The 55,028-nt window shown below is 70.0% G+C and carries 52 protein-coding genes (2 of these 52 cut by a window edge); 31 read left to right on the forward strand and 21 right to left on the reverse strand.

The genetic code is table 11. The features are described 5' to 3' along the window. On the forward strand, positions 1-1,499 hold the 3' portion of the coding sequence (locus ACP7BI_RS02815; protein ID WP_425844062.1) for an aldehyde dehydrogenase (NADP(+)). 19 nt of this gene lie to the left of the window's left edge; 1,499 of the gene's 1,518 nt are visible here — the last part of the coding sequence; its start codon lies beyond the left edge, outside the window; its stop codon occupies positions 1,497-1,499. A 167-nt stretch (positions 1,500-1,666) separates the two neighbouring features. Here the strand turns inward: ACP7BI_RS02815 and ACP7BI_RS02820 are convergent, their stop codons facing one another. Genes ACP7BI_RS02820 through ACP7BI_RS02835 form a run of 4 tightly spaced genes read right to left on the reverse strand, consistent with a single transcriptional unit; the run spans position 1,667 to position 6,701 of the window. Next, positions 1,667-3,088 (reverse strand): rhamnulokinase, encoded by a 1,422-nt coding sequence (locus ACP7BI_RS02820; protein WP_425843598.1) that lies wholly within the window; start codon positions 3,086-3,088, stop codon positions 1,667-1,669. Then, entirely contained in the window at positions 3,085-5,118 is a 2,034-nt protein-coding gene (locus ACP7BI_RS02825; protein WP_425843599.1) for a bifunctional aldolase/short-chain dehydrogenase, read from the reverse strand. The genes ACP7BI_RS02820 and ACP7BI_RS02825 overlap by 4 nt, the downstream gene beginning before the upstream one ends. A 31-nt stretch (positions 5,119-5,149) precedes the next feature. Further along, positions 5,150-6,310, reverse strand: coding sequence for an L-rhamnose isomerase (gene rhaI, locus ACP7BI_RS02830; protein WP_425843600.1), 1,161 nt, complete (start codon positions 6,308-6,310; stop codon positions 5,150-5,152). A gap of 1 nt (position 6,311) precedes the next feature. Continuing rightward, positions 6,312-6,701, reverse strand: a complete 390-nt coding sequence (locus ACP7BI_RS02835; RefSeq protein WP_425843601.1) for an L-rhamnose mutarotase — start codon at positions 6,699-6,701, stop codon at positions 6,312-6,314. 138 nt (positions 6,702-6,839) lie between these two features. On the opposite strand from ACP7BI_RS02835, the gene ACP7BI_RS02840 reads away from it, so the two are divergent. The 9 genes from ACP7BI_RS02840 to ACP7BI_RS02880 all read left to right on the forward strand — a co-directional run bounded on the left by ACP7BI_RS02840 (position 6,840) and on the right by ACP7BI_RS02880 (position 16,576). Next, on the forward strand, positions 6,840-7,721 hold the full coding sequence (locus ACP7BI_RS02840) for a DeoR/GlpR family DNA-binding transcription regulator (RefSeq protein WP_425843602.1): 882 nt from the start codon (positions 6,840-6,842) through the stop codon (positions 7,719-7,721). Next, on the forward strand, positions 7,718-8,767 hold the full coding sequence (locus tag ACP7BI_RS02845; RefSeq protein ID WP_211446995.1) for an autoinducer 2 ABC transporter substrate-binding protein: 1,050 nt from the start codon (positions 7,718-7,720) through the stop codon (positions 8,765-8,767). Before ACP7BI_RS02840 ends, ACP7BI_RS02845 begins: the two co-directional genes overlap by 4 nt. Before the next feature lie 130 nt (positions 8,768-8,897). Further along, a complete protein-coding gene (locus tag ACP7BI_RS02850; protein ID WP_425843603.1) occupies positions 8,898-10,457 on the forward strand; it encodes a sugar ABC transporter ATP-binding protein in 1,560 nt (519 codons plus the stop codon). Beyond that, positions 10,454-11,467 (forward strand): ABC transporter permease, encoded by a 1,014-nt coding sequence (locus ACP7BI_RS02855; RefSeq protein ID WP_425843604.1) that lies wholly within the window; start codon positions 10,454-10,456, stop codon positions 11,465-11,467. The genes ACP7BI_RS02850 and ACP7BI_RS02855 overlap by 4 nt, the downstream gene beginning before the upstream one ends. Continuing rightward, positions 11,464-12,597 (forward strand): ABC transporter permease, encoded by a 1,134-nt coding sequence (locus tag ACP7BI_RS02860; protein WP_425843605.1) that lies wholly within the window; start codon positions 11,464-11,466, stop codon positions 12,595-12,597. The genes ACP7BI_RS02855 and ACP7BI_RS02860 overlap by 4 nt, the downstream gene beginning before the upstream one ends. Beyond that, positions 12,594-13,364: a class II aldolase/adducin family protein gene (locus tag ACP7BI_RS02865; protein ID WP_425843606.1), complete on the forward strand. Its 771-nt coding sequence runs from the start codon at positions 12,594-12,596 to the stop codon at positions 13,362-13,364. The genes ACP7BI_RS02860 and ACP7BI_RS02865 overlap by 4 nt, the downstream gene beginning before the upstream one ends. 22 nt (positions 13,365-13,386) lie before the next feature. After that, positions 13,387-14,256, forward strand: coding sequence for a sugar phosphate isomerase/epimerase family protein (locus ACP7BI_RS02870; RefSeq protein ID WP_425843607.1), 870 nt, complete (start codon positions 13,387-13,389; stop codon positions 14,254-14,256). Between the two features lie 11 nt (positions 14,257-14,267). Continuing rightward, entirely contained in the window at positions 14,268-14,984 is a 717-nt protein-coding gene (locus ACP7BI_RS02875) for an L-ribulose-5-phosphate 4-epimerase (RefSeq protein WP_425843609.1), read from the forward strand. Further along, positions 14,981-16,576, forward strand: coding sequence for a xylulokinase (locus ACP7BI_RS02880; protein ID WP_425843610.1), 1,596 nt, complete (start codon positions 14,981-14,983; stop codon positions 16,574-16,576). Before ACP7BI_RS02875 ends, ACP7BI_RS02880 begins: the two co-directional genes overlap by 4 nt. Positions 16,577-16,591: 15 nt before the next feature. Here the strand turns inward: ACP7BI_RS02880 and ACP7BI_RS02885 are convergent, their stop codons facing one another. Further along, entirely contained in the window at positions 16,592-17,110 is a 519-nt protein-coding gene (locus ACP7BI_RS02885) for an adenine phosphoribosyltransferase (RefSeq protein ID WP_425844064.1), read from the reverse strand. A gap of 84 nt (positions 17,111-17,194) precedes the next feature. Here ACP7BI_RS02885 and ACP7BI_RS02890 point away from each other — a divergent pair, with 84 nt between their 5' ends. From ACP7BI_RS02890 to ACP7BI_RS02900, 3 genes are read left to right on the forward strand one after another with little or no spacing between them, the layout of a single operon-like run. Continuing rightward, the gene (locus ACP7BI_RS02890; protein ID WP_425843611.1) at positions 17,195-18,913 is read left to right on the forward strand and encodes a circularly permuted type 2 ATP-grasp protein; all 1,719 of its coding nucleotides are present in this window, start codon (positions 17,195-17,197) and stop codon (positions 18,911-18,913) included. Then, positions 18,913-19,842, forward strand: a complete 930-nt coding sequence (locus tag ACP7BI_RS02895; RefSeq protein WP_031223657.1) for an alpha-E domain-containing protein — start codon at positions 18,913-18,915, stop codon at positions 19,840-19,842. The genes ACP7BI_RS02890 and ACP7BI_RS02895 overlap by 1 nt, the downstream gene beginning before the upstream one ends. Further along, a complete protein-coding gene (locus tag ACP7BI_RS02900; RefSeq protein WP_425843612.1) occupies positions 19,839-20,684 on the forward strand; it encodes a transglutaminase family protein in 846 nt (281 codons plus the stop codon). Before ACP7BI_RS02895 ends, ACP7BI_RS02900 begins: the two co-directional genes overlap by 4 nt. A gap of 27 nt (positions 20,685-20,711) precedes the next feature. Here the strand turns inward: ACP7BI_RS02900 and ACP7BI_RS02905 are convergent, their stop codons facing one another. Continuing rightward, the gene (locus ACP7BI_RS02905) at positions 20,712-22,325 is read right to left on the reverse strand and encodes a DUF222 domain-containing protein (RefSeq protein ID WP_425843613.1); all 1,614 of its coding nucleotides are present in this window, start codon (positions 22,323-22,325) and stop codon (positions 20,712-20,714) included. 156 nt (positions 22,326-22,481) lie between these two features. On the opposite strand from ACP7BI_RS02905, the gene ACP7BI_RS02910 reads away from it, so the two are divergent. Beyond that, the gene (locus ACP7BI_RS02910) at positions 22,482-22,766 is read left to right on the forward strand and encodes a DUF2277 domain-containing protein (protein ID WP_425843615.1); all 285 of its coding nucleotides are present in this window, start codon (positions 22,482-22,484) and stop codon (positions 22,764-22,766) included. A gap of 26 nt (positions 22,767-22,792) precedes the next feature. Here the strand turns inward: ACP7BI_RS02910 and ACP7BI_RS02915 are convergent, their stop codons facing one another. After that, positions 22,793-23,776 (reverse strand): Gfo/Idh/MocA family protein, encoded by a 984-nt coding sequence (locus ACP7BI_RS02915; RefSeq protein ID WP_425843616.1) that lies wholly within the window; start codon positions 23,774-23,776, stop codon positions 22,793-22,795. 71 nt (positions 23,777-23,847) lie between these two features. Here ACP7BI_RS02915 and ACP7BI_RS02920 point away from each other — a divergent pair, with 71 nt between their 5' ends. Next, positions 23,848-24,099 carry a hypothetical protein gene (locus ACP7BI_RS02920; RefSeq protein WP_425843618.1) on the forward strand — a complete coding sequence of 84 codons (252 nt, stop codon included), beginning with the start codon at positions 23,848-23,850 and terminating at the stop codon, positions 24,097-24,099. On the opposite strand, the gene ACP7BI_RS02925 is transcribed toward ACP7BI_RS02920, so the two are convergent. Both ACP7BI_RS02925 and ACP7BI_RS02930 read right to left on the reverse strand, forming a co-directional pair. Further along, positions 24,096-24,527, reverse strand: a complete 432-nt coding sequence (locus ACP7BI_RS02925) for a hypothetical protein (protein WP_425843620.1) — start codon at positions 24,525-24,527, stop codon at positions 24,096-24,098. The genes ACP7BI_RS02920 and ACP7BI_RS02925 overlap by 4 nt on opposite strands. Before the next feature lie 356 nt (positions 24,528-24,883). Further along, positions 24,884-25,447 carry a hypothetical protein gene (locus tag ACP7BI_RS02930; RefSeq protein ID WP_425843621.1) on the reverse strand — a complete coding sequence of 188 codons (564 nt, stop codon included), beginning with the start codon at positions 25,445-25,447 and terminating at the stop codon, positions 24,884-24,886. Positions 25,448-25,987: 540 nt separating this feature from the next. Here ACP7BI_RS02930 and ACP7BI_RS02935 point away from each other — a divergent pair. Then, complete coding sequence (locus ACP7BI_RS02935; protein ID WP_425843623.1) at positions 25,988-26,179, forward strand: hypothetical protein; 192 nt, start codon at positions 25,988-25,990, stop codon at positions 26,177-26,179. A 55-nt stretch (positions 26,180-26,234) separates the two neighbouring features. Here ACP7BI_RS02935 and ACP7BI_RS02940 read toward each other — a convergent pair whose 3' ends face one another. Next, complete coding sequence (locus tag ACP7BI_RS02940; protein WP_425843624.1) at positions 26,235-27,041, reverse strand: serine hydrolase; 807 nt, start codon at positions 27,039-27,041, stop codon at positions 26,235-26,237. A 263-nt stretch (positions 27,042-27,304) separates the two neighbouring features. On the opposite strand from ACP7BI_RS02940, the gene ACP7BI_RS02945 reads away from it, so the two are divergent. Next, the gene (locus tag ACP7BI_RS02945) at positions 27,305-28,438 is read left to right on the forward strand and encodes an FUSC family protein (RefSeq protein ID WP_425843626.1); all 1,134 of its coding nucleotides are present in this window, start codon (positions 27,305-27,307) and stop codon (positions 28,436-28,438) included. Positions 28,439-28,532: 94 nt separating this feature from the next. Here ACP7BI_RS02945 and ACP7BI_RS02950 read toward each other — a convergent pair whose 3' ends face one another. Together ACP7BI_RS02950 and ACP7BI_RS02955 are read right to left on the reverse strand one after the other, a co-directional pair. After that, a complete protein-coding gene (locus ACP7BI_RS02950) occupies positions 28,533-30,038 on the reverse strand; it encodes a lipase maturation factor family protein (protein WP_425843628.1) in 1,506 nt (501 codons plus the stop codon). 184 nt (positions 30,039-30,222) lie between these two features. Then, positions 30,223-30,945, reverse strand: coding sequence for a FadR/GntR family transcriptional regulator (locus ACP7BI_RS02955; protein ID WP_425843629.1), 723 nt, complete (start codon positions 30,943-30,945; stop codon positions 30,223-30,225). A gap of 228 nt (positions 30,946-31,173) precedes the next feature. Here ACP7BI_RS02955 and dctP point away from each other — a divergent pair, with 228 nt between their 5' ends. The 8 genes from dctP (at position 31,174) to ACP7BI_RS02995 (ending at position 38,435) form a co-directional block, all read left to right on the forward strand. Continuing rightward, positions 31,174-32,283 carry a TRAP transporter substrate-binding protein DctP gene (gene dctP / locus ACP7BI_RS02960; RefSeq protein WP_425843631.1) on the forward strand — a complete coding sequence of 370 codons (1,110 nt, stop codon included), beginning with the start codon at positions 31,174-31,176 and terminating at the stop codon, positions 32,281-32,283. Between the two features lie 106 nt (positions 32,284-32,389). Beyond that, entirely contained in the window at positions 32,390-33,736 is a 1,347-nt protein-coding gene (locus ACP7BI_RS02965) for a TRAP transporter large permease (RefSeq protein ID WP_425843632.1), read from the forward strand. A gap of 11 nt (positions 33,737-33,747) precedes the next feature. Then, positions 33,748-34,290, forward strand: coding sequence for a TRAP transporter small permease (locus ACP7BI_RS02970; protein WP_425843633.1), 543 nt, complete (start codon positions 33,748-33,750; stop codon positions 34,288-34,290). 14 nt (positions 34,291-34,304) lie between these two features. Beyond that, positions 34,305-35,282, forward strand: a complete 978-nt coding sequence (locus ACP7BI_RS02975) for a thiamine pyrophosphate-dependent dehydrogenase E1 component subunit alpha (RefSeq protein ID WP_425843634.1) — start codon at positions 34,305-34,307, stop codon at positions 35,280-35,282. A 17-nt stretch (positions 35,283-35,299) separates the two neighbouring features. Continuing rightward, on the forward strand, positions 35,300-36,289 hold the full coding sequence (locus ACP7BI_RS02980) for an alpha-ketoacid dehydrogenase subunit beta (RefSeq protein ID WP_425843635.1): 990 nt from the start codon (positions 35,300-35,302) through the stop codon (positions 36,287-36,289). 34 nt (positions 36,290-36,323) lie between these two features. Then, positions 36,324-36,548, forward strand: coding sequence for a biotin/lipoyl-containing protein (locus tag ACP7BI_RS02985; RefSeq protein ID WP_425843637.1), 225 nt, complete (start codon positions 36,324-36,326; stop codon positions 36,546-36,548). A 1-nt stretch (position 36,549) separates the two neighbouring features. Then, complete coding sequence (locus ACP7BI_RS02990; RefSeq protein ID WP_425843638.1) at positions 36,550-37,506, forward strand: NAD-dependent epimerase/dehydratase family protein; 957 nt, start codon at positions 36,550-36,552, stop codon at positions 37,504-37,506. A gap of 35 nt (positions 37,507-37,541) precedes the next feature. Continuing rightward, the gene (locus tag ACP7BI_RS02995) at positions 37,542-38,435 is read left to right on the forward strand and encodes a quinone oxidoreductase family protein (protein ID WP_425843640.1); all 894 of its coding nucleotides are present in this window, start codon (positions 37,542-37,544) and stop codon (positions 38,433-38,435) included. Positions 38,436-38,490: 55 nt separating this feature from the next. On the opposite strand, the gene ACP7BI_RS03000 is transcribed toward ACP7BI_RS02995, so the two are convergent. Continuing rightward, entirely contained in the window at positions 38,491-39,729 is a 1,239-nt protein-coding gene (locus ACP7BI_RS03000) for a LacI family DNA-binding transcriptional regulator (protein WP_425843641.1), read from the reverse strand. Here ACP7BI_RS03000 and ACP7BI_RS03005 point away from each other — a divergent pair. Genes ACP7BI_RS03005 through ACP7BI_RS03020 form a run of 4 tightly spaced genes read left to right on the forward strand, consistent with a single transcriptional unit; the run spans position 39,701 to position 44,279 of the window. Next, the gene (locus ACP7BI_RS03005; protein ID WP_425843642.1) at positions 39,701-40,798 is read left to right on the forward strand and encodes a zinc-binding dehydrogenase; all 1,098 of its coding nucleotides are present in this window, start codon (positions 39,701-39,703) and stop codon (positions 40,796-40,798) included. The two genes, ACP7BI_RS03000 and ACP7BI_RS03005, sit on opposite strands and share 29 nt — an antisense overlap. Positions 40,799-40,814: 16 nt before the next feature. Next, entirely contained in the window at positions 40,815-42,254 is a 1,440-nt protein-coding gene (locus ACP7BI_RS03010; protein WP_425843644.1) for an aldehyde dehydrogenase family protein, read from the forward strand. Further along, the gene (locus ACP7BI_RS03015) at positions 42,251-43,081 is read left to right on the forward strand and encodes an HpcH/HpaI aldolase/citrate lyase family protein (RefSeq protein ID WP_425843646.1); all 831 of its coding nucleotides are present in this window, start codon (positions 42,251-42,253) and stop codon (positions 43,079-43,081) included. Before ACP7BI_RS03010 ends, ACP7BI_RS03015 begins: the two co-directional genes overlap by 4 nt. 13 nt (positions 43,082-43,094) lie before the next feature. Beyond that, on the forward strand, positions 43,095-44,279 hold the full coding sequence (locus ACP7BI_RS03020; protein WP_425843647.1) for a CaiB/BaiF CoA transferase family protein: 1,185 nt from the start codon (positions 43,095-43,097) through the stop codon (positions 44,277-44,279). On the opposite strand, the gene ACP7BI_RS03025 is transcribed toward ACP7BI_RS03020, so the two are convergent. From ACP7BI_RS03025 to ACP7BI_RS03050, 6 genes are all read right to left on the reverse strand, one after another. Continuing rightward, positions 44,247-45,005 (reverse strand): SDR family NAD(P)-dependent oxidoreductase, encoded by a 759-nt coding sequence (locus ACP7BI_RS03025; RefSeq protein ID WP_425843648.1) that lies wholly within the window; start codon positions 45,003-45,005, stop codon positions 44,247-44,249. The two genes, ACP7BI_RS03020 and ACP7BI_RS03025, sit on opposite strands and share 33 nt — an antisense overlap. Before the next feature lie 42 nt (positions 45,006-45,047). Then, the gene (gene hisD / locus ACP7BI_RS03030; RefSeq protein WP_425843649.1) at positions 45,048-46,388 is read right to left on the reverse strand and encodes a histidinol dehydrogenase; all 1,341 of its coding nucleotides are present in this window, start codon (positions 46,386-46,388) and stop codon (positions 45,048-45,050) included. A 51-nt stretch (positions 46,389-46,439) separates the two neighbouring features. Continuing rightward, on the reverse strand, positions 46,440-47,465 hold the full coding sequence (locus ACP7BI_RS03035; RefSeq protein ID WP_425843650.1) for a LacI family DNA-binding transcriptional regulator: 1,026 nt from the start codon (positions 47,463-47,465) through the stop codon (positions 46,440-46,442). Positions 47,466-47,689: 224 nt separating this feature from the next. After that, complete coding sequence (locus ACP7BI_RS03040) at positions 47,690-49,117, reverse strand: phytoene desaturase family protein (RefSeq protein ID WP_425843651.1); 1,428 nt, start codon at positions 49,115-49,117, stop codon at positions 47,690-47,692. Between the two features lie 419 nt (positions 49,118-49,536). Beyond that, a complete protein-coding gene (locus tag ACP7BI_RS03045; protein WP_425843652.1) occupies positions 49,537-50,928 on the reverse strand; it encodes an SIR2 family protein in 1,392 nt (463 codons plus the stop codon). 121 nt (positions 50,929-51,049) lie between these two features. Beyond that, the gene (locus ACP7BI_RS03050) at positions 51,050-51,562 is read right to left on the reverse strand and encodes a hypothetical protein (protein WP_425843653.1); all 513 of its coding nucleotides are present in this window, start codon (positions 51,560-51,562) and stop codon (positions 51,050-51,052) included. Between the two features lie 423 nt (positions 51,563-51,985). On the opposite strand from ACP7BI_RS03050, the gene ACP7BI_RS03055 reads away from it, so the two are divergent. Both ACP7BI_RS03055 and ACP7BI_RS03060 read left to right on the forward strand, forming a co-directional pair. Further along, positions 51,986-52,231, forward strand: a complete 246-nt coding sequence (locus ACP7BI_RS03055) for a hypothetical protein (protein WP_425843655.1) — start codon at positions 51,986-51,988, stop codon at positions 52,229-52,231. A gap of 47 nt (positions 52,232-52,278) precedes the next feature. Further along, positions 52,279-52,887, forward strand: a complete 609-nt coding sequence (locus ACP7BI_RS03060) for a hypothetical protein (protein WP_425843656.1) — start codon at positions 52,279-52,281, stop codon at positions 52,885-52,887. A 167-nt stretch (positions 52,888-53,054) separates the two neighbouring features. Here the strand turns inward: ACP7BI_RS03060 and ACP7BI_RS03065 are convergent, their stop codons facing one another. Beyond that, the gene (locus tag ACP7BI_RS03065; RefSeq protein ID WP_425843658.1) at positions 53,055-54,374 is read right to left on the reverse strand and encodes an Nramp family divalent metal transporter; all 1,320 of its coding nucleotides are present in this window, start codon (positions 54,372-54,374) and stop codon (positions 53,055-53,057) included. Between the two features lie 182 nt (positions 54,375-54,556). Further along, a protein-coding gene (locus ACP7BI_RS03070; RefSeq protein WP_425843659.1) for a dihydrodipicolinate synthase family protein crosses the window boundary here: on the reverse strand, positions 54,557-55,028 show its 3' portion. Its footprint extends 464 nt past the window's final position; the window shows 472 of its 936 coding nt (coding positions 465-936); its start codon lies off the right edge, out of view; the stop codon is at positions 54,557-54,559.

Consider the following 55,028-nt stretch of genomic DNA (forward strand, 5'->3'; position numbering starts at 1 on the left):
CAATGACTGCAGCAGCAACCGAAATCGACACCGACACGATCGCTCAGCGCGCCGCAGACGCGGCCACCCCATTCGCCGGGGTGCCGTCGAAAGAGCGTGCGTCGGCGCTCGTCTCGGTGGCGGACGCGCTCGATGCGGCCGCAGGCGAACTCATCTCGATCGCCATGCGCGAGACGGGTCTCGGCGAACCGCGCCTGCGCGGCGAGATGCGTCGTACGACTGCGCAGTTGCGCCTCTTCGCCGAGGTCGTCGTCGAGGGTGCATACCTCGGCGCGACGATCGACTCGGCGGACGCCGACTACGCGCCCGGCCCGCGACCCGAGCTGCGCCGCATGCTCGAGCCGGTCGGCCCGGTGCTCAACTTCGCGGCGAGCAACTTCCCCTTCGCATTCTCCGTCGCGGGCGGCGACAGCGCTGCTGCACTCGCCGCAGGCTGCCCGCTCATCGTGAAGGCACACTCAGGACACGCCGAGCTGTCTGCCGCGACGGCGAAGGTCGTCGAAGCAGCGCTCCGCAATGCGGGCATGCCTGAAGGGTCTTTCCAGCTCGTCTCCGGCCAGCAGCACGGCGTCGAGCTGCTGCAGGACGAGCGCGTGCGCGCCGCCTCCTTCACCGGCTCGGGTCGCGTCGGCCGGATGTTGGCCGACATCGCCGCCGCCAGGCCGCGCCCGATCCCCTTCTTCGGAGAGCTCGGGAGCGTCAACCCCGCCTACGCCACGGCAGGAGCGGTCGCATCGGATAGCGGGCTGCTCGCGGCGTACGTCGGCAGCGTCTGCGGCTCTGCAGGTCAGTTGTGCACCAAGCCCGGCTTCCTCTTCGTCCCCGACGGCACTGACGTTTCCGCTGTCGCGGAGGCCGCCGCCGCCGTCGGCGAGCACCGGCTGCTGAACCCGGGCATCGGATCCGCCTACGAGGCGCGCCGTGCCGCTGTGATGGGCTCGCCCGGGATCGAGGTGCTGGCCACGGGTGACGTGCGCGTCGACGACGAGGGGCACGTGTGGGCGACCCCCACGATCGTGGCTGTTGATGTTGCCGACCTCGACGCTGCGGGCGAGACCGTGCTCGACGAATCGTTCGGGCCGCTCAGCGTGCTCGTCCGCTATCGGTCTCTCGAAGCACTGCCGTCGCTGCATGAGCGGCTCTTCCCGGGCAACCTCACCTCGACCCTCCATGCGCTCGAGAGCGAATCCGCGGCGATCGCCCCGCTCGTACGCGCGCTCGCGGCCACAAGCGGCCGGGTCTTGTATGGCGGTTGGCCCACCGGCGTCGCGGTCACCGCGGCCATGCAGCACGGCGGACCCTACCCGGCCACGACCACCGACGATACGAGCGTAGGCACGGCCGCGATCTCGCGTTTCCTCCGGGGGGTCGCCTACCAGAGCCTGCCGGAGGCGCTCCTGCCGCCGCCGCTGCAGGACTCGAACCCGTGGAACGTTCCTCAGCGCCGCAGCGCTGCTGGCCTCTCACAGGGTTGGGGCTCCCTCACGGGGACCTACTGATCGTTCAGCGCTCACCGAGGTTGCGCAGCGAGATGTCGGAAGGCGTGCCGCGGCAGCCGCGGCCTGACCGACTGCGAGGGCGCGATCGATGGCTCTGCGACGGGCAGACGTGCCACGCGACTGCCGCTGTCGGCCCAGCCAAGGAGAAGAGGGACGCTGCGGGGCTCTCAGCGGGCGCGCGGCAGGTACTCGACGAGCTCGTGCGCCGCGCGCACGAGGGCCCGCAGCTCCTCGAGGGTCGCGGGCGCGGCGCCGAGCGCGCGCGCCTGCACGAGCACATTGCCGATCGCCGACGCCTCAACGGGGCCGGCGACGACCGGCAGCCCCGTGTGGTCGGCGGTGAGCTGGCACAGCAGCGCGTTCCGCGCTCCGCCGCCCACGACGTGCACGCGCTCGATCGCCTGCCCGCTGATCGCGGCCGCGTCCCGCAGCGCCCGGGCATAGCCCTCGGCAAGAGACTCGAGGATGCAGCGCACGACCTCCGCCCTGCCCTGCGGCGGCCGCTGCCCGCGCTCCTCGAACCACGAGCGGATGCGCGCGGGCATGTCGCCGGGCGGGTAGAAGGCGTCGTCGGTCGGGTCGAAGACGGGCACGGCCCAGTCGACCGCCGCGGCCGCAGCGAGCAGCTCGGGCAGGCCGAGCCGCTCGCCCGCCGCCTGCCACGTGCGCACCGACTCGCTCAGGATCCACAGGCCCATGACGTTCTTGAGGAAGCGCGTGCGGCCGTCGACGCCGCCCTCGTTCGTGAACGACGCGTCGAGCGCCGCGGGCGTCGCGATCGGCGCGGCCGTCTCGATGCCGACGAGCGACCACGTGCCGCTCGAGACGTAGGCGCCGCCCGGTTCCATCGGCACGGCGACGACGGCGGATGCGGTGTCGTGCGAACCGACGGCGAACACGTCGGGCGCGCCCTCGATCCCGTAGTGGGAGCGCGTCGCGGCGTCGATCGGGCCGATGCGCGTGCCGGGGTCGACGACCTCCGCGAGCAGCGACGGCGGGATGCCGAGCATCCCCATGAGCTCGGTGTCCCACTGCTCGTCGAGCCGCATGAGCCCGCTCGTCGACACGTTGGTGCGCTCGGCGACCATGCGACCGGTCATCCAGTAGCCGAACAGGTCGGGGAGCATGAGCATCCGGTCGGCGACCTCGAGGAGGCCTCGCTCGCGGTCGACCATGAGCTGGTTGATCGTCGTGAACGGCATGCGCTGCAAGCCGCAGCGGGCGTAGAGCTCGGGCTGCGCGATGACCCGGTCGACGAGCTCGAGCCCGCGCGCCGTGCGGTCGTCGCGGTAGGAGAAGGGGATGCCGAGCAGGCTGCCCCGCCGCAGCAGCGCGTAGTCGACCGCCCACGAGTCGACCGCGACCGACGCGAGCGACGCATCCCCGTGCATCCGCGACGCCGCCGCGACGCCGCGCATCGCCTCGTCGTAGAGCGAGGGCACGCTCCAGTGGAGGCCGTCGCCGATGCGCACCGGCCGGTTCTCGAAGCGCGCGACCTCCTCGAGCCGCAGGGTGGCGGGGCCGACCTCGGCCCGCACCACCCGACCGCTCGTCGCGCCGAGGTCGACCGCCGCGACCGTCGCCGTCATCGCAGGAACGCGGCCGCCACACCGGAGTCGACGGGCACGTGCAGGCCGGTCGTGTGGCTGAGCTCCGAACCCGTGAGCGCCGCGACGGCGTTCGCGACGTGCTCGGGGAGCACCTCGCGGCCGAGCAGCGTGCGGCCGGCGTAGTACTTGCCGAGCTCCTCCTCCTTCACCCCGTAGACCTTCGCGCGCGAGGCGCCCCAGCCGGAGGCGAAGATGCCCGAGCCGCGCACGACCCCGTCGGGGTTGATGCCGTTGACGCGCACGCCGTACTGGCCGAGCTCGGCCGCGAGCAGCCGCACCTGGTGCGCCTGGTCAGCCTTCGTCGCCGAGTACGCGATGTTGTTCGGACCGGCGAAGACCGCGTTCTTCGAGGAGATGTAGACGATGTCGCCGCCGAGGCCCTGGTCGATGAGCGCCTTCGCCGCCGCGCGCGAGACGAGGAACGAGCCCTTCGCCATCACATCATGCTGGAGGTCCCAGTCGGCCTCGGTGGTCTCCAGCAGCGACTTCGACAGCGACAGCCCGGCGTTGTTGACGACGAGGTCGAGGCCGCCGAACGCGAGCAGCGCCGCGTCGACCGCCGCCTGCACCTCACCGGCGCGCGTGACGTCGCACCGCACGCCGATCGCGACGTCGGTCGAGCCGAGCTCCGCCGCGGCGGCCTTGGCCTTCTCGAGGTCGAGGTCGGCGATCACGACGCACGCGCCCTCGGCGGCGAGCCGGGTGGCGATCGCCTTGCCGATGCCGCTCGCGGCGCCGGTGACGAGCGCGATGCGGCCGGCGTGCGAGCGCGGCTTCGGCATCCGCTGCAGCTTCGCCTCCTCGAGCGACCAGTACTCGATGCGGAACTTCTCGGCGTCCGAGATGGGCTCGTAGCGCGAAATCGCCTCGGCGCCGCGCATGACGTTGATCGCGTTCGTGTAGAACTCGCCCGCCACGCGCGCGGTCTGCTTGTCCTTGCCGAACGAGAACATCCCGATGCCCGGCACGAGCACGATCGCCGGGTCGGCGCCGCGCATCGCGGGCGACTCGGGTGTCGCGTGCGCCTCGTAGTAGGCGGCGTAGTCGGCGCGGTACGCCTCGTGCAGCTCGCCGAGCCGCTCGATGGCGCGCTCGAGCGGCGCGTCGGCGGGGAGGTCGAGCACGAGCGGCTTGACCTTCGTGCGCAGGAAGTGGTCGGGGCACGAGGTGCCGAGCGCCGCGAGCCGCGGGTGCTCGGCGCGCGCGAGGAAGTCGGTGACGACCTCCGCGTCGCTGAAGTGGCCGACCATCGGGCGGTCGGTCGAGGCGATCGCGCGGATGTGCGGGGCGAGCGCCGCCGCGCGCGCGCGTCGCTCGGTCTCGGGCAGGGCGGCGTAGCCGTCGAGCTCGGCGCCGAACGGCTCGGGTCGGCCGTGCTGCTCGATGTACTCGGCGGCGGTGCGGATGATCCAGAGTGAGTTCCGCTCCGACTCCTCGCTCGAGCGTCCCCATGCCGTGATGCCGTGCCCGCCCAGGATGCAGCCGACCGCATCCGGGTTCGCGCGCTGGATGTCGCGGATGTCGAGCCCGAGCTGGAAGCCGGGGCGGCGCCACGGCACCCACACGACCCTGTCGCCGAAGATGCGCCGCGTGAGCTCCTCGCCGTCGACCGCCGTGGCGATCGCGATGCCGGAGTCGGGGTGCAGGTGGTCGACGTGCGGCGCCTCGACGAGCGCGTGCATCGACGTGTCGATCGACGGCGCGGCGCCGCCGCGGCCGTGGAGGCAGTAGTCGAACGCGGCGACCATCTCGTCCTCGCGCTCGACGCCGGGGTAGACGTCGACGAGGCCGAGCACGCGGTCGAGGCGCAGCACGGCGAGGCCAGCCTCCGTGAGCGTGCCGAGGTCGCCGCCGGAGCCCTTGACCCACAGGAGCTCGACGGGCTCGCCCGTCGCGGGGTCGATGCCGGTGCCCTTCGCCGACGTGTTGCCGCCGGCGTAGTTCGTGTTGCGGGGATCGCTGCCGAGTGCGTTGCTGCGCGCGAGCAGGTCGCTGACTGCCTGGTTCATGTCGTCTCCGTCGTCTCGGGGGTCGGCGCGGTCACGCGCCCCAGCCGGCCTGGGTGCCGCCGACGCGCTCGGCGGCGATGCGCTCGAGGTAGCCGGAGGCGAGGAAGGCGCGCATCGGGTCGGCGGGCAGCCCCTTCGCCTCGCGGTAGTCGGCGAGCAGCGGGCGCACGTCGGTCGCGAACGCGTCCATGAGGATCTCGTTCGCGAGCAGCACGTCGCACTCGCGACGCGCGACGGCGAGCGCCTCGGTGTCGAGCGAGAGCGCCTTCGCGACCGCCTCCTGCACGTTGAGGACGCTGCGGATCTGGCCCGGCACCTTCTCCTCGATGTTGTGGCACTGGTCGAGCACGAGCTGCACGTCGGGGTCGCCGTAGCCGCCGCCCGCGATGAGCTCGACGACGATGCGGAAGAGCTGGAACGGGTCGGCGGCACCGACGATGAGGTCGTCGTCGCCGTAGAAGCGCGAGTTGAAGTCGAAGGCGCCGAGCTTCCCGAGCCGCAGGAGCTGCGCGACGATGAACTCGATGTTCGTTCCGGGCGCGTGGTGGCCGGTGTCGAGCACCACCTTCGCGCGGTCGCCGAGCGCGAGGCAGTGCACGTAGCTCGTCCCCCAGTCGGGGATGTCGGTGTGGTAGAACGCCGGCTCGAAGAACTTGTACTCGAGCACCATCCGCTGGTCGTCGGCGAGCCGCGCGTAGATCTCGGCGAGCGACTCCGCGAGGCGGTCCTGGCGCTCGCGGATCGAGTCCTGCCCGGGATAGTTCGTGCCGTCGGCGAGCCAGACCTTGAGGTCGCGCGAGCCCGTCTCGTGCATCACGTCGATGCACTCGAAGTGGTGATCGATCGCCTTGCGCCGCACGCGCGCATCCGGGTGCGTGAGCGAGCCGAACTTGAAGTCGTCGTCCTGGAACGTGTTCGAGTTGATCGTGCCGAGCGCGACGCCGAGCTCCGCCGCGCGCTCGCGAAGCGCCGCCCAGTCGTCGACCCTGTCCCACGGGTAGTGCAGCGCGACGGTCGGCGCGAGCCCCGTGTGGCGGTGCACCTCGGCGGCGTCGGCGAGCTTCTCGAACGGGTCGCGCGGCGTGCCGGGCGTCGTGAAGACGCGGAAGCGCGTGCCGGAGTTGCCGTAGGCCCAGCTGGGCACTTCGATGCGCAGCCGTTCGAGCTGCTCTGCGGTGGGGGTGACGGCCATGTCAGCTCCTCGGTTCGGGGCGGGATGCGGTTCGGCTCGCCGCGAGCTGCGCGTCGAGGTCGAAGGCGAGCGGGATGAGCTCGAAGGACTCGTCGGCGGGCCGCTCGATGCCCTCGAAGAAGGGCTGCATCTCGGCCTGCCAGCGGGCGTTGACGTCGCTCGCGGCCATGCCGGCGAGGGATGCGTCGAGGTCGAGGGTGCGGAAGGTCCCGATGCACGTGCCGTCGTCGGCGACGAAGATGCGGTAGTCGAGCCAGCCGGTCGCGCGGAGCGCCTCGAGCATCTCGGGCCAGACGGCGGCGTGGCGCTCGCGGTACTCGCCGACGAGCTCGGGGCGCACGCGCAAGCGGAAGCACACCGGCGTCAGGCGCTGCGCCTCCGTGCTCGCCATGCTCGCTCCCGTCCTCCTCGACCGTCGCCACCGGTCGGCTCAGCGCCGGTCGCGCCACGCCAGCATGCCCCGTCGAGGTTTCGAACGCAAGCGCGAAGGTTGCGATTCGGTATCGGTGACTTGCGAAGCCGGTTTCGGATGCGTACTGTCGCCACCATCACCGACAAGGGAGACGCCGTGATCAGTCGTGAGGCGCGCATCCTCGACGCCCTCGGAGCCAACGGCTCCGTGCAGGTCGCCGAGCTCGCCCGCGACCTCGACGTCTCCGAGGTGACGATCCGCAAGGACCTCGACGCGCTCGAGCGCCGGCAGCTGCTGCGACGCACGCGCGGCGGCGCGCTGCTGCCGGAGCGCGGCGACGAGGGCGCCTTCCGCGACCGCCTGCAGCGCGAGTCGGCCGCGAAGCGCGCGATCGCCGCCCAGGCCGCGACGCTCGTCGCCGACGGCGACGTCATCGCGCTCGACACCTCGAGCACCGCGCACTACCTCGCGCTCGAGCTGCTGCACCGGCAGGCCCTCGTGGTCATCACGCAGTCGCTGCCGACCGCGACCGTGCTCATGGAGCGCTCCGACGCGCGGGTCATCATGCCCGGCGGGACGCTGCGCCGCGAGAGCTCGGGCCTCGTCGGCCCCATCACCGACGCGCTCGTCGGCCGCGGCCGCGTGCACAAGGCGTTCGTCGGCGTCGTCGGCCTCTCGCCGGAGCGCGGCCTGCTCGAGCTCGCGACCGACGAGGCCGTCTCGAAGCAAGCGCTCGTCGCCGCGACCGACGAGGTGCACGGACTGTTCGACTCGAGCAAGATCGACGGCTTCGCGCTGCACCCGTTCGCGCGCGCCGAGCAGGTGACGAGCCTCATCACGGATGCCGACGCATCCGACGACTTCGTCGAGGAGTGGCGCGCCATCGGCGTGCCGGTGGCCCGCGTGCCGCTCCCCGACGCGCAGACGACCGGCACGGCGCCGGTCTCGGCACGGGCGGAGACCGCCTCCCGTCGCCTCACCCTGAAGGAGCATCGATGAAGATCTCACGCAAGATCGCGGGTGCACTGGCGCTCTCGGCGGCCGCTGCCGTCGTGCTGGCCGGCTGCACGTCGCGCAACACCGACACCGGATCGTCGGCGGAGCCGGGCGCCACCGACGGCGCGAGCGCCGAGGGCCTGACCATCGCGTTCGTCCCCAAGCTGCAGGGCATCCCCTACTTCGAGGCGATGAACACGGGCGGCCAGCAGGCGGCCGAGGAGCTCGGCTTCGAGTGGCTCTACCAGGGCCCGACGACCGCCGACGCGGCCGCGCAGGCCGACATCGTGCGCTCGTTCATCCAGCAGGGCGTCGACGTGCTGTTCGTCGCACCGAACGACCCGAACTCGATGGCGCCGCTGCTGCAGGAGGCGCAGGCCGCCGGCATCCACGTCGCTACGACCGACACCGACGCGCCCGACTCGGTGCGCGAGGTCTTCGTGAGCCAGGCCTCGGTCGAGGGCATCGGCCAGCAGCTCACCGACTCGCTCCTCGAGGCGATGGGCGGCTCGGGCAAGTACGCGATCGTCTCGTGCGGCGAGACGGCGGCGAACCTCAACGCGTGGATCGAGGTGCAGGAGGCGTACACCGCTTCGGAGTACCCCGACGCCGAGATCGTCGACATCGTCTACGCCGGCGAGGACCAGGCCATGGCGACGCAGATGGCGACCGACCTCATGAACAGCCACCCCGACCTCACGGGCCTCGTGGGCGAGTGCACCTCGAGCGCCCCGGGCGTCGCACAGGCCGTGCAGGACGCCGACCGCATCGGCGAGGTCTTCACCGTCGGCCTCGGCACGCCGCAGTCGATGCTCCCGTACCTCGAGTCGGGCGCGTCGAGCGGGTCGATCCTGTGGGACGTCGAGGGCCTCGGCTACCTGACCGGCTGGGCCGGCGTGCAGCTCGCGACCGACGGCGACCTCGGCGACACGTCGAGCCTGTCGAACGAGGCGCTCTCGGAGGTCGAGTACGACGAGGCGACGGGCGTGCTGCTGCTCGGCCCGCCGACCGTCTTCACCGCCGAGAACGCGGGCGACTACGACTACTGATCGCCCGATCGACTGACGCCGGGGCGCGGCTCGCGCCGCGCCCCGGCACCCCATCTGGCCCGCCGGCCGGCCCGGAGGCCGACCCGCAGGCAGCCCGCCGGCCCCAGCGGCGGCGATCACGAGGAGCACCATGACCGACACCGCCCAGCGGGCACGCCCCACGCCGGGGCACGACTCCACGCCCCGGCTCGAGATGCGCGACATCTCGAAGCGCTACGGCGGCGTGCGCGCCATCCGCCACGCCGACATCACCGTCATGCCCGGCACCGTCCACGCGCTCGTGGGCGAGAACGGCGCCGGCAAGTCGACGCTCATCAAGATCCTCGCGGGCGCCGAGCAGGCCGACACCGGCTCGATCGCGATCGACGGCACGGCCGTCTCGATCGGCTCGACGACCGACGCGATCGGCCTCGGCGTGCAGACCGTCTACCAGGAGCCGCAGCTCTTCCCCGAGCTCACCGTCGCCGAGAACTTCTTCGTCGGCCGCGAGATCACCCGCGGCCCGATGATCGACTGGCGCGCCCAGGCGCCGCGCATGCTCGAGCTGCTCGACACCGTCGGGCTCGACCGCGGCGTCGCCTCGCAGCCGCTCGGCGGCCTCTCGATCGCGCAGCAGCAGCAGGTCTCGATCGCGAAGGCGCTCCTCGAGCAGGCGAGCATCCTCATCCTCGACGAGCCGAGCGCCATCCTCACCGACGCCGAGATCGAGGTGCTCTTCGGCGTCGTGCGACGGCTCGCCGCCGACGGCGTCTCCATCATCTACATCAGTCACCGGCTCGACGAGCTCTTCCGCATCGCCGACGCCGTGACGATCATGCGCGACGGCGAGACCGTCTCGACCGAGCCGATCGGCGAGCTCTCGGTGCGCGAGATCGCCGAGCGCATGGTCGGCGGCGCGCTCGACGAGGGCGAGCACGTCCCGGGCGAGCACGGCGAGACCGTGCTCGAGCTCAAGGGGCTCACGCTCGACGGCACGTTCGCCGACGTGTCGCTCTCGGTGCGCGCCGGCGAGGTGCTCGGCCTCTACGGCCTCATCGGCTCCGGCGCGGCCGAGGTCGGCGAGGTCGTCTACGGCATGCGCCGTGCGACGAACGGACGGATGCGCGTTGTCGGCAGCGACCGCCACCCCGGCACGCCCGCCGAGGCGAAGCGCCGCGGCATCCGAATGGTGCCGGCGAACCGCTCGTCGCAGGGCTCCTTCTCGTTCCAGAGCATCGCCTTCAACATCACGGTCGGCTCGCTCGGCCTGCTCGGGAAGCTCCCCGGCTGGGTGTCGCCCAAGGCCGAGCGGCGCATCGCCGACGACCTCATCGGCCGGCTCGCGGTCAAGACGCCCACGTCGCGGCAGCCGCTCGGCGCGATGTCCGGCGGCAACGCGCAGAAGGTCGTGCTCGCCCGCCAGATCGTCGAGCAGCCGAAGCTCCTCGTGCTCGCCGAGCCGACGCAGGGCGTCGACGTCGGCGCGAAGGAGGAGATCCACCGGATCATCGCCGACCTCGCCGCGCGCGGCACGGCCGTGCTCGTGATCACCACCGACCTCGCAGAGGTCCAGCGCATCTCCGACCGCGTCCTCGTCTTCCGCTCCGGGCGCATCGCCCGCGAGTTCCCGCCCAGCGCGAGCCAGGCCTCGCTGCTCGCGGCGGCGGCCGGCGCCGAGGACGAGCCCGTCACCGAGGAGGACGACCGATGACCACCGCGACCGAAGCCCGCGCGCCGCAAGCGGTGAGCATGCGCCGCATCCTGCCCCCGATCGTGACGGGGCAGGAGGTCGTGCTGCTCGTCGTGCTCGTGATCCTGTGGGTGCTGCTCGGCATCTTCACGCCCGCGTTCCTCACGCCCGGCTCGATCGGCCCGCTGCTCGTGCAGGTCGCGCCGATCGCGCTCATCGGCGTGGGCATGACCTTCGTCATCATCACCGCGGGCATCGACGTCTCCGTCGCGGGCATGATCATGGTCTCCGCCGTCGTGACCGCGCGCGTGCTCGTGAGCTACGACGTGCCCGCGATCGTCGCGGTCGGGCTCGCGATCGTCATCGGCGCGGCGCTCGGCGCGCTCAACGGCATCCTGATCGCCTACGGCCGCGTGCATCCGATCATCATCACGTTCGGCACCGCGAACGTCTTCCTGTGGCTCGGGCTGCGCGTCTTCAACTCGTCGACCGTCAACGGCATCCCGTCGACGCTCGAGTTCTTCGGGCGTGGCTCGGCCGGCTCGACCTTCGGGGTGCCGCACTCCTTCGCGATCGCAGTGCTCGCCGTCGCCGTCGCGTGGTGGTTCCTGCGCTATGCGAAGTCGGGCCGCAACCTCTACGCGATCGGCGGCAACCAGAACGCCGCCCGGCTCGCGGGCATCAAGGTGCAGCCGCGGCTCGTCTGGGTGTACCTCATCACCGGCGCGCTCGCCGGGCTCGCCGCATGCATGATCATCGCGACGGGCACCTCGACGCTCGACCAGTCGGTCGGCTCGGGCAAGGAGCTGCAGGTCATCGCCGCGGTCGTGATCGGCGGCACCTCGATCCTCGGCGGCCGCGGCAGCGTCGTCGGCACCCTGCTCGGCGCGATCCTCGTGCAGACCGTCGTCTCGGGCGTGACGCAGCTCGGCTGGCCCACCCAGCTCGGCTTCCTCTTCGTCGGCATCTTCATCCTCATCGCCGTCGGCACCGACATCATCCGCGAGCGAGCCAGGAGGGCCCGCGCATGACCGCCACCACGACGACCCCCGCCGACGAGCGACGTGCGGCGCCGCCCTCGCGCGTGCGCGAGTGGCTCGGCTCGGGCATCCTCCGCGACCGGGCGGTGCTGCTGCTCGCGCTCATCATCGTGCTGCTCGTCGCGATGTCGATCCTCGACGCCGTCGGGCTCACGAGCGGCACGTTCAACAGCGACTACCTCGCCTCGACGCTCATCGCCTACGTGCCGCTCGCGCTGCTCGCGCTCGCCGAGCTGTTCGTCATCACCTCCGGCCGCGGCGGCATCGACCTCTCGGTCGGCTCGATGGTCTCGCTCACGGGCATCGTCTTCGCGATGCTCTACCAGCAGGCCGGCCTGCCGCTGCTCGTCGCGGTCGTGCTCGCGGTGCTCTTCGGGGCGCTCCTCGGCGCGATCAACGGCGTGCTCACCGCCTACCTCGGCTACCCGGCGCTCATCACGACGCTCGCGACCTTCTACGCCTACCGCTCGATCGCGCTCGTCGTGAGCGAGCAGCGGCCCATCTCGGGACCGGAGATCTCGGAGTTCTACAACGCGGCGAAGGCCGTCGAGCTCCCCGTCATCGGCGGCTCGCTGCCGCTCGTGCCGCTCGGCGTCTTCACCTTCCTCATCCCCGTCGCGATCGTCGCGTGGTTCGTGCTCAACCGCACGACCTACGGCCGCAAGCTCTACGCGATCGGCACGAACGACACCGCCGCGCAGTGGGCGGGCATCGACACGCGCCGCACGCGCATGATGGCCTACGTCACGGCCGGTGCGATCTCGGGCCTCGTCGGCGTCTACACCGTCGCGCAGTTCGCCTCCGCCCGGCCCGACGCGGGCACGAGCGGCAGCGGCATGGCGCTGCCCGCGATCACGATCGCGGTGCTCGGCGGTGTCGCCATCACGGGCGGCATCGGCAAGCTGAGCGGAATCCTGCTCGCGGCACTGCTCATCGTGTGGCTCAACGCCTCGATCCTGCTCGTCGTGCCCGGCAACGAGGGCGCGCAGGCGCAGCTGCTCGCGCTCGGCATCGTGCTGCTCGGCGCCTCGCTGCTCTCGAACGCCACGATCCGCAGGCGGCAGGCGGGAGCACCACCGCGGCTCGCGGTGCCGGCGACCGCGCCGGGAGCGCCCAAGTGACCGATCCCCGCGACGACCTGCTGCGGCTCGCGCACGCCGTGGGCGAGCCGCAGCGCGAGCTCGTCATCCTCGCCGAGGGCAACGTCTCGGCGAGGCTCGACGACGAGCGGATGCTCGTGAAGGCCACGGGTTCGTCGCTCGCGGCCGCGGGGCCCGACGACCTCGTCGAGTGCCGGTTCGCGCCGATCCTCGAGCTGCTCGACGACCCGGCGGCGTTCGAGGGCGGTGCGGGAGACGCGCGCGTCGCGGAGGCGCTCATGGCCTCGCGCGTCGACCCGGACGCGAAGCGGCCGAGCGTCGAGGCGCTCCTGCACGCGGTCGTGCTGAGCTCCGGCGCGGGCGCCGCCTGCCACACGCACCCCATCGCGGCGAACTCGGTGCTGTGCTCCGACCGGGCAGGGCTGCTCGCCGCCGGTGCGCTCTTCCCCGACCAGATCGTGGTGCTCGGCACCGAGACGCTGCTCGTGCCCTACGTCGACCCGGGCCTGAGCCTCGGTCGGCTCATGCGCGACGAGCTGCGCGACTTCGCCGACCGGCACGGCGCGCTCCCGAAGGTCGCGTGGATGCGGAACCACGGCATCTTCGCGATCGGCGCGACGCCGGCCGAGTGTCTCCGCATCACCGAGATGGCCGACAAGGTCGCGCGCATCTTCGTCGGGGCGCTCTCGGTGGGCGAGCCGACCTTCCTCCCCGACGCCGTCCTCGACCGCATCGACGGTCGGGACGACGAGCACGTGCGCCGCGCGATCCTCGACGCGGCGCGATAGACCACCCAGCGAAGGAGCAATCATGCAGATCGGCGTCCACGGCCTCGTCTTCACCGGCACGTTCGACGAGGCGGGCCTCCAGACCGCCATCGCCGGCACCCAGCAGGCGGGGTTCGACCTGCTCGAGCTGCCGCTCATGGATCCGTTCGCGATCGACGGCGCGCTCGTGCGCCGCATGCTCGACGACCACGGCGTCGCGATGACGTCGAGCCTCGGGCTCGACGCCGCGCACGACCTCTCGAGCGAGGACGCCGCGGTGAGCCGCGAGGGCGAGACCCTCCTCGAGCGGGCGATCGACGTCGTCGCCGAGGCGGGCGGAGCGCACCTCTGCGGCGTCATCTACTCGGCGATGCAGAAGTACACGACCCCGGCGACCGAGGCGGGCCGCGCGAACTCGGCCGCGGCGCTCCGCCGCCTCGCCGACCGCGCGGCCGCGGCGGGCGTGACGCTCTCGCTCGAGATCGTGAACCGCTACGAGACGAACATCGCGAACACCGCGCGCGGGGGCCTCCGCTTCCTCGAGGAGATCGGGCACGACAACGTGCACCTGCACCTCGACACGTACCACATGAACATCGAGGAGTCGGGGATGCTCGAGCCCGTCCTCGACGCTGGTGAGCGGCTCCGCTACGTGCACATCGGCGAGAGCCACCGCGGCTACCTCGGCACCGGATCGGTCGACTTCGGCTCCTTCTTCCGCGGCCTCGCGCGGCTCGGCTACGACGGCCCGATCGTCTTCGAGTCGTTCTCGAGCGCCGTCGTCTCCGAGTCGCTCTCGAACACGCTCGGCATCTGGCGCAACCTCTGGGACGACTCGGCGGATCTCGCCGCGCACGCGAACCGCTTCATCCGCGACCAGCTGCGCTCGGTCGAGACGATCGCGCTCCACTGAGGATGCCGGGCATGGCAGCGCTCGACCAGGCGACGCTCGCAGCCGTCGACGCCGTGCGCGAGGACGTCGCGCGGCTCCATCGCGAGCTCGTGCGCTACGGCCTCGTGGTGTGGACGGGCGGCAACGTCTCGGGCCGCGTGCCGGGCGCTGACCTGTTCGTCATCAAGCCGTCCGGGGTCGACTACGACGACCTGACGCCCGAGCGGATGATCGTCTGCGACCTCGACGGCGCCGTCGTGCCTGGCACGGCGGGGAGCGACGCGAGCCCCTCGAGCGACACCGCCGCGCACGCCTACGTCTACCGTCACATGCCCGAGGTCGGCGGCGTCGTGCACACCCACTCGACCTACGCGACCGCATGGGCGGCGCGGGGCGAGGAGATCCCGTGCGTGCTCACGGCGATGGCGGATGAGTTCGGCGGGCCGATCCCGGTCGGGCCGTTCGCGATCATCGGCGATGACTCGATCGGACGCGGCATCGTCGAGACGCTCCGCGAGCACCGCTCGCGCGCGGTGCTCATGCAGAACCACGGCCCGTTCGCGATCGGCGGGACGGCGAGGGATGCGGTGAAGGCGGCGGTCATGGTCGAGGACGTCGCGCGCACGGTCCACCTCGCGCGCGAGGCCGGGCCCGTCATCCCCATCCCGCAGGCCGACATCGACCGGCTGCACGAGCGCTACCAGCACGTCTACGGGCAGCGGCCGGAGCAGGAGCAGGAGGGGCGATGAGCGCCGAGGCGATCGAGGCCGGCCGCACGGCGCTCGGCATCGAGCTCGGCTCGACGCGCATCAAGGCGTGCCTCGTCGACGCGGAGGATCCCGCGCGGGTGCTCGCGGTCGGCTCCCACGCGTGGGAGAACCGCTTCGAGGAGCGCACCTGGACGTACGCGCTCGACGACGCGTGGGCCGGCGTGCAGGCCGCGTTCGCGGCGCTCCGCGACGACGTCCGCGCGCAGCACCGCGCCGAGCTGCGCGAGATCGGCGCGATCGGCGTCTCGGGCATGATGCACGGCTACCTCGCCTTCGACGAGGCGGGCGAGCTGCTCGCGCCGTTCCGCACGTGGCGCAACACGTCGACCGGCCGCGCGGCGGCCGAGCTCACCGAGGCGTTCGGCGTCAACATCCCGCTGCGCTGGTCGATCGCGCACCTCCACCAGGCGATCCTCGACGACGAGCCGCACGTGCCCCGCGTCCGTTCGATCACGACCCTCGCCGGCTACGTGCACCGCGCCCTCACGGGACGCGCCGTGCTCGGCGTCGGTGACGCATCCGGCACGTTCCCGCTCGACGCGGCGGGCGGTGACTACGACTCCGCACTCATCGCGCGCTACGACGAGCTCGTCGCGGGTCGTCTGCCGGTCGCGAGCGTCGCCAAGCTGCTCCCGACCGTGCTGCGCGCCGGCGAGCCCGCGGGAGCGCTGACGCCGGCGGGCGCGCGACTGCTCGACCCGAGCGGCACGCTGCAGCCCGGCGTGCCGCTGTGCGCGCCGGAGGGCGACGCCGGCACCGGCATGGTCGCGACGAACGCGGTCGCGCCCCGCACGGGCAACGTGAGCGCGGGCACGAGCGTCTTCGCGATGGTCGTGCTCGAGCGCCCGCTCGAGCGCGTGCACGCCGAGCTCGACCTCGTCGCGACGCCCGCGGGCGACCCCGTCGCGATGGTGCACTGCAACAACGGCGCGAGCGAGCTCGCGGCATGGGCGCGGGTGTTCGCGCGCTTCGCCGAGGCCGCCGGCGCACCGATCGACGACGACGCCGTCTTCGACGCGCTCTTCCGCGAGGCGATCGCGGGCGAGGCCGACGCGGGCGGGCTGCTCGCCTACAACCACGTCGCGGGCGAGCCCATCGCGGGCCTCGACGAGGGCAGGCCGCTGCTCGTGCGCACGCCCGAGAGCCGGCTGACGCTCGCGAACCTCATGCGCGCGCACCTCTACGGCGCCTTCGGCACGCTCGCGCTCGGGATGCGCGTGCTCGACGAGGAGGGCGTGCGGCTCGACCGCATGTTCGCGCACGGCGGCATGTTCCGCACCGCGGGCGTCGCGCAGCGGTTCCTCGCCGGAGCGCTCCGAGCGCCTGTGTCGGTGGGGGAGACGGCGTCCGAAGGCGGCGCGTGGGGCATCGCGGTGCTCGCGGCCTTCGCGCGAGCGACCGCCGGCGGCGATGCGCGCGACCTCTCCGACTACCTCGACGAGGTGGTGTTCGCGGATGCGGCGCAGTCGACGGTCGAGCCGGACCCCGACGACGTCGCTGGCTTCGCGGCCTACCTCGAGCGCTACCGCGCGGGCCTCGCGGTCGAGGCTGCGGCGGTCGCCGCGCTCTGAGCCGTCGCCCGCCGCTCAGGCGGTGAAGACGGCGTGCGCGCTCGGCACCCGCTCGCGGCCGCCGAGCGCCGTGAGCTCGAGCACGACCGCGACGCCGGCGACCTCGCCGCCGAGCTCCTCGACGAGGCGCGCGGCCGCGGCGAGCGTGCCGCCGGTCGCGAGCACGTCGTCGACGAGCAGCACGCGCCGGCCGCTGAGGTCGCCCGCGGCCTCGATCGTCGCGACGCCGTACTCGAGGGCGTAGTCGACGGATGCGGTGGGCCGCGGCGTCTTGCCGGCCTTCCGGATGGGGAGGAGGCCGGTCCGAGCGGTCGCGGCCACGGTGCCCGCGAGCAGGAACCCGCGCGCCTCGACGCCGGCGGCGAGGTCGAAGCCGCCCTCGAACGGTGCGGCGAGTGCCTCGGTGACGGCCGCGAGCGCATCCGCGTCGGCGAGCATCGGACCGATGTCGCGGAACAGCACCCCGCGGCTCGGGAAGTCGGGCGTGAGCGCGATGAGCGACTCTGCGCGGGCGAGCTGGTCGGGGGTGGGCATCGGCACCGTCCGAGGCTAGCCGCCGAGGCTCGTCGCCCGCCGCGCTCGCAGGGACGCAGCCGCCGTCGCCACTAGGCTCGCGCCATGGGCGACCTCTTCGACGACTACGACAAGCCCTTCGCCGTGCCCCGCAAGCGGCAGGGCACGCCGTGGGACGAGATGTTCGAGCGCAAGGGCGACGCTCGCGGCCCCTACAAGCCGCTCTACGACGCGCTGTCGGAGATGTCGAAGGACGACCTGCGCGCCCGTGCCGACGCGCTCGCGACCTCCTACCTCGCACAGGGCGTCACGTTCGACTTCGCGGGCGAGGAGCGGCCGTTCCCGCTCGACGCCGTCCCGCGCATCATCACTGCGGAGGACTGGAAGCACGTCGAGTCCGGCGTGCAGCAGCGCGTGCGCGCGCTCGAGGCGTTCCTCGCTGACATGTACGGCCCGCAGCGCGCCGTCGAGGACGGCATCATCCCCGCGAAGCTCATCAGCACATCCACCCACTTCCACCGCCAGGCCGCCGGCGTCGTCGGCGCGAACGGGGTGCGCATCCACGTCTCGGGCATCGACCTCATCCGCGACGAGCACGGCGAGTGGCGCGTGCTCGAGGACAACGTGCGCGTGCCCTCGGGCGTCAGCTACGTCATCTCCAACCGCCGCGTCATCGCGCAGACGCTGCCCGAGATGTTCTCGTCGATGCGCGTGCGCCCGGTCGGCGACTACTGCGACAAGCTGCTGCACGCGCTGCGCGCCGCCGCGCCCGCGGGCGTCGACGACCCGCGGGTGGTCGTGCTCACGCCCGGCGTCTACAACTCCGCCTACTTCGAGCACACGCTGCTCGCGCGCCTCATGGGCGTCGAGCTCGTCGAGGGTCGCGACCTGTTCACGTCGGGCGGCCGCGTCTACATGCGCACGACGGAGGGGCCCGCGCGCGTCGACGTCATCTACCGCCGCGTCGACGACGACTTCCTCGATCCGCTGCAGTTCCGCGCCGACTCGATGCTCGGCAGCCCCGGCCTCATGCTCGCCGCGCGGCTCGGCAACGTCACGATCGCGAACGCGGTCGGCAACGGCATCGCCGACGACAAGCTCGTCTACACCTACGTGCCCGACCTCATCCGCTACTACCTCTCCGAGGAGCCGATCCTCAAGAACGTCGACACGTGGCGGCTCGAGGACCCGGGAGCGCTCGAGGAGGTCATCGACCGCCTGCACGAGCTCGTCGTCAAGCCCGTCGACGGCTCGGGCGGCAAGGGGCTCGTCGTCGGTCCCGACGCGACGCCCGAGGAGCTCGAGGCGCTCAAGCAGCGGCTGCTCGACGACCCGCGCGGCTGGATCGCGCAGCCCGTCGTGCAGCTCTCGACGATCCCGACGCTCGTCGACGACGGCATGCGGCCGCGCCACGTCGACCTGCGCCCCTTCGCCGTCAACGACGGGAAGGATGTGTGGGTGCTGCCGGGCGGGCTCACGCGCGTCGCGCTCCCCGAGGGACAGCTCGTCGTCAACTCCTCACAGGGCGGCGGCTCGAAGGACACCTGGGTGCTCGCCGGTCCGCGCGAGCAGCTGCCGCTCATCGACCACGACGCCGAGTTCGGCGCCTCGGGCGAGCCGATGACGCGGCCCATCCCGATCGTGACGGCGGCGGCGGCGGCCGGGGAGCATCCGCAGGACCAGTCACCGCAGGATGCGCCGAGCACGAAGTCGACGCAGGCGGAGCAGCAGCAGCAATCCGCGCGCTCGCAGCCGCCCGCTCGTCGAGTAGCCGGCGAAGCCGGCGTATCGAGACGCCCCGCCGACGGAGGTGACGCCCGATGATGCTCTCCCGCATCGCCGAGAGCCTGTTCTGGATCGGCCGCTACATCGAGCGCGCCGACGGCACCGCGCGCATCCTCGACGTCTACCTCCAGCTCCTGCTCGAGGACGTCGCGGTCGACGAGGACACCGCGTGCCGCGCCCTGCTCGGCGTCATGGGGCACGACGCGCCGCCCGAGCGGAAGCTCACGCGCGTCGACGTCGTCAACACCCTCGCGACCGATCGCTCGCAGCCCGCGTCGATCGCCTACTCCGTCAACGCGGCGCGTGAGAACGCCCGCCGCGCGCGCGAGATCATCTCGACCGAGTTGTGGGAGGTGCTCAACGCCACCTACGCGAACATGCCGCGGCGCGTGAGCCCCGAGCAGGTGCACGTCATGTTCGGCTGGGTGCGCGAGCGGGCGGCGCTCGCGGGCGGCATGGCCGACTCGACCGCGAGCCGCGACGACGCGTGGAGCTTCCTCAACCTCGGCCGCTTCATCGAGCGGGCCGACATGGTCGCGCGACTGCTGGCCACGCGAGCGCTCACCGAGGCCTCCGGCCCGTCGTGGACGACGATCCTCCGCTCGGTCGGCGCGTACGAGGCGTACCTGCGCACGTACCGCGGGGTGCCCTCGTCGACGAACGCGGCGGAGTTCCTGCTGCTCGATCGCCTCTTCCCGCGCTCGATCCTGTTCTCGATCCGGGGAGCGGAGGACTGCCTGCACGACATCGAGCCGAGGCACGACCGCGTCGGCTACGTCGACCCGGCCCAGCGGATGCTCGGGCAGATCCGTGCGGAGCTCGAGTTCACGCCCATCCAGGAGATCATCGAGCGCCTGCCGACGGTGATGGACAAGGTGCAGTCGACGACGACGGCCGTGTCGCACGCGGTGCGCGAGCGCTACTTCCCGACCCACAACATGCCCGCCTGGACGAGGGAGGCCTCGTGAGCCGGCTCCGCATCCGCCACACCACCGGCTACCGCTACGAGCGGCCGGTCGTCGCCTCCTACAACGAGTCGCGCATGCTGCCGTCGACGAGCGACGGCCAGTTCGTCATCTACTCGAACCTCGACGTGCGCCCGAGCACGTCGGTCAACACCTACGACGACTACTGGGGCACGAAGGTCGTCTCGTTCGACGTGCTCGCGCCGCACACGGAGCTCCAGCTGACCGCGACGAGCCTCGTCGAGGTGCGGCCGCGGCTCACCGGCGGCCACGAGCTCTCGTGGGAGCAGCTCGAGAAGGTCGCGGCGCGAGCGACGCAGTATGTCGAGCAGCTCGGGCAGACCCCGCGCACGCGCCCGTCGGCCGACCTCGTCGCGTCGGCGCGGGAGATGGCGGATGCGTCCGAGACGCCGGGCGCCGCGGCGGCGGCGATCGCCCGGATGGTCGGCGAGCAGATCGAGTACATGTCGGGCGTCACGCACGTGCACACGCTGGCCTCCGAGGCATGGGAGAACCGCAAGGGCGTGTGCCAGGACATCGCGCACATCACGATCGGGGCGCTGCGCTCCGTTGGGATCCCGGCGCGCTACGTCTCGGGCTACCTGCACCCGAAGCGCGAGCCGGTGATCGGCGAGACGATCCGGGGCGAGTCGCACGCGTGGGTCGAGTGGTTCACCGGTGAGTGGAACGCGTGGGACCCGACGAACCTCATCGACATCGGCGACCGCCACGTGAAGGTCGGCCTCGGCCGCGACTACAACGACGTGCCGCCGCTGCGCGGCGTCTACGCCGGAGCGGGCAAGAGCGAGCTGTTCGTCTCGGTGGAGATCACGAAGGAGAGCTGAGCCCCGTCGGTGCAGACCGTGCGCCGATCAGGTGCGCAGCACCAGGTTGCGTCGCCCATTGAAGTCGACGGCGGCGTGCCTCGAGCCGGAGCCGCTCTCGCTGAACCGGTGCCGCAGCCTGCGCTCAATGAGCGATGCGCTCACCCTCCGTGCGCGGCGCGGCGGTCGAACGACCGTCGAAGGCGCTGCAGAGGGCGGCCGGTCGGGTAGCCTCACCGCGAGCGATCGACCGGCGGCGGCTGGTGCGGTGGCCGTGCCGGCGGTGATCGCGCGCAGCGGTTCTCCGGAGCGAACGGCGCGCGCGTAGGGATCGCTCGGCCGCAGCTGCGGCACGACGCGCCAGTCGCCGGGCTCGCCGACGACGAGAAGCCGGCCCGCGTGCACCTCGTGATGGCAGTGCGTGCAGAGCAGAATCCCGTTCTCCGTGTCGGTCGGCCCGCCTCTGCTCCACCACACGACGTGGTGCGCCTCGGTCCAGGCGACCGGCATGTGGCAGCCAGGCGTCGCGCAGCCCTCGTACTGGACGGCGAGTGCCATGCGCTGCGGCTTGGTGAAGAGGCGCTGCTCGCGACCGAGGTCGAGCACGTGACCGCGCTCGTCCACGACGGCGCGCTGCACGACTGCCTCGCACAGCAGTCGCCCGAGCGCCTCGATGGGCACGAGGTCGCCGGTGTGCTCGATCGTGAGGGTGCGATCGCGGTGCTCCGCGTTCTGCATGTACGCGTCGAACGCCTCGATCGTGCCGTTGAGGACGATGCGCGGTGGCGCACCACCCGCGACGGGAGCGTCGTCGGACGCCGCGTGCGCCGCGACGAGGCCCATGAGCACGTCGTGCCGCTTCTGCCCGAGCGAGCGGGTGTCGATGTCGGCCTCGGCTCCATCGTCGGCCTCGGTGTCGTCGACGAACCGCACCTTCGCGCGCGGCGCGGTGTACGCATCCAGCATCGCCTTGAACTGCGAGCCGGGCTCCGCCGGGGAGTCGCCCTCGAAGTGCCACATGCCGTTCTGCCGCTGCCAGATGCGCAGGTCGCGCTGCGCGTACTGCCGTTCAGCGTTCGGCAGCACGCCGTCGGGATCGAGCACCGTGACGAACGCCTTCGCGCGGATGGCGAGCAGCTCCGGGACGAGCGGCGCCCTGGCGTCGGTCGCCGCCTCGACGAGCTTGCCCTCAGCCCAGGCGAGCTGGTCGAGATCTGCCCTCGGGGCCGCTGGTGAGAGCTCGGAGACGATGGTGCGAACCTGGGCGAGCGAGATCGCGCCCTCGTCGAGCGCGGCCGCGACGAGCGGGAACGGTGCTTCGACGCTGCCGCCGCTGATGCCGACCGATCGACTGGTCGCCCTGGCCGTCGAGAGCAGCTCGGCCGCCTGGCCCGCACGGATGCCGAACGCCGAGGCGACGGCCTCCTTCGGGCTGCGCTTGCCCATCAGGGCGCAGATCGACGTCTCCTCTGGACCCTTCGAGCGCTGCTCGATCTCGCCGGCGAGCCGAACGCGCTGCGCGTCGACGATGCGGGCGAGCTCTGCCGTCTGGTGCAGCAGATCGACGACCTCCTGGCGCGGGGCGCTGGAGATGGAGGCGAGGTCATCGAGCACGGCGCGGGCGGCGCGGGTCGCTGCCGCGGCCTGCTCGGTGGTCGACATCACCGCCTCCTCGAATCCCTGTTCCGCACAGAGTATCGAAGGCCACTGACATGGCGTAGCGAGGTGAACACGGCTGTGGACAACTCCCAAGCGGCGCGTCGAAGCCGAGCGCACCCGCGGCTGGCGCGATGCTCCGACCGGATCTACCCTGCCTGCATGTGCAGGAACATCACCGAGCTCCGCGGTCTCGAGCCCGCCGCGAACGACGAGGAGATCGAGGCCGCTGCCCGCCAGTACATCCGCAAGGTGTCGGGCATCACGCATCCGACCGACCGCACGCGCGACGCGTTCGAGCGGGCCGTCGCCGAGGTCGCGCACATCACGCACCACCTGCTTGACGAACTTCCCGACCGACGGCAACCGCCGAAGACAGTGCCGCCGCTCCGGCGGCCCGAAGTGCGCGCCCGCATCGCGGAGCGGGAGGCGGCGCTCGTCGAGTAGCCACCGCGCGGCCGCAAGCGCCGCGCCTACGCGCCTGAACGCATCCGCTCAGTGATCTCGTCCATGACGCGCATGATCGCCACCGTCTCGTCGAGCGGCATGAGCTCGCTCTCGAGCCGCCCCTCTGCGATGCAGCGCTCGACCTCGGCGGCCTGGAACTGCATGCCTCGCCCGACGAGCTCGGGCTCGAACTCCTCCACTGCCGTCGTGTGGGCGGATGCGTGGCGTCGTCGGTATCGCGTCCACGCGTAGAACGCGGGGTCGAGCTCGATGACGCCGTCGGTGCCCGCGATCGTCGCGCGGTTCGAGCCGAGCGTCATCATCGAGAAGGAGTGCGTCGAGACGCCGCCGTTCGCGTGCTCGAGGATCGCGGAGCCGCGGTGGTCGACGCCGAAGCCGTCGACGACGCCGGATGCCTGGATGCGCGTGACCGGCCCGAGGATCGCGTGCGCGAGCGAGACGCAGTAGACGCCGAGGTCGAGCAGCGCGCCACCGCCGAGTGACGGCTCGATCAGGCGGCTGCCGGGGGAGAGGTCGAGCATCTGCGAGTGGTCGGCCTGCACGCTCAGCACGTCGCCGAGCTCGCCGGCCGCGATCCGCTCGCGGACGGCGACCATGGTGGGGAGGAAGCGCGTCCACATGGCCTCCATCGCGAACACGCCCTGCGCGCGCGCCGCGTCGACGACCGCCTGCGCGTCATCGCCATTCGTCGTGAACGCCTTCTCGACGAGCACATGCTTGCCGGCGTCGATCGCAAGGAGCGCGTGCTCCCGGTGGTGCGAGTGCGGGGTCGCGACGTAGATGACGTCGACCTCGGGATCGTTGACGAGCGCCTCGTAGCCGACGTGCACGTTCGGGATGCCGTGCCGCGCGGCGAACGCTCGGGCGCGCTCGTCGTCGCGGCTCCCCACCGCGACCGTGCGCATGCCCGCCGTCGCGAGGTCGCGGGCGAAGGCGCCGGCGATGCCCCCGGCGCCGAGGATGCCCCAACCGGGGGAGGAGGTCGTCATGCGGAGACCCTAGTGCGATCTCCCTCGGCGGAGGGAGGCGCTCGTCCGCGACGCTCCCTAGCGTGGCTCGCATGGACGAGAAGCGAGCAGGGATGTTCGGCGCCGGCATCGCGATCGGCCTCGCCGTCGGTGCCGCGATCGGGATCGCTATGGACAACCTCGCGCTCGGCATCGCGATCGGCATGGGCATCGGCATCGCGTTCGGCGTGGCCTTCGGGGCCAGCCAGGACGACTCGCGCGGCTCCGACGGCGGCGCTGCCGCGCAGCCGGACGACGGCGGCGACAGTGGAGACGGCGGCGCCGGGGGCGGGGGCGGCGACTAGCTTCCGCAGCCAGCGGCCGTCGGGCTGGCCATGCAGTCACCGTTCGTGAGCACCGTGCCGGCCTCGAAGATCTTCACGCCGACGCTCGGCGCCGCGACCGGCAGCGTGCCGGGCACGGGGAACCAGCCGCCGCCTGCGTCGACCTCGGCGGTGAAGACGACGGTGAGGGATGCGGTCACATCGTCGCGGGACGCATACGTGTGGCTCGTGGTCGTCTCCGTCCACGACTCCTCGGGTCCTCGCCATGGGCTTCCGGATGCGGTGCTCGTCTCCGACGTCCCGTCCCCGTAGTCGAAGACGTACGAGGTCGGCGTCCACCGCACCTCGATGGGCACGTCGAACAGCTCGCCGCTCATGGTGTGCGTCTCGGCCGTCGCGTAGAAGTTGGTCGGCGTGCCGACGACGCCCCACCCGTCAGGCTCAACCACGAGCTCACCGACGAGTGGGCGGAACGTCGCGAGGTCGCTGATGGTGATGGGGTCCGCGACTGGCGAAGGCGCGTCCGCTCGGCGGTCGACTATGACCACGTCGCAGCGTCCGAGTCCTATCGGCGCGTCCGCGATGCAGTCGGCGTAGAGAGCAGCGAGATAGGCCTCCCATAGAGCCGCCCAATCAACGAACTCGCCATTCGCTCCGGGCTTCTCGCCCTCGCCAGGGATGAGGCGCTGCTCGCCTGCGTACAGCGCATCCCCGTCAAACCACGACTCGGTGGGAGGTGGGTCGTCTCCGGCGCCCGTGAGCCCGATGGTGAAGGCGGAGGAGGCCGCCACCGCTGCAGCCGCGATCAACCCTGTGAACACGGGTTCGCCCCTTCATCGACAGCGGGCAGTTGTCGGGCGACGATGTACCCGGAGTCGCCCGGACCACTTACGAACTCGACCAACGACGGTTGCAGTAGCGGCCGGTCGGTCGGTGTTAGGTCGAGACCCTCGTCGCCCACAATGCGCTCGTTGCTGACATCGACGCACACCGCTACTTCCACTCGCGACGGAGCCTCCGTGGTGTCATGCAGCTGAAAAACAGTGGTTCGGCGCTGCCCCTCGGTGTGGATTCGTCTGTCGGCCGCGTCGTCGAAGTTGCTCATGAGGGTGTCAGCCGAGTCGGGTGTGGTGACCTCCAGCAAGCGCTCCCGCGACGCGTTGGCAGGCGCCGCCCCGAACTCGGAGAGAAGGGTCTGGTGGGCGTCCCAGGCTGCTCGCGTGTCCGCAAGTAACTGATCCTCGGTCACCGGCATCGCGCCCGACGTGCTTGGTGATGTCGAAGGCAGCGGCTCAGGATCCGAACAGCCCACCAGGGTCGCAGCGAGCACGAGGACCGGCGCAATCCCAGGAGCCAGCCTTCGAAGCATGCGGGCAGAGTACGCGAGCAGCGTCGGACGCCGACAGTGCTCTCCACAGGCTCACGAGCCGACCCGAGTGACGAGCACTCGCTTATGTCCCCCAACACAAACTCGGACAAAGAAACATCGCGATTGGACTTGCGCTTCTCGCTCCGACCGTTATACCTTCGTGACCGCGAACTTCCACGCCAAGCTGAAAGGAGGAGCTCGCGATGTTCATCACCGACATGATTCCCGCTGGGACCCTCCTCGCTGGCGGGGTCTGCTAGCGGCGGAGCGCACGGGTAGACGGCTGCCGAGTCCATCAAGGACTCGTTCTTGCCAGGCCACAGCAGGCTTCTGAGCCCTGCGTCTCCTCCCTTCACCGCACGCTGACCACGGCAGCTGCACGGCGCCCGGACACCTGCCGGCCGCTCTGCTCCCGCCGCACTCCGCGCATCCGCATTCATCAGTCGAGTGCATCGAGCGCGTCATTCTCACGCAATTCATCTTGCGCTATCTCACGCCCATCGACGGGGCGATATCGCCATGCCAGAAAGCAGAACCACCATGTCGAATTCGACGCTGGTGCTGCCGGCTCCTCGCCGGCTCGCACTGAACGCATCGCGCCACCTGGAGCGCTGGGCCCTCAAGCCGCAGCAGCTCGAGGAGCAGCGACGCGAGGCCGAGGCCTACGAGGCGGCACTCGCCGCTCGTGAGCAGTTCGCCCTCGACGCGCTCGCGCGCACCCTGCTGCGATGACCGCAGCCATAGCGGGGCCGTCCCTTCGGGGCCGGCCCCGCTTCTCGTTGCGGCGCTACTCCTCCGCCAACCGGCGCAGCTCGGCGCCGATCTCGCGCATCGACGTCAGCACCGCATCCGCCGCGCCCGTCTCCGGCGCCCAGTTCGCGAGCGCCGCGTAGGCGAACGTGCGCCGCGCGCCGAGCACGAGTCCGGTGTCGACTCGGACACCCGCATCCGTGCCGGTCTTGTTCACGATCCGAGGGCGCTCGGCGCCATGGCCGTGCGAGAGCGGATCCTTCGCGAACGCCGCGGCGACCATGCTCAGGTCGACCGAATGGCGGAGCCAGCCGAGCACTCGGTCGCTCACTGCCCCCGACCCGATCCTGCGAGCCGCGAGTCGCACCATGAGGTCTGCGAGACCGGTGGCGGATGCGGTCCCGAGCCGGGCGGGATGCTCCGGCGCCCTGTGGTCGCGCACGCGATCGTGCAGCCGCACGCCCTCGATGCCGAGCTCCGCGCGCACGCGCTCGACCGCATCCAGCCCGATCCGCTCGAGCAGCGCGTTGGTCGCGAGGTTGTCGCTCACCGATCCGACGAGCATCGCGGCGTCGCCTGCGGTGAGCGTCGGCTGGCTGAGGTGCTGCCACAGACCGGAGTCGCCGACCGGCTCGACGCTCGACCGGTCGAGCCGCTCGTCGAGGTCGAGATCGCCGCGCTCGGCGAGCGCTGCGCTCGCGACGAGCAGCAGCAGCTTCGGCGCCGACGCGGCTGAGAGCTCAAGGTCGGGCGAGCTCGAGAAGACGGTCTCGCCGGTCGCGGCGTCGCGCACGAGCACCGACCAGGTCGCGGCGTCGGTGAGGGGCGGATGCGTTGGGGTCATCGGGGGGAGTCTACGAAGCGGGGGTCGTCTCGATACGCCACCTGCGGTGGCTACTCGACGAACGGGTGGCGGTGGCTACTCGACGAACGGGTGGCGGTGGCTGCTCGACGAACGGGTGGCGGTGGCTGCTCGACGAACGGGTGGCGGTGGCAGCTCGACGAACGGGTGGCGGTGGCTGCTCGACGAACGGGTCGCGATGGCTGCTCGACGAACGGGTCGGCGATCGGCACGCCACTTCCAGTCGGTGGGGCTAGCGTGACCGCATGGCCCGGCCGTCGTCATCGTCCGCCGGCGCGCCTGAGAGCCGCAGCGCATCCGTCGCGCCGAAGGCCAAGCGCGCGCTCTACCGCTGGCTGCCGCCCGACCGCATCGCGATCGCCGTGCGCACCGCGCTCGCAGCGATGGTCGCGCTCGGCATCGGCTCGATCCTGCCCGGCGGCCTCTCGGACTACGCCTACGCCGCTCCGCTCGGCGCCTTCATCACTGTCGGCACCACCTTCTTCACCATCGCCCGCGCCGCGCTGCAGCAGGCGCTCGGGCTCGTGCTCGGCGCCGCGCTCGGCATGGCGATGCTGTGGATCGACATCCCCGCGCTCGCCAAGATCGGCATCATCGGCGCCGTCGGCGTCGTGCTGCAGGGCGCGGCGACGCTCGGCATCGGCGCGAGCGTCGTGCCGGTCGTCGCGGTGCTCGTCATCCTCTTCGGCGGGGCCGACCCCGACGGCTACGCGACCGGCTACGTCGGCCAGTTCACCCTCGGTCTCGTCGTCGGCGTCATCATCAACGCGCTCGCCCGGCCGCCGCTGTGGGATCGCGAGGCGCGCCGGCGCATCAACACCTCGGTGCTCGAGCTCGCCGATCGCTTCGACGAGCTCGCCGAGACGCTCCGCGGCGAGTGGCCGCCCGAGCGGGAGGACTGGGCCTCGTGGGGTCCCGAGCTCGAGGGGTGGGTGGATGCGCTCGCCGACGACGTGCGCGAGGCTCGCGAGAGCCGGCGGCTCAACCCGCGCGCCAAGCTGCGACCGCACGACGTCGAGCGCGACGCACGCGCCGTCGCGGCGCTGCGGGCGGTCGTGCATCGCTCGATCGACGTGCTCGACGCGCTCGCGGGCGCTGCGTGGGCGCAGCCGGTCGAGGTGAGCATCGACGAGGCCGAGCGGCAGCTCGCCGCCGACGCGGTCGAGGCGCTCGCGGCGCACCTGCGGGCGTGGGAGGAGCTCGACGGCGTCGAGCAGGCATCGGATGCGTCGGGCAAGGCCATCGACGCCCTCTACGAGGAGGCGGTCACCCGGGCTCGCCCGGAATCGGGCCTCGCCGCGGTCGTCTTCGCGCTGCGCGCGATCCGCAGCCGCATCGATCGCGAGGCCGCGTCGTCACCGCAAGTGCAGAACCCGTAGCCTCGATCCCGCCGCAGACGTGTGGTCATCGGCTCGCAAACGCGCGTGATGGACGCCGATCGCCACACATCTGGGATCGCTGCTCCGCATCGCGTCAGCGGTCGCCGGCGACCGCCGAGCCCCGCATCGGCGCGACGAGCAGCGAGCCGCCCTCCCGCATCCACACCTGGCCGGTCGCGCGCTTCTCCTCCCGCGTCGCGAACCGATAGCGGTAGACGCGAGCCCGCACCCACGCGGGGCGACGTCCGCCGAACGGATCGCGCGCGAGCAGCCGCAGGGTCGGCCGGTCGGCCTCCAGCAGGCGCACCAGCAGCATCCGGAACCACGGTCCGTGCGCACCGAGCGCGAGGAACCACATGAGCCAGTCGAGCCGCAGGTGGTACGGCGCGAACCAGCCCGGCACGCGCCGCACGTCGCCCGGCTTGCCCTTGAACTCGTACTCGACCCAGTCGCCGCCCTGCGGCTCGGCCTCGAGCGTGCCCTCGATGATGATCTCGTCGCGCTGCTTCGTGACGGTGCCGAATGCGCCGTAGGCGTTCGCGAGCCGCCACCGGTTGAACGACGCGTTCATGAGCTGGCTGCGCGAGAAGAGGTTGCGCACCGACGGGATCGACAGCCACGCGTAGCCGACGAGGAGGACGATGGTGAGGATGCCGAACCACACGGGCGTCGGCTCGTACTCGCCCGTCGACGGCCAGGCGGGCACGAGCCACGCGGTCACGCGATCGTCGACGGCCGCGAAGCCGAGCACGATCGTGATCCAGTTGAGCCACGCGAAGTTGCCGGTGATGACGAGCCAGCCCTGCGTGAGGATCATGATCGCGGCGGAGACCGTCGCGACGGCGGCGAAGGCGAGCGAGATGCTGGCGGCGGGTCCTTCCCGGCCGATCGCACCCGCGGCGGTGGCGCCGACGAACGCGACGGCGAGCACCCACGGCGCGAAGAGCTGCGCGACGTGGTTGCCGAGCACCTCGAGCTTGTGCCACCACGCGGGCGCGAGGTGCGCCCAGCGGCTGAGCGGCCCCGGCATCGGCTGGGTCTCGTGGTGGTACATGAGCGCCGTGAGATCGCGCCACTCGCTGCCGCCGCGCAGCTTGATCATGCCGGCGCCGAACTCGAGGCGGAAGACGAGCCAGACGATCAGCAGGAGCGTGAGCGCCGGGGGAGCGTGGTCGTCGGAACCGAGGAACGCGACGAGGAAGCCCGCTTCGCACAGCAGCAGCTCCCAGCCGAAGCCGTAGAACGTCTGCCCGATCGGGAGGATCGAGAGGTAGGCGATCCAGAGCGCGAGGAAGCCGAGCATCGGCGCCCACGGCGGGCCGGACTGCAGGAAGCCGGTGACCAGGGCGAGCGAGATTCCGATGCAGATGATGCAGAGGATGCGCAGCATGCGATCGGAGTAGTGCCACCGGAAGATGCTGGGCTGGCCCTCGAGACCGCCGGCGGCGATGTAGCGCGGGACGGGCTGCAGGCCGCGCTCGCCGAGCAGCGCGGGGAACTGGAGGAGCGTCGAGAGGAACGCGATCGCGAAGATCGCGGCGGTGCCGCGCTGCAGCACCTGCCTCGCGAGCTCGGCGTGCGGGGCGTCGAGCCACTCCATCGCTGACCTCCTCCCCGGCTGGTCGAATAGCCCGGCGCAGGCCTCCCGTCGGTCGAGTAGCGCGGCACAGCCGGGCGTATCGAGACCATCCGCGCCGCTCAGAAGCGGCGCTACCCCAGGACTACTCCGATGCTCTCGAAATCGCCTGAATCACCACTGCACGAGATCGCCGCATTCGCAGCGATCAGCCGCGAGCGCGAGCCTCGTCGGTCGTCGATCGTCGCGGAGCGGTGTTGTCGAACCACTCGAAGTGATAGTCGACTGCTGCTCGCGCGGCCGCGGCGTCGCGCGCGCTCACTGCCTCGTAGATGTTGAAGTGCACCTGCTGGATCTTCGTGGTCACCCCGGCCGAGGTCAACTGCGAGATGCGGTTCGTCCGTTCGGCGACTTCGTCGTTCAGCACCTGCGTGAAGACGTCTGTCAGCAGTTGCACCCCGCTGTCACCCGATGCGAGCAGCAAGGCCCGGTGGAAGTTCACGTCGACTGCGAACAGCTGGTCGCCGGTCAGCTCGTCGCCGAAGGCTTCCGCTGCCTTGGCGAGCTCGTCGAACTGTAGCTTGCTGCCGTGCAGGGCCGCGAGGCCTGCCGCCTCGCGTTCGAGGGCGATGCGAACGTGGTGGAACGTGCGCGCGCTGATGCCGCTCGCCGCGATACCGAGGGAGAGCAAGCTCGCCAGCGACGACGCGTTCAGCTCGGCGACGAAGGTGCCAGCCCCGTAGCGCCGCTCAAGGACTCCGATCGCCTCGAAGAGCTGCAACCGATCGCGAAGTGCGGTGCGAGAGACGCCGAGTGACTTGCTCAGATCTCGCTCGTTCGGGAGTCGCTCGCCGGGGCTCAACGATTGGATGGCGGCGAGGACGTGGCGTGTGAGGCTCTCTCTTTCGCCGTTCGGCGCATCGTCTTTCATCGATCGGACCTCTCGCGCATGCGTTGCACTGTAGTGGGCCTGGGCGACCCTGCAGCGCAGTCCAGCGCCTTCACCACTGGCCTGCGGGATTGCCTTGCGTTGCTGGTCAAGGTGGTAGTACCGTATCATGCAAGTGGTCGTACCGCAACAGCGCGGCGCGTCCGCAAGCACACTCCGACAAGGGGTGCTGCGTACCCGGAGCAGGTCCTTATGAACGAAGGAGTTCGTATGAAGCTGGCGACCCCAAGCGCTGCCCTCGCGGCAGTCGTCGCATTGTCATTGGTCGGATGCTCCGCGGGCGGGGCCGAAGCAAGCGACGGCGAGTCGCGCACGCTGACGATGGCGACCCCGATCTCGGAGCAGAGCGTTCAAGGGCAGAGCGTGGCCGCCTGGATCGAGGCGGTGGAGGAGGCGACCGACGGCTCCATCCAGATCGAGGTCCACTCCAGCGGCTCATTGCTCGCCGGAACTGACATCCTCCCCGGTCTCGTCGATGGCCGCGCCGACCTCGGCATGAGCTACTCGAACTACCACTCGACCGACCTGCCGTACTGGAACGTTGTCGCCTACCCCTTCGTCACGCCTTCGTGGCACGTGTTCGCGGAGACGTTCCAGCAGCTGGAGGACGAGTTCCCCGAGATCGAGCAGGCGTGGAGCGATTTCGGTGTTGTGCCCCTGGCGGACATCACGAACGGCGCAGCCGGCTCGGCGACGAGTGAGGAACTGGCGTCGTTCAGTGCGCTCAACGGCAAGCGATTCCGTGCCCCAGGTCTGATGGCGAGTGTCGCTGCTGAGGCCGGCGTGGAGTCCGTGTTCATGGAGCTCTCCGAGATGTACGAGGCACTGCAGCGAGGCGTGCTCGACGGGTGGATCGGGACGGAGTTCGGTGCCGCTGTCGCGCTCAACGTGCAGGAAGTGACGCCGCACTTCGTGGACTATGGAATCGGGCAATACTCGGGAGCGCGGATCTTCGCGAACCCGGAAGTGTGGGAGAGCCTGACGCCGGAGCAGCAGAGCGCGATCGAGACGGTGTCGGCGGACTATCCTTCCGCACTGATTCCCCTCGTCACCGAGATCGAGGCGGAAGCGTGCGACGCAGTGCTAGATGCCGGCGGTACCGTCACGATCGCGGACCAGGGCGACGCTGAATACCAAGCCTGGCGCGAGTCTGCGCTCGAGGTCGCGCGCGCAACGCTGGTGGAGAACGCGGAAGCTGCAGGCATCGCTCCAGCGGAGTACGAGGCGGTGATCGATCGCTACATCGAGCTGGCCGCAGAGACCTCGGCCTCGATCGGTGACGATTACGTCGATGGCCTTGCGCTCTGCGCTGAGCGCTAGCGATCGATCAGCAGCGGCCCGCTGACAGTGGGGGAGCCCGGTCGACCGACAGGGCTCTCCCGCTCGAAGCGAGCGAAGCAGCAAACTCACGGAGAGTCACGCAACCATGACTGCATCATTCGCGATCCTCATCGCAATCGCCGTCCTGATCCTTTTCCTCGTCATCAAGGCACCGATCTGGATCGCGCTCGCGCTCTCCGGCGCCGTTGGCCTCATCTTGATCGACGGCTTCGCCATCGCCATGACCTCGCTCGTGCAGGTTCCTCTGCAAGCGCTTGGCAAACCGACGCTCATCATCATCCCGCTGTTCATCTTGATGGGCATGTTCATCAAAGAATCGGGTCTGGTCGATCGCGCGTTCGCCGCGATCCAGGGGAGCAGGAGCCGGCTGCCCGGTGGGCTGGCCGTCACCACCATTGCCACGAGCGCGGCCTTCGGTGCCGTCGCGGGAACGAGTGCCGCAGTGGTCGGCTCGGTCGGGCGACTCTCCATCACGGAGATGGTCAAGAACGGCTACGACAAGGCGTATGCGTCCGGCACCGTCGCAGCTGCCGGCACCCTCGGGATCCTGATTCCTCCGAGCATCGTGCTCGTCGTCTACGGCCAGATCACTGAGGAATCGATCGGTGCGCTGCTGCTCGCCGGAGTGATCCCCGGTCTGATCTCTGCGATCGCGATGATGGTCTATGCGAGCGGGCGAGCGGTGCTCCAGCCGTCGATCGCCGGCGGCAACCAGCCGGCGGCGATCGACCCGAATGAGCCTCGCAAGAGCCGCGCGGAGCGCTTCCTGAACATTTGGGGGCTGATCTGGCGAGTGCTCGGAGTCTTCGGCGTCGTGATCGGCGGCATATACTCCGGTCTCTTCACGCCCACGGAGTCGGCCGCGATCGCGGTGTGCGTCGCCTTCGCCATCCTGCTCTGGGACCGCCGCAAGGACGGCGGCCGTGCCGTTCGAGGTGCGATCGGCCGCTCCTTCATGGAGGCAGGCGTCATGAGCGGCACCATCATGTCGCTGCTCCTCGGTTCGGCGATCTTCTCGGTCTTCGTTGTGCGATCGGGCATCCCACGCATCGTCACCGAATGGATGACGAGCCTCAACGTGCCGGTGATCATGATCGTCATCATCATCCTGTTGCTCCTCATTCCGCTCGGGATGTTCATCGACGGGCTGTCGATGATCCTCATCACCATGCCGATCTTGTTCCCCGTGCTCGATTCGCTCGGAGTGAACGGCATCTGGTTCGCGGTTCTGATGGTGAAGATGTGCGAGCTGGGGCTCATCACACCGCCTGTGGGACTCAATCTGTTCGTCACTGCGAGATCGGTTCGAGGTCTCGCTCCCGAGACAGTGCTCAGGGGCGTCTGGCCGTACTACGTCGTCGACATCGCCGTCGTCATCCTCCTCATACTGCTCCCGGGTCTCGTGACCTGGCTGCCTGACATCGCGAGATAGGAGCGAAGGTCATGCGATTCCTTCGAACGTCCCTCAGGTTGCTCGTGCGCATCATGATCGTGGTGAATGTCGTGCTCGTCGCCGCGACCACCATCCTGCTGCTGGGCGACGTGCTGCTCCGAAACATCGTCGGGCGACCGCTCCCCATGGTGTACGACCTGACTGAGCTCTTCGTGCTCGTCATCTCGTGTACTGCGCTCGTATGGCTCGACGGCGAGCGAGACCACATCGGGTTCTCGATCCTTGTGGATCGACTGAAGCCGACGTATCGGGTGTGGGTCGAGGTGTTCTGGCGCATCTGCTCCCTCCCCGTGCTCGCGATGCTCGCGGTCTCGGGAATCCAGCGCACCGTCATCTCATTCGAGACGAACGAGGCGCGCATGGGTCTGCTGGAGCTGCCGGTATGGCCCTCGAGACTTCTGCTGGCGATCGCGTTCACCGCGCTGACACTGCTGGCCCTCTTCTACATCTTGGATGCGATCTTCAACCGAAGGATCACCTCCATCGTCGACCGAGCGCAAGAGCTCGAAGCCGAAGGGACGATGCCCGGATGAGTACTGAGAAACCGATGACGCTGAACGGTCTCATCGAGCAATGCCAGCTCGAGGAGGTGCCGAACGAGTATGTCGCGATGCGATTGGTCCGCGCGTTCGAGGAGCGCGCGTACCAGGCGTACAACGGCGGCGAGGTGAAGGGGTCCATCCACTCTTCAGTCGGACATGAGGCGATTGCCGCAGCCGCCGGCAGGGCGTTCAAGGTGCAGGACTACATCGCGTGCACGCACCGAGGTCACGGTCACGCGATCACTCGTGGGACCGACGTCGGCCGGATGTTCGCCGAGCTGATGGGAAAGGAGTCCGGTACGTGCCGCGGTCGCGGGGGCTCGATGCACCTCACAGACAAGTCCGTCGGACTGATCGGTGCGAACGGCATCGTCGGCGCGAGCGTCGAACTCGCTGTAGGCGCCGCGATGTCCATCAAGACGCTCGGCGACAGGTCGGCCGTCGCCATCGCGTCCTTCGGAGACGGTGCGACCGCGCAGGGCTCGTTCCACGAAGGGATGAACCTAGCGTCCTTGTGGAAGCTGCCCGTCGTCTTCCTGTGCGAGAACAATCAGTACGCCGTGACGGCGCACGTCTCAGATGCGATCGCGGCCGCCAGCATCGTCGACTTCGCCGAGCCCTACAAGAACGTGGAGGGCATCGCTGTCGACGGGCGCGATTACGATGCCGTCGCCGAAGCCATGGTGTTCGCGCGGCAGCGAGCGGTGTCCGGAGGCGGGCCCGTCCTGATCGAGGCCAAGACGTACCGCTTCATGGGGCACTCTCGCGGCGACCCCGCGTTCGGCGCCTACCGTTCGAAGGAAGCACACCTTGCAGAGGTCGCGAACGACCCGATCGAGCGATTCATCATGGCCAGGCAGCTTCCCCAAGGCGAGATCGTCCGCGTGAACTCTGTGATCGCCGAGTTCATCGAACGAGCCATCGACTTCGGCCGCAGCGCAAGTGAGCCGGCCGCGGACTCTGCGCTCGAGTACGTGTACTGATGAGTGGAGAGCGTTCAATGGAGAAGATCCGCTATTCCCAAGCGATCGGCATGGCTATTGCCGACGAGATGCGCGACGATCCGACGGTCGTGGCCTACGGAGAAGACTTCACCCTGGGGTATGTGTGGCCCGTCAGTCGCGGCCTCATCGACGAGTTTGGTCCGGATCGGGTCTTCGATGTGCCGATCTCGGAGCGGCTGCACGTCGGCATGGCAGTTGGAGCCGCAATGACGGGTCTTCGGCCGGTGGTCGAGATGCAGTTCAGCGACTTCGCGATGCTGGCGATGGACGGCATCGTCAATCAAAGCGCCAAGATGCGGTTCATGAGCGGCGGCCAGTACACCGTGCCACTCGTGGTCAGGCTGCCGTACGGCCACCTGCGAAACTTCGCCGCGCAGCACTCGCAGTCCCTCTACAGCATGTTCTCCGGAGTGCCCGGCCTGCAGGTGCTGGCTCCCACGACGGTCGGGGAGGCGTACTCGCTCACGCGATACGCGATCGCCAGTGACGTCCCGACCCTGCTGTTCGAGCACAAGTCGCTGTATGGGCAGCGCGAAGAACTCGAGCTGGTGCGGGAGCGGCCGGACATGAGCGTCGCCCCGCTGGGCGAGTCGTATCGCTACGGGTCCGATCCTGAGATCGTCGTGATCGCGACCGGCTACATGAGCAAGATCGCGCGCGATGCCGCAACGAGGATGCAGGCCGACGGCGTCAGCGCGCTGGTCTACTCGCTGACGAACCTCAGCGCCCCTTCCTTCGCTTCGATCAGTGACGAGACCGCGCGAGCCGGGCGTGTGCTGATCGTCGATGAGGCGACAGAGCGTGACCCTTTCAGCGGATACCTCGCGTCCCTCATCTACCGAGAGCATGGCACCAAGCTCGCGGCGCGCGTCGCCGAGCTGAAGGTGCCCGATGCTCCCATTCCCTTCGCGCCGGCCCTCGAAGCAGCGGTGATCCCCAGCGCTGAGCGCGTGATGTCAGCGATGCGTTCGCTGCTCGCCGAGTAATACGAGGAAAGACAGGACTATGTCAAAGCATGAGTTGAAGCTGCCCGAGTTCGGACCGACCGGCGACGAGGCAGATCTGCTGTCATGGGAGGTCGAGCTCGGTGATCGCGTCGAGCTGGGCACCCCCCTGATCACGATCGAGACCGACAAGGCGACGCTGGAGGTGGAGTCGCCGGTCGCCGGCACTCTCGTCGAGCAGCGCGCCGAGGTCGGTGCGACGCTGGCCTCCGGCGACGTCTACGCCATCGTCGAGGCGTAGCATGCGGGTCCTGGTCATCGGCGGCGCCGGCTTCCTCGGGTCGTACGTGCTCCGCGAGCTGCAGGATGCAGGGAGCACCGTGTGCGTGTTCGACCAACAGACGCCGGCCGCTCCCGCAGCGAACGCGACGTATGTCACCGGCGACGTGCGGAACGCCGGCGACATGGCGCAGTGCTTCACGGACTTCCGCCCGGACGTGGTGGTGCACATGGCGGCCATCGTCAACCCGCGCGTCCTGCGCGAGCAGCCGATCCTCGCGTACGAGGTCAACACGACCTCGGTCGTGACCGCTCTCGACCTCGCGGTGAAGAGCGGTGCCTCGAGGTTCGTGTACGTGTCGTCGATCTCGGCCGTCGCTCCGTCGCCGTCGGAGCCGATCGGCGCAGACGCGCCCTTGGTGAACAGCCAGGGCGGAAGCACGCTCGCCTTCTACGGCACCTCGAAGGCTGCGGCGGAGTGCTGGGTGATGGGCTTCCGCGAGGTCTTCAATCTGGACGTCCGCATCGTCCGGCCCTCCGCGGTCTACGGGCCGGGGATGCAGTACGGCATGGGAATCCGAGACATGGTGGAGGGTGCCGTCGCGGGTGACCCGGTCTCGCTCACCGAGGGCACGCGAGTCCGTCGCGATTACACGCACGTGGCAGACGTCGCATCTCTCGTCGAGCGGTGCGCGCACGTCGACCTCGCGCCCGATGACGTCCGGATCTTCTACGGTGCGACGGGGCGGCTCCCCGTCGATCAGTTCGCGTTGCGCGATGTGCTGCTCGAGGTGATGCCCGAGGCCGACATCATGCTCGCCGACGTGATCACCGACCTCGAGGCACAGGAGAACAGTTTCCGCGGCGTACTTGACATCGTGCCAGCACGCGAACTGCTGGGATGGGAGCCGCAGCGACGCGAGCTCCGCGACGGGGTGGCGTCCTACATTGCTGCGGCGAGCGGACGAGCTGCCTCGTGAGAGCTGCCAGTCAATCTCGCCTCGGAGGCCCCGAGGTGCTGGAGATCGTCTCCAAGCGCAGCCCCGATCCGGCTGCCGGCGAGGTGCTCGTGCAGGTGCATCGGTCCTCGGTCAATCCCACGGACGTGAAGCACCGTCAGCTCGGCCGCTACCTCGGAACGCCGCCGTTCACCCTCGGCTGGGATGTGGCAGGCTACGTGGCGGGCATCGGCGAGGGCGTTGCTCACCTCATGCCCGGCGAACGGGTGTTCGGCATGCTGCCGTACCCGTATGGGGCAGGGGCCCACGCGGAGTACGTGACCGCGCCGAGCCGCTGCTTCGTCGCCTTGCCGGAGGTGGTCGACCTCGATCAAGCAGGCGTCGCGCCGCTCGTCGGCTTGACGGCCTATCAGGCGGCGCTCGAGATCGGTCAGCTGCGGCAGGGGCAGACAGTGCTGATCCACGGTGTGGGCGGGGCAGTCGGGGCCGCTGCTGCGCAGATCGCTCGGTCGTCGGGGGCTCATGTCGTCGGAGTAGCCAGCCGCTGCCATGAATGGCTCAGCGGCCTCGCCGATGAGCTGCTGGTACGCGATGGAGACGAGTGGCTGCAGCGCGTAGGCGCGGTCGACCTCGTGATCGATACCAGCGTCGCGGATGGGGGAGCGCCCGTCTTGGGAGCGATGCGCGCTGGCGCCCGCTACGTGTCCCTGCTGCCCGCGCGCACCGACCCCGCGGCGATCAGCGCTGCGCGGGCCCGTGGCGCGGACGCGCGCTCGATGCTCGTGAGCGCCGACCATGCGGGCATGCGACGAGTGGCGGAGATGATGGAGTCGACAGCGCTCAGCTTCACGATCGCGCGCGCGTTCAGTCTCGACGAGATCAGCGCCGCTCACTCCTACGCGGAGTCGCCGGAACGCGCCTTCGGACGAGTGCTGATCAGGGTCGCGTAGCGTCGGTCGACCCCCATGGATGGAGCCGCGCCACCGCGCGCTTGGCCCGACGGGCTCAAGGGGCGAAGGGCGCCGAGCCACGGATGATCAGCTCTGGAGCGAGTGTCACCACCTCAGCCGCCCGGCTCGGCTCGTCCAAGCGTTGGAGCAAGAGCCGCGTCGCCTCCTGGGCGAGTCGGTTCATGTCGATCCCGACCGTGGTCAGGTCGAAGGAATGCCAGCTGGACATCTGGACGTCATCGAAGCCGGCGACCCAGAGACCGTTCGGCATGGCACGGCCTAGGCTCCGTGCAGCATCCAGGGCGCCGAACGCGAGGATGTCGTTGCTGCAGACGACGGAGTCGATGGAGGGATCCGTCTGCAGCAGCCGTTGCATGGACTCGAAGCCGAAGCCGTACGAGTACCTTCCGAGCACGATCCGGTGCTCGACCACCGGCAGGCCGTGCGCACGCAGCGCGGCCGTGAAACCCTCGAGCCGGTCGCTTGATGTACTGGCGGTGGGCGCTCCGCCGACGAATGCCGGCCGCGTGCGACCGTGATCGAGCAGCCGTCGTGTCAGCAGCTCACTGCCGCGGACGTTGTCGCTGACGACGGCGTCGACATCGAGCTCCGGTGCCTTCCGATTGAGGAGCACCACCGGACTCCCGAGTTCGAGCGCCTCACGCAGCTCCGGTAGACCCGGAGTGATCGACGTGAAGATGACTCCGTCGACCGACCTGGAGCGGATGGCGCGCAGTGCCGCGCTCTCGCCGCCGGATGCGCCCGTGGCGCCGTCGGTTACCCAGACGCTCATGCGAAGCCCACGGCTGCTCAGTGAGTTGTCGAGCTTCTCCAGGACCTCCGGGTAGTACGGGTTGCTGAGGTCGGCGACGACGACACCGACGTTCCCTGACCGGCTGGTCTTCATCGCACGCGCGCGGACGTCGGGGACGTAACCGCTCGCTTGGATCGCGGCAAGCACTCGACGCTTCGTCGTGCTCGTCACCGCGGGACTGTCCGAGAGCACCCTCGACACCGTGGCCTGCGAGACGCCTGCGAGCTTCGCGACGTCGCGACTCGTGACCATCCCGCCTCCTCCGCCCGGCCGTCGGCGAATTCTTGCATACACCTCCGCTGATGGGCGGGATAGCGACATCGCGAGAGCACGATTGACTACGTATACATTCCGTGACAACATCGAGCTGGGAGCCGAGCCGCAGAGCAACCCTGCGTGCCATGCGCATCCGCAAGCGTTCAACGACGAGCCACACAAGGAGCGACCTCTCGTGACAGAGACAGGCCTGATCGCGGTCATCACCGAGCCCGGAGCGATGGAGCAGCGCGAGTACGAGATCCCCGATCCGGTAGCCGGCGGGATGATCCTTAAGATGATCCGGGCGAACGTGTGCGGTTCGGACGTCGCCATCCTGAACGGCCGTCACCCGCACATCAACGTCGGCAGCTGCATGGGCCACGAAGGCATCGGCATCGTTCATGCGCTCGGTGCGGGTGTGACCGTCGACTTCGCCGGGAACCCGCTTCGTGTCGGCGACCGCGTCGTGGCCGCATACTTCCAGGCGTGCCGCCGATGCAAGGCATGCAACTCGGGTCACTGGAACCTGTGCACCAACGGGTTCGAGGGCTGGAGCAAGAAGGCCGAGGAACCACCGCACTTCCATGGGACGTATGGCACTCACTGGGCGATCGGTCCGAACCAGTACGTCTACAAGGTGCCGGACAACGTCTCCAGTCGCGCCGCTTCGTCGGCCAACTGCGCACTGTCGCAAGTGACCTTCGGGATCGAGCTGGCCGAGGTGACGAGCGGCCAGGACGTGCTGGTCATGGGCGCTGGTGGACTCGGCGTGTGCGCTTCGGCAGTCGCGAACAAGCGCGGCGCCACGGTGCACATCGCGGAGATGGTGGCGACCCGACTGCCGAAGGCGGTCGAGTTCGGCGCCCACAACACGATCGACCTGTCGCAGCCGGGCGACGGTGCAGGCCGAGTCGAGCTGCTCCGCGAGCGGACCGGCGGGGGAGCAGACGTGGTCATCGACCTCACGGGCGTCCCGTCCGCCTTCTGGGAGGGCGTGCAGGCAGTTCGACCCGGCGGGATCTTCATCTCGATCGGCAGCATCAGCCCGGGCCGCTTCACCGAATTCGACCCCGGGTACTTCACTCGCAGCGGCGTCCAGATGCGCGCCGCTCTTCGGTATCCGCAACCGGTGCTCGGCCGCGCGATCGACTTCATCTCTCGCACCGCGGAGCTGCCCTGGGAAACCCTCGTCGACCGCGAGTACACCTTCGACAACGCACAGCAGGGCGTCGACGATGTCGCCGCCCGTTCCATCACCCGAGGCGGCATCGTCTTCGATGCAGCCGCCTGACGAGAGCGAGAGACGCATGGCAATCCAGACACCTTGCTTCATCGACGGGGCAGACGTCACGACCGATCGAAGCTACGACAACATCGATCCCTCCACCGGAGGGCTGATCGGTGCCGTATCGCTCGGAGGCCGTGCGGAGATATCGAGAGCTGCTCGCGCGGCTCGCACAGCGCAGCCGGCCTGGAACGCGTTGTCGCCACAACGACGCGCGGACGTGCTCGATGAGATCTCCCGTCGGATACTCGGCAATGTCGACGAGCTGAGCAGGCTCGAGAGCGAGGACACCGGCAAGCCGATCAGCCAGGCCGTCAACGACGTGCGCGTCTGCGCGCGGTACTTCCAGTTCTACTCGCGGACGATCGAGTCGTTCTACGGAGCGACGATCCCGATGGGCGAAGGGTTCGAGGTCTTCACCAGCAACGAGCCCTACGGAGTGATCGGCCACATCCTGGCATGGAACTACCCGATGCAGCTGTTCGCGCGCGCTGTGGCCCCCGCGATCGCGACCGGCAACGGGGTCGTCGTGAAGCCTGCAGACGAGACACCGCGCACCGCGGTGCGGATCGCGCAGCTTGCTCTCGAGGCCGGGCTGCCCGCGGGGATCCTCAATGTCGTCACCGGGACGGGCGCGGAGACCGGTGCCGCGCTCTCCAGCTCGCCCGACGTGGACCAGATCGGCTTCGTCGGCTCTACCGAGGTCGGCAGGCTCATCGCGGCCTCCGCGGCCGAGCAGCTGGTGCCCGCGGTGCTCGAGCTCGGCGGCAAGTCGCCGCACATCGTGTTCGCCGACGCCGATCTCGACGAGGTGGTGCCGACCGTCGTCAAGACGATCATCCAGAATGCGGGACAGACCTGCTCGGCCGGCTCACGCCTCCTCGTGGATCGCCGGATCCACCACGAGCTCGTCGCTCGAGTCAGCGCCTCGATGGAGCAGGTCACCATCGGTCGCGGCATCGACGATCCGGAGCTCGGTCCACTGATCTCCACCAAGCAGCTCGGTCGGGTCGAAGACTACGTCAATGGGGCCTCCGGCACCGTCGTGACCGGAGGCAGCCGGCTCGAAACCGAGTTCGGCGGCTCCTACTTCGCACCGACGCTGATCGACGGCGTCGACCCGCTCTCCAAGATCGCGCAGGAAGAGGTGTTCGGACCTGTCCTCGTCGCGATGGACTTCGGCCAGGAGACGGAAGCGATCGAGAAGGCGAACGCGACCGACTACGGCCTCATCGCTGCAGTGTGGACGGCGGACATCGACCGTGCTTTCCGCGTCTCGCGCGCGCTGCGTGTCGGACAGGTCTTCGTCAACAACTTCGGGGCGAGCGGTGGTGTCGAGCTGCCCTTCGGTGGGGTGAAGAAGTCGGGCTATGGCCGTGAGAAGGGCGTCGAGGCGCTGCTCGCGACGACACAGACGAAGGCCACGGTCGTCAAGGTGGCGCGCTCCACCTCATCGCCGTGAGGGACGTCACGAGCGCCCTGTTCGTGCCGGGGACGAGGCCGGACCGCTTCGAGAAGGCCCTCGCCTCTGGCGCCGACATGGCGATCCTCGATCTCGAGGACGCAGTGCCGGCCGCGGACAAGGAAGCGGCTCGGATGCTGGTCGAGGAATGGGTGAGCAGTCGCCCGGAGCACGCGGCACGAGCGATGCTCCGTATCAATGTCGACGATGCGGATGTCCTCGAGCGGGATCTGGATCTCGTCCACCGGCTCGGAGCCCGTGGGCTCGGTGCCGTGCTCGTGCCGAAGACGGAGTCGAAGGCGCTGGTCGAGGAAGTCGCTCAGCGCGTCGCGCCTCCGGTGCGCATCATCGCGCTGGTGGAGACGGCGCTCGGCGTGCAGCGGCTTGCCGAGTTCGCCGACCATCCGCGCCTCGAGCGGTTGGCGTTCGGCGCGGCTGACTTCGCAGCCGACCTCGGATCATCGACCTCGGACCGAGCCATGCTCTTCGCTCGGTCCAGCATCGTCACGGCGTCAGCGGCGGCGCGCCTTGCGCCGGCGCTCGACTCGCCATGGTTCGGCATCGGCGACGCGGACGCAGCTCGCCGCCACGCCGCGGATGGCCGTGACCTGGGGTTCGGCGGGTCGCTGTGCATCCATCCCGCGCAGGTGCCGCACATCCGGTCGGGATACGCGCCGACGCCGGAGGAGACCGACTGGGCGCGGCAGGTGCTGGCGGCGGACAGCTCGGACGGCGCGACGCGCGTCGGGAACGACATGGTGGACGCGCCGGTGCGTCGACGGGCACAAGACATCCTTCGGCGGAGCTCCACCTCCGCCAGGAGCTGACACGGAGGACGGCATGAGGCCACTGGACGGCATCACGGTCGTGTCCATCGAGCAGGCGGTCGCGGCCCCACTCGCGACCCGTCACCTTTCCGACCTGGGTGCGAGAGTCATGAAGGTCGAGCGGCCGAGCGGCGACTTCGCGCGCCAGTACGACGGGTCTGTCATGGGGCAGTCCAGCTACTTCGTCTGGCTCAACCGCAACAAGGAGAGCGTCGTCCTCGATCTCAAGGAGCCGCAGGACCGTGCGGTGCTCCAGAGCATGGTCCGCGACGCCGATGTCTTCGTCCAGAACCTCGCGCCGGGGGCGGTCGAGCGGCTCGGCTTCGGTTATGAGGCCGTCGAGCGGCTCAACGCTCGCATCGTCTACCTCTCGATCAGCGGCTACGGCACGGTCGGCCCGTACAAGGACAAGAAGGCCTACGACCTGTTGGCCGCATGCGAGGCGGGGCTGCTCAGCATCACTGGCAGCGCGAGCGAGCCTGCTCGGGTGGGCATCTCCGTGGCTGACATCGCGACCGGGATGTACGCATACAGCGGCATCCTCGCAGCGTTGATCCAGCGTGGTCGCACAGGTCGGGGGGATCATCTGCACGTGTCGCTCCTAGATGCGCTGGGCGAGTGGATGGCTCAGCCCTACCTCTACAGCCACTACTCCGGTCGGCCGATCGAGCGGGCAGGCGCGAGTCACGTGACGCTGGCGCCATACGGGCCGGCCGCCACGAGCGACGGCACCGTGTTCTTCAGCGTGCAGAACCAGGGTGAGTGGGAGCGGTTCTGCGAAACGGTGCTGCGGGACCGCGCGCTGACCGCGCACCCCGACTTCGCGACGAACGATCGACGCGTCCAGCATCGCGCGCTGCTGCAGGCGAGGATCGAAGCGGTGCTCGGCGACCTCTCGACCGTCGACGCGATCGATCGGCTCGAGCAGGCCGGCATCGCCAACGCCATCCTTCGCTCGATGGCTGAGTTCGCTGCGCACCCGCAGCTCGAGGCGCGCGATCGCTGGCAGCAAGTTCAGACCGAACAGGGCGATGTGCGCGTGCTGAAGTCGCCGGTCGAGGCGAGGTCCTTCGAGTATCGCTATGACCCCGTGCCGTGGTTGGGTCAGCACAGCGAGGCGATCCGGGATGAATTCCTCCGCCGGCGTCCCCGCCGGCCCGGCGGCTCAGTGGATGGTGTAGCCGCCGTCGGCGACTAGCACGTGCCCGGTAATCAACGCGGCCTGATCGCTCAGCAGGAACGCGACCGCCTCGGCGACCTCCTGCGCAGTGCCGAATCGACCGAGCGGGATGCGCCCGAGCAGTCGCTCAGCGACCTCCGGTCGCGCGAGCGTGGACGCGGTCAGCTCCGTCGGTACGAATGTCGGGGCGAGGGCATTCACTCGGATGCCGTACTGCCCCCACTCGAACGCGAGCTGACGGGTCAGCTGCGCCACGGCGGCCTTGCTCGAGCCATAGCCCGCGCGGTCCTCGATCGCGACGATCCCGGCTTGTGAGCCGACGGTCACGACGGCGCCGGCCCGGTTCTCAGCAACCCAGTGTCGAGCCAAGGTTTGCGTGACGAAGAACGTGCCCTTCACGTTGAGGCTGTGGACCGCATCCCAGTCCGCCTCGGTCACCTCCAGAGCGGGCTGAGGCACATTGACCCCCGCGTTGTTCACCAAGAGGTCGATGCGGCCGACTCGCTCCAGAGCCCGCTGGATCGTCGGCGCGATGGAAGCGGTGTCCGTCGCGTCGAGCACAACCGCGGGGCTGCCGTACCGCTCTGCGATGCGCTGCGCCTCCTCCAGGGACCTGCTGGTGCCGAGCACGGTGGCTCCCTCGGCCGCCAGCGTGTCGGCGATCGACTCGCCAAGACCCCTACCGGCTCCCGTGACCAGCGCGATGCGCCCGGAGAAGCGACCGGCGGCATCCTTCTGCTCCATCCTCAACTCTCTGTCCGCGGAACCGGGACGGCGTGATGCCCGTCAGCGCTCGAAGGTGTGTCGCGTCCAGGGCAGCTCGGCGCCGCCGTACTTCGCGGCGCGGATATCGCCTGAGCGCGCGTGGCCCTCGAAGCGCTCCACTCTGGAGGCTCGACCGCAGAGCTCGCCGAGCATCGCGCTGGAGCGCTCGTCGACGACCTCCTGGTACGTGACCGTGCGCAGGTACTTGCCGACCCACAGACCGCCGGTGTAGCGCGCCGCGCCGCGCGTCGGCAGCACATGGTTCGTGCCGATCACCTTGTCGCCGTAGGAGACGCAGGTGCCTTCGCCGAGGAAGAGCGCTCCGTAGTCGTGCATCTTCTCCAATGCTTCGCGCGGGCGCGCCGTGAGGATCTGCACGTGCTCGAACGCGTATGCGTCCGCGAGCGCGTACGCGTCGTCGAGGGTGGCCACGACATGCACGGTGCCCCAGTCCCGCCATGCCGCCTCGGCATAGTCGCGCGTCGACATGCCGGGTAGCAGCTCGTCGATGTACTCGATCGTGCGGCGCCCGAGCTGCTCGGAGGTCGTGATGAGGACCGCGGGGGAGTCGGGGCCGTGCTCCGCCTGCGACAGCAGGTCGACCGCGACGACGAAGGGGTCAGCGTGCTCGTCGGCGACGATGAGCACCTCGGTCGGGCCGGCGAAGAGATCGATGCCGACCTCGCCGAACAGCTGGCGCTTGGCCTCCGCGACGAACGCGTTCCCGGGTCCAGCCAGCATGTTGACCGGGGCGATGGTCTCGGTCCCGATCGCCATGGCGGCGACAGCCTGGATGCCTCCGAGCAGGTAGATCTCGTCGGCTCCGGCGAGGCGCATGGCTGCGACAGTGGCGTCCGGCACTTCCCCCTGGATGAGCGGCGTGCAGGCGGCGACGCGCTCCACGCCCGCGACCTTCGCGGTGATGATCGTCATGTGCGCGCTCGCGAGCAGCGGGTACTTGCCGCCAGGGACGTAGGCGCCGGCGGCTTGCACCGGCACGTGCTTCTGCCCGAGCAGCACGCCGGCCAGCGTCTCCATCTCGAAGTCGGCCAGCGAGTCGAGCTGTCGCTGCGCCATGCGTCGCACCTGCTCCTGGGCGAATCGGATATCGTCGAGCACCTGCCGAGGCACCCGCCCGACGATCTCGTCCAGCTCACGCTCGCTGAGGAGAAAGGTCTCCGGTGCGTGGTCGTCGAACTTCTTGGAGTACTCGCGCACCGCTTCGTCACCGCGCTCGCGGACGTCGGCGATCACGCTCTCGACGACCTGGCGGACATCCGCCGTGCTGCCGCGCTCGCGGGCGTCTCCTGAGGGCGACTTGAGATCGATTGTCTCGATCGCTCGCGTCCTGGCTGTCATCATCCCGCAACTCCTTCCCCGTTGCGGTCAGCCTGCCGTGCATACGTATGAAACTCAACGCCTCGGAGGGACCCTTGGTGGGGCGTGGGTATCTCGCGCGACGAGCTCGACATCGATCACCTGCGAGCCTGCCGACTCGCGTCCGCGGATGAGGCGCGCAAGGAGCTCGACTGCGCGTGCAGCGAGGAGATTGAGGTCGCATCGAATCGTCGTCATCGAGAAGACGTCCCACGCCGCCATGGGGATGTCGTCGAAGCCGATGACGGTGAGGTCTTCCGGCACCGCTAGCCCGAGCGAGGCCGCGGCGTTCAGCGCGCCTAGCCCGAGGTCGTCGTTCGCGCAGACTACGGCTGTGGGGCGGTCGCGGAGACGGAGCAGGTCGAGTGCAGCAGCTCGACCCGCCACGGTGCTGTAAGGAACACGCCGCGTCATCCGCTCCGGGATCCAGAGTCCTGCAGCATCGAGTCGCAATCGGAGTCCCCGCTCGCGAGCTGCACTCGTGGAGTACCTGTCGGGTCCGTTGATCAACGCGATACGCGTGTGACCGAGCTCGATCAGCAGCTCGGCGATGAGTGTGCTGCCTTTGAGGTTGTCGAACGTGCAGCTCAACTGGTCGACATCGTCCGTCGAGCGGTTCACCATGATGCAGGGGACGCCCGCTTCCTCGAGCGTGCGCGACAGGGTTGACGTGCGGGCTGCTGTCGTGATGACGACGCCGTCGTAGGAGCCGTCCGCCAGCGTTGCCACGGTGAGCGCGTCGTCCTCGCGGTCGGCGAGGAGCACCGTCTGGTAGCCGAGGTCGGCAAGCCGAGCGCGCAGTGCCTCGATGAGCAGTGGGTGGTACGGATTGGTGAGCGACTCCGAAACTATGGCGATCCGTCGCGTCACACGTGTCGAGAGAGAACGCCCTGACTCGAGTGGTACGTAGCGCAGCTCCGCAGCGGCTCGTGCCACCTTCGCTCGCGTCGCGGGTGTGATGCTGGGAAGGTCGCGGAGCGCACGCGAGACCGTCGACTGCGAAACCCCGGCGAGACGGGCGACGTCGAAGCTGGTGATCCGTCGACTCATGGTGCCCAGCATGCCGCAGCGATGAATGCGTATGCGCCCAGGGCCAGCGCGCGGATCTGCTGGTGCCCGGCGAATCACGCCATCCGGGTTGCCGGCATGGAGGACCTTGATCTCGCGCATCCCCCGCGTCAGCAGCTCCTGGCGCTCACCCTGCCGCTCGCGGTTGGAGGAGAGGGACGGCACGCAGCCGTAGAGAGACCATTCTTTGAGCGCGCGGTGCGCTGCTCAAGCCGCCGCTAGCCGGCGTGCACGCCGATCTCCTTGAGCGCCGCGTGCGCCGCGTGCCATCCGCTCATGCCGTGCACGCCGCCGCCCGGCGGCACCGACGACGAGCACAGGAAGATCCGGCCCGGCATCGGCACGCGGTACGGGTTCGCGAGCACCGGCCGCGCGAGCTGCTGCGTGCCGGCGAGCGTGCCGCCACCGATCGAGCCGCCGACGAGGTTCGGGTTCCACAGCTCGAGCGCCGCGGGCGTCATCGGCCGCCGCTCGAGGATGCGGTCGCGGAAGCCGGGAGCGAAGCGCTCGATCTGCGCCTCGATGGCATCGGATGCGTCCCCGGGCCACCCGTGCGGCACGTGCGCGTAGGCCCACAGCGTGTGCCGCCCCGCGGGCGCTCGCTCGGGATCGGCGACGCTCGGCTGCGTCGCGAGCACGAACGGCTGCTCCGGCATGCGGCCGAGCGCGACCTCGCGCTCGGCGTGGGCGATCTCGGCGAGCGTGCCGCTCAGGTGCACGGTGCCGGCGCGGCCGACGCGCTCGTCCTCCCACGGCACCGGTCCGTCGAGCAGCAGGTCGAGCTTCGAGACCGCCGGGCCGTACTTCCAGGTCTCCATCCGCTTCGCGTAGAGCCCCTCGATGCGGCCGTGCGCGACGCGCAGCAGCTGCCGCGGCGTGAGGTCGAGCAGCACGAGGTCGGCAGGCGGCAGGTCGCGCAGGTCGGTGACGTCGACGCCGGTCTCGATCCGGCCGTCGTGTGCCTCGATGACGCGGCCCAGGGCATCCGCGATCGATTGCGACCCGCCCCTGGCGAACGGCCACCCCGCGGAGTGACCGACGCCGCCGAACGCGACGCCGAACGCGCTCGTGAGCGGATGCCCGAGCGGCAGCGTCGCGTGCGTCACCGATCCCGCGAAGAGGGCTTGCGCGGCGCCCGAGCGGAAGACCGAGCGGGCGAGCAGCGTCGCCGGCCACGCGCCGCGCAACCCGAAGCGCGCGAGCAGCACCGGGTCCTTCGGCCACCGCAGCAGCGGCCCGAGGATCGCCTCGGCGGTCGCATTCGGATCCTCGGTCGCCGGCGCGTGCAGTCGCAGCCACGCCTTCGCGTCGACGCCGAGCTCGCGCGCGGTCTGCTCAGCGTCGCGATGCAGGATCGCGGCTCGTCCGCCCGGCAGTGGGTGCGCCATCGGGTAGTCGGCGTGCACCCACTCGAGCCCGTGCTGCTCGAGCCCGAGCGAACGGAAGGCGGGACTCGTGACGCCGAACGGGTGCCCCGATGCGCCCGGGTCGATGATCGCCTGGTCGCCGAACGCCGGGATCGACGCGCTCGCCCCGCCGATCGTCTCGTTCCGCTCGAGCACCGTGACCTCGAGCCCGGCGCGCGCGAGCACCGCGGCGGCGGTCAGGCCGTTCGGCCCCGCGCCGACGACGACAGCGCTGGTCATGCGGCCTCCCGAGATCGTGGCGGGCGGATGCGTCGGCCCGGCCGGGCACGTCGCAAGCCTTGCGCGGGCAGGCTACGCCCACAACCCGCACGCAGGCTCAGCCCGCCGTCACTCTGATCGAGCGCTGCTGCGCTCCCGGTCACGCGCCGGACGCATCCTCACAGCTGGCAACGACTGAAGCCGCGAGAAATCACGCGAGGTGGCAACGAGGATGTCCTGTCGCAGTCACGTCAGGACGCCTTCTTCGGCTGCTCCCTCACGATCATGCGGCCCTGCGGCTTTGAGCTCGACACGAACTTGCCGGTCACAGCGCTCTTCTGCACTCGTACGGTGTACGAGCCAGTCTTCGAGTTGCGAGGGTTCGAGCTACTCTTCGCGGTCATCGGTCCTCCCTGATATGCGGCCAACGATAGTCCCCATCATGGGAGCAAGACAGAGGCGAGTCTGCTTCCCCACTCCGAGCTCAGATGCTCGGCCAGGCTCGCCCAGTCGTCTTGACGCTCCAGCAGGCTGACAGCGCGCTCTTCCATGCCGAACGTGATGACCGCGGCAGCTATCTCGGGGAGCCCGCACCCCCCAACGAACACCGGTATCGCGAGAACCGACTCCCAAGAAGGGCTGACGCCGCGTTGGCGGTGCACGTCTACGAGCTTCACCTCCTCCGCCGCGAGAGCTTCGCCAGCGATCCACGGACTGTCGTGACCTGTTGGCACATGCTTTAGGAGCCCGGCAGTGGCGTAGATGTGGCCATCGGTTGCCCAGCGGGCGAGTCTGCCGTCTCCATCGGCCAACCAGAGAGTTGCTCTGTGAGCGGAAGCTTTGAGCGCCGCCGCGACCTTCGCCGAGTCGCGTCCCAGTGCTTGCGAGTACTCGTGCTGAAGATCCCGGAACCGAGCCTCGTGCGCCGCCCAGATCCGGCGTGCGCGCTCGCGCGGAGGCTGGTAGCCGCTGGTACCCACGAACTGAAGTTCGCGAATCACGATCGCGACGTCGGCGAGATCCTCCATCGTCAAAGCTGACAAGCCGATCGCCTCCCACTCGGCGGCGAGCGCTTGCTTGATCGCGTCGAACGGTCCCCTCTCGAGCCCGAGACCCTCCCTCACGATCGTCACCATCGCTTGGTGAGCCGGTTCCCCATCTCGCAGCAGCAAGTGGAGCCAGTGACGGATGTCCGGGTCGCGGTACGAGGTGCCCGCGAGCAGCAACGGCCCTCGGTCCAAGGCCGTCGCGAGGAAGTGGCGCTGCCACGCGCCCGTGTCCGCCACCAGCTCCGCGTAGTCGCGGAAGCTGACGACAGGATTGTATGCGCCGCTCGGGAACACCACTCCGTGCAGGTGATGAACCGTCGGGACATCCGGTTCGTCGATGCCGTCCCAGCTGACCACAACCCCGCCCGCAGCCGTAAGCACCGCCTCCTCAAGCAGCGTGTCGTAGTTGAGCGTCGCGAGGGTCGTCGTTTCAGGAAGCTGTGCAAGATGGCCCGCGGCTGCCAGGTGAAGAGGAGAAGGGACCGCGTCAGTGCCTCGTCGACCGTAGAGCGCCTCGGCGAGGACGTCGGGCCAGCGGGGGCCAGCGAAGCTCCGAGCCGCCTCCAAAACGATCGTGTTGTCCTGCTTGGCAAGCAGTATTCGCGCGACCTCGTCGCTTGCGACGAGTCCGCTCAGGGCCGCGACCTTCGCAGCGAACTCGTCCCATTGGGGCAGCCCCGACGGGGCAGAGGCGCCCGCACCAAGCACGAGAGTCAGATGCGCATCGCCCGCGATGGCCGCGAACCGGTCGATGATGGCCGCGTCGATGTCGGGCGCGCTCATATCGTGACGTTAACCGAAGGCGTGCGCGGAAGCATCCACTTATCGGCGCGCCTACTGAGCTGCTCCCTCCATTGCGATGAGCGCGCGCGATGGGAGGAAGGCGGTGGCGGTGGCGTTGCCGCTACGCGAACCGCTCCCGCACCGTCTCGTGGCTGATCCGCTGCAGCTCGCCGATCTGGTGCTCGGATCGCCGCACGAGGTCGTCGAGCAGCGCCCGGTCGAAGCGCGAGTCGGTCGCCGACAGCTCGATGAGCGCCTGCCACATCGAGAGCTTGCCGCGCACCGCGCCGGTGAGGAAGTCGAGCTCGAGCTGCGTCATCGAGCTGCGCCGCATCCGCAGCAGGTTCACCGGGTTGACGCTCCCGCCCGCGCGCAGCAGCAGCGTGAGCGCGCGCTTCCAGCCCTTCGGCCGGTAGCCGAGCTGCTGGATGATCTTCGCGAGGTCGCGCCGATCGCGGTCGACCTCCTCGGCGAGCGCGGTGAGCGCCTGCTCGTGCGGCGTCCCCTCGAACGTCTTCGCCGCCGCGTGGAACGCCTTCACGCCGCCCTCCGAGGCGAGCAGGTGCTCGTTCAGGTAGGTCGAGAGGTTGCCGTGGGCGTCGGCGGATGCGTCGGGTCGCGCTGCGTCGTTCATGGTCGCCTCCGGTCGCGGTGCGGTTCAGGTGCCGCCACCAGCGTCCCGCGCGCACCTGGATGGCGCTTGAGCGCGGATCGCGCCGCTCGGGCGCGAGCGGCGGGGCGCTCGGATGCCTCACGGCACCGATGCGGCGCGCTTGCGGCATGCACGTCGAGGGTCACGCATCCGCTCGTTCCGACGCCGCGCTCGTCGCCGCCGGCTGGCTCGCGATCGTCGCGCCGCTCGCCGCGATCGCGCTCAAGCTGCCGACGGGCGGCTGGCTGCTCGTCGGGATGGTCTTCTCGTTCCCGATCTGGCTGCTCGGCTACGCCGCCGTCATCACCGCCGCGGTCAGCATGCTGCGCCGCCGAGGGGTGCTTCGCGCGCCGGGGGCACCGCACGCGCGCGGTCATCTGGGCGTGGCTGACCTCGATCGGCGTGATGGTCGTCGGCTTCACCGTCGTCGACGGCGGCGACACGAGCGAGTCCGTCGCCTCGGCCCTCGCCCTCGTCGCCGGCCAGACGGGCGTCGGCTCGCTGGTCAACGACATCTCGAACGGGATCGCGGGAGTGGCCGTGATTGCGTGGCTCGCCGGCTGGCTCGCGCTCGTCGTCGAGTGGATGATCGCGATGGCGAGGCGGCGCCAGGATGCGCCGCGCGTCGCGCCTCCGGTCGTCGGCCCGTAGCGCGGGCGCGGGGCGCCCTCCCGGCTGCCGTCGATACGGTTGGAGGCATGCCAGAGCTCGCCAACGGGAAGTACGTCTCGCAGGCCGACGCCATCCGTCAGTGGTGGCCCGCCGCGCGCGACGCGCTCATCGAGACGGCCGGTGAGTACGGGGCGTGGCTCACGTTCCAGGCGCTGAGCGGCCGCGTGCAGGCGCGCACCGGCATCACGACGAACCAGCCGCCGGAGGAGTGGATCCCGCGCGTGCTCGGCGCGGTGGCGACGGATGCGGAGCGGCGCGGAGAGCCGCGGCTCACGTCGCTGTGCGTTACCGCTGAGCTCCTCGTCGCGAAGGACTACGCGGGCGTGCCGGCCGGAACGGACGCCCTGACGCGCGAGCGTGTGGCGGCCGAGGACCGGCTCGAGTGCTACCGGTTCTTCGCTGCGGCGATGCCCGAGGACGGCGGCACCGCGACGGTGCTCGCGCCGCTGCCCGCCATCGCGGCTCGAGCCGCCCGCCCCGCTCGCGCGGAGCGACCGGCCCGCACTCGAGCGACGACGCCGAAGCCGGCGCCCGCGGCCAGCAACGGGATGCGCGAGACCACCTGTCCGAACTGCTTCATGGTGGTGCCGGTCGCGCCGACCTGCCGAGACTGCGGCGGAGCGCTCGCGGCCTGACGTCGCAGGTCGGGAGGCGGCAGCGCCCGCCTCGGCGGACGACTGGTCCTGCTCGCCGGAGCCGCCGCTCACGCCCAGCGCGCCGCCCGCCGGTGCTCACGCTGATGGTGCGCCGCGCGCGAGGGGCGCCGAGCGCGGCTGCGCTCGACGCCCCTGTGGCGCAATGCTCAGCCGAGCAGGCTCGAGATGAGCCGCACCGAGGTCGCCACGATCGCGACGAACCCGATCACCGCGAAGAGGTTGTGCCACCAGCGGTTGCGCAGCTCGCCCATGAACCGCCGGTTGCTCATGATGAGCAGCAGGGCTCCCAGCAGCGGAGCGACGAGCACGGTGAGCGCCTGGGCGGTGATGATGAGCCCGACGGGCGACGACTGGAACGCGAGCGTGATCGCGACGCCCCACAGCAGGATGACGGCCGAGACGATGCGCGCCGTCCGGCTCGCGGCCGACGGGCCGCGACCCAGCGCATCCGACAGCATGGTGCCGCCGGCGGTCGCGTTGGCGATCATCGACGAGAACGCCGCGCCCGAGAGGCCGAGCGCGAACAGCGCCGAGCCGACCGGTCCGGCCATGGGCTCGAAGATCGCGGCGAGCTGGTTCATCGTGGTCGCCTCCTCGCCCGATCGCCCGAGCACGGCGGCGGCGACGACGATGACGAGCGCGGTCATGATGCCGGGCGCCACGATGCCGGGGATCGTGTCGACGAGCGTGATGTCGCGGTAGTCGGCGCGGGTGTGGCCGCGCTCCTTGATGCCGTACGAGGTGTAGAACGCCGCGTTGATCGAGAAGTTCGTGCCGACGAGCGCGACGACGAGGATCTCGCTGCCCGCGGGCATCGCGGGCCACAGCCCGGCGGCGGCCTGCGCCCACTCCGGCTGCGCGATGATGGCGCTCACGATGAAGCCGATGGCCATGAGCGCGACGATCGAGATGAGCACGCGCTCGACGACGCGGTAGACGTTGCGGAAGAGCAGGATCGCGAACACGGTGATCGTGCAGGCGACGGTCCAGAGCACGGGCGAGCCGCCGAGCAGCATCGAGAGGCCCAGGCCGGAGCCGACCGCGTTGCCGACCGAGAACATCAGCGTGATGCAGAAGACGCCGATGCCGGCGATGACGCCGACGGGCTTGCCGAGCTCGTCCTTGATGGACTGGATGAGCGAGACCGGCGAGCGCATGCCGAGCCGAACGCTCATGTCGGTGAAGAAGATCATGAGGATCGTCGAGACGACGATCACCCAGATGAGTGCGTAGCCGAAGGCGGAACCGGCCTGCACGGCCGAGGCGAGGTTGCCGGGGCCGAACTGCCATGCGCCGACGACGAAGGCCGGGCCGGCGAGGGCGAGCGTGCGCCAGAAGCTGCGGCGCGGACGGGTGGGGGATGCGGACGCCGGCTCAGCGGGAGTCACGGGTGCGCCTCCCTGCTCGAGGGCGCCGCCGTCGGCGCCGTGGTGGTCCTTCGTGCTGCGAGTGTCGATCGTGCTCATGGGGAGCTCCTCGTTCTACCGCGGCCGTGCCGCGATGGTCGTCATTGACCTTCGAGCTGTGACGTCGCATCCGTCTTCCATGATGCGACGGCGACCGCGCGCCCGCTCGTCGGCGGCGCGGCCGGTGCTCACTCCGGGAGTGAGAGTGGTGCGGGGGCCGGTCGCCCGGCCCCCGCACGCGGTCAGGCTGCGACGAGCGCGGCGCCCAGTCGAGCGGAGGCGAGCGCAGCGGCGATCTCCTCGTGCGCCCCGGCGGGCAGCGGCAGCAGCGGCGAGCGCACCGTCGCGTGCTCGAGGATGCCGCGGGCGACGAGACCCTCCTTGAGAGCGACCGTGCCCTCCATGTGCGAGCCGCGGTGGTACACCGTCTTCGTCACGGGCATGAGGCGGTCGTGGATCTCGCGAGCCTTCGCGTAGTCCTTCGCCTTGCCCGCGGCGATGAGCTCGATGAGCGGCTCGGGAGCGAGGCCGCCGTAGCCGACGAGCGCGCCGTCGACGTCGAACATCGTGTGGAGCAGGTACTCGTCGTGGCACGTGAGGATCTGCAGGTCGGGGTGCTGGGCGCGCAGCACGGGGATCTCGGTGTCCCAGCGCTTCATGTTGCGCACGCCGTTCTTCGTGGCGAAGACGCCCTCCTGGTCCGCGATCTCGAGC

This window comes from Agrococcus sp. TSP3-2-1, assembly GCF_049897585.1.
Classification (GTDB): Bacteria; Actinomycetota; Actinomycetes; order Actinomycetales; family Microbacteriaceae; genus Agrococcus.

What these genes read in the sequence shown, in the direction of transcription:
- ACP7BI_RS02915 (WP_425843616.1), bottom strand. Translation starts at nt 23,776, where the DNA reads ATGACGACCTCCTCCCCCGGTTGGGGCATCCTCGGCGCCGGGGGCATC.
- ACP7BI_RS02965 (WP_425843632.1), top strand. Translation starts at nt 32,390, where the DNA reads ATGACTGCATCATTCGCGATCCTCATCGCAATCGCCGTCCTGATCCTT.
- ACP7BI_RS02835 (WP_425843601.1), bottom strand. Translation starts at nt 6,701, where the DNA reads ATGGCGAGCACGGAGGCGCAGCGCCTGACGCCGGTGTGCTTCCGCTTG.
- ACP7BI_RS02890 (WP_425843611.1), top strand. Translation starts at nt 17,195, where the DNA reads ATGGGCGACCTCTTCGACGACTACGACAAGCCCTTCGCCGTGCCCCGC.
- rhaI (WP_425843600.1), bottom strand. Translation starts at nt 6,310, where the DNA reads ATGGCCGTCACCCCCACCGCAGAGCAGCTCGAACGGCTGCGCATCGAA.
- ACP7BI_RS02825 (WP_425843599.1), bottom strand. Translation starts at nt 5,118, where the DNA reads ATGAACCAGGCAGTCAGCGACCTGCTCGCGCGCAGCAACGCACTCGGC.
- ACP7BI_RS02945 (WP_425843626.1), top strand. Translation starts at nt 27,305, where the DNA reads ATGGCCCGGCCGTCGTCATCGTCCGCCGGCGCGCCTGAGAGCCGCAGC.
- ACP7BI_RS03065 (WP_425843658.1), bottom strand. Translation starts at nt 54,374, where the DNA reads ATGAGCACGATCGACACTCGCAGCACGAAGGACCACCACGGCGCCGAC.
- ACP7BI_RS02860 (WP_425843605.1), top strand. Translation starts at nt 11,464, where the DNA reads ATGACCGCCACCACGACGACCCCCGCCGACGAGCGACGTGCGGCGCCG.
- ACP7BI_RS03060 (WP_425843656.1), top strand. Translation starts at nt 52,279, where the DNA reads ATGCCAGAGCTCGCCAACGGGAAGTACGTCTCGCAGGCCGACGCCATC.
- ACP7BI_RS02990 (WP_425843638.1), top strand. Translation starts at nt 36,550, where the DNA reads ATGCGGGTCCTGGTCATCGGCGGCGCCGGCTTCCTCGGGTCGTACGTG.
- ACP7BI_RS02885 (WP_425844064.1), bottom strand. Translation starts at nt 17,110, where the DNA reads ATGCCCACCCCCGACCAGCTCGCCCGCGCAGAGTCGCTCATCGCGCTC.
- ACP7BI_RS02920 (WP_425843618.1), top strand. Translation starts at nt 23,848, where the DNA reads ATGGACGAGAAGCGAGCAGGGATGTTCGGCGCCGGCATCGCGATCGGC.
- ACP7BI_RS02950 (WP_425843628.1), bottom strand. Translation starts at nt 30,038, where the DNA reads ATGGAGTGGCTCGACGCCCCGCACGCCGAGCTCGCGAGGCAGGTGCTG.
- ACP7BI_RS02820 (WP_425843598.1), bottom strand. Translation starts at nt 3,088, where the DNA reads ATGACGGCGACGGTCGCGGCGGTCGACCTCGGCGCGACGAGCGGTCGG.
- ACP7BI_RS02845 (WP_211446995.1), top strand. Translation starts at nt 7,718, where the DNA reads ATGAAGATCTCACGCAAGATCGCGGGTGCACTGGCGCTCTCGGCGGCC.
- ACP7BI_RS03020 (WP_425843647.1), top strand. Translation starts at nt 43,095, where the DNA reads ATGAGGCCACTGGACGGCATCACGGTCGTGTCCATCGAGCAGGCGGTC.
- ACP7BI_RS02895 (WP_031223657.1), top strand. Translation starts at nt 18,913, where the DNA reads ATGCTCTCCCGCATCGCCGAGAGCCTGTTCTGGATCGGCCGCTACATC.
- ACP7BI_RS02955 (WP_425843629.1), bottom strand. Translation starts at nt 30,945, where the DNA reads ATGAAAGACGATGCGCCGAACGGCGAAAGAGAGAGCCTCACACGCCAC.
- ACP7BI_RS02850 (WP_425843603.1), top strand. Translation starts at nt 8,898, where the DNA reads ATGACCGACACCGCCCAGCGGGCACGCCCCACGCCGGGGCACGACTCC.
- ACP7BI_RS02870 (WP_425843607.1), top strand. Translation starts at nt 13,387, where the DNA reads ATGCAGATCGGCGTCCACGGCCTCGTCTTCACCGGCACGTTCGACGAG.
- ACP7BI_RS02980 (WP_425843635.1), top strand. Translation starts at nt 35,300, where the DNA reads ATGGAGAAGATCCGCTATTCCCAAGCGATCGGCATGGCTATTGCCGAC.
- ACP7BI_RS02935 (WP_425843623.1), top strand. Translation starts at nt 25,988, where the DNA reads ATGTCGAATTCGACGCTGGTGCTGCCGGCTCCTCGCCGGCTCGCACTG.
- ACP7BI_RS03035 (WP_425843650.1), bottom strand. Translation starts at nt 47,465, where the DNA reads ATGCTGGGCACCATGAGTCGACGGATCACCAGCTTCGACGTCGCCCGT.
- ACP7BI_RS02940 (WP_425843624.1), bottom strand. Translation starts at nt 27,041, where the DNA reads ATGACCCCAACGCATCCGCCCCTCACCGACGCCGCGACCTGGTCGGTG.
- hisD (WP_425843649.1), bottom strand. Translation starts at nt 46,388, where the DNA reads ATGATGACAGCCAGGACGCGAGCGATCGAGACAATCGATCTCAAGTCG.
- ACP7BI_RS02855 (WP_425843604.1), top strand. Translation starts at nt 10,454, where the DNA reads ATGACCACCGCGACCGAAGCCCGCGCGCCGCAAGCGGTGAGCATGCGC.
- ACP7BI_RS03025 (WP_425843648.1), bottom strand. Translation starts at nt 45,005, where the DNA reads ATGGAGCAGAAGGATGCCGCCGGTCGCTTCTCCGGGCGCATCGCGCTG.
- ACP7BI_RS02970 (WP_425843633.1), top strand. Translation starts at nt 33,748, where the DNA reads ATGCGATTCCTTCGAACGTCCCTCAGGTTGCTCGTGCGCATCATGATC.
- ACP7BI_RS02840 (WP_425843602.1), top strand. Translation starts at nt 6,840, where the DNA reads ATGCGTACTGTCGCCACCATCACCGACAAGGGAGACGCCGTGATCAGT.
- dctP (WP_425843631.1), top strand. Translation starts at nt 31,174, where the DNA reads ATGAAGCTGGCGACCCCAAGCGCTGCCCTCGCGGCAGTCGTCGCATTG.
- ACP7BI_RS03055 (WP_425843655.1), top strand. Translation starts at nt 51,986, where the DNA reads ATGGTCGTCGGCTTCACCGTCGTCGACGGCGGCGACACGAGCGAGTCC.
- ACP7BI_RS03000 (WP_425843641.1), bottom strand. Translation starts at nt 39,729, where the DNA reads ATGACCGCGATCAGGCCTGTCTCTGTCACGAGAGGTCGCTCCTTGTGT.
- ACP7BI_RS02880 (WP_425843610.1), top strand. Translation starts at nt 14,981, where the DNA reads ATGAGCGCCGAGGCGATCGAGGCCGGCCGCACGGCGCTCGGCATCGAG.
- ACP7BI_RS03050 (WP_425843653.1), bottom strand. Translation starts at nt 51,562, where the DNA reads ATGAACGACGCAGCGCGACCCGACGCATCCGCCGACGCCCACGGCAAC.
- ACP7BI_RS03045 (WP_425843652.1), bottom strand. Translation starts at nt 50,928, where the DNA reads ATGAGCGCGCCCGACATCGACGCGGCCATCATCGACCGGTTCGCGGCC.
- ACP7BI_RS02975 (WP_425843634.1), top strand. Translation starts at nt 34,305, where the DNA reads ATGACGCTGAACGGTCTCATCGAGCAATGCCAGCTCGAGGAGGTGCCG.
- ACP7BI_RS02930 (WP_425843621.1), bottom strand. Translation starts at nt 25,447, where the DNA reads ATGCTTCGAAGGCTGGCTCCTGGGATTGCGCCGGTCCTCGTGCTCGCT.
- ACP7BI_RS03040 (WP_425843651.1), bottom strand. Translation starts at nt 49,117, where the DNA reads ATGACCAGCGCTGTCGTCGTCGGCGCGGGGCCGAACGGCCTGACCGCC.
- ACP7BI_RS03010 (WP_425843644.1), top strand. Translation starts at nt 40,815, where the DNA reads ATGGCAATCCAGACACCTTGCTTCATCGACGGGGCAGACGTCACGACC.
- ACP7BI_RS02875 (WP_425843609.1), top strand. Translation starts at nt 14,268, where the DNA reads ATGGCAGCGCTCGACCAGGCGACGCTCGCAGCCGTCGACGCCGTGCGC.
- ACP7BI_RS02905 (WP_425843613.1), bottom strand. Translation starts at nt 22,325, where the DNA reads ATGTCGACCACCGAGCAGGCCGCGGCAGCGACCCGCGCCGCCCGCGCC.
- ACP7BI_RS02910 (WP_425843615.1), top strand. Translation starts at nt 22,482, where the DNA reads ATGTGCAGGAACATCACCGAGCTCCGCGGTCTCGAGCCCGCCGCGAAC.